The sequence below is a fragment of the Streptomyces sp. DSM 116793 genome, from assembly GCF_057320905.1.
Genome location: NZ_CM170494.1, coordinates 7,705,768 through 7,763,438, shown reverse-complemented (window position 1 = coordinate 7,763,438; position 57,671 = coordinate 7,705,768). Strand labels below are relative to the sequence as shown.

Genomic DNA, 57,671 nt, shown 5'->3' with positions numbered 1-57,671 from the left:
CGCCGGGCTGCCGCGCCACATCGGCGCGACGTTCGCGACGAGCGGCCCACCGAGCCGGTCGGGGCCCGCGGCGTACACGTCCATGTGGGCGTTCACCATGGCGCCCTGCGCGAGGTAGCTGTAGACGTCCCTGCTGAACAGCGGCGGCGCCAGCACCAGCGGCGCCGCCCAGACGACCAGCATGACCCGCAGCTCACGCGGCGTCGGCCCGGCACCGGCACCGGCACCCCGTGCCACCAGCCGGCCCAGACACCACCATGCCCCGATGAGCAGCACCAGGCCGAAGTACGAGAGGAACAGACCCAGCGCGGGGTGCCAGGCGGAGGGCCCCGGCGCGGTCCGCACCGGCATCGCCCCCGCACCACCGATGCTTCCGAGCGCCAGTGCAGACGTTCCCGCGAGGCCGAGCAGACGGCACGCCCTGACGTTCAACACGGCGGTGAGCATGATCGGCTTCTGTGACGCGCTCCCCAATTCGAGGGGGCGGCGACGTTACGGCTCTGCGGCGACCCCGCCCACCTGGCAGGTGGGCCCGCGCCCCCGGGTGGCCCGACGCGCTCCGTGCGTTCTCGGCAACCCGAGTTCGTCTAACGCATTGACGCCGGACCGGGTCCGACGTCACCTTCCGTGCGCAGGGTTGGATCGGTTCAACAGAACACAGTCACCATTCTGTCGGACCGGTCCAGCACACGCCGCCCGGACCACCGACCCGGCTTCCGGCCCCCGACCGGTTGCCTTGACGAGGGAGACACCCATGACCGCCGACCGTCCGACGTCCCGTGTGGCCATCGTGGGCACGGGCCACCGCGCGCAGACCTTCACCGAGGGGTTCGCGCGGCGCCCGCACCTGACGGTGGCCGCCCTGTGCGACCGCAACCCCGTACGCATAGCCCACCACCAGCGCCTGCTCACCGCCGCGGGGGAACCCGAGCCCACCGCCTGGGCGGCCGAGGACTTCACGCGGATGCTGGCCGCCGAGGACATCGAGCAGGTGGTGGTCACCACCATGGACTCCACCCACGACCAGTACATCGTCGCCGCGCTGGAGGCCGGCTGCCGGGTGGTGACGGAGAAGCCGATGACGGTGGACGCCAAGCGGTGCCGACGCATCCTGGAGACGGTCGAGCGCACCGGCGGCGACCTGTCGGTGGCGTTCAACTACCGTTTCAACCCGGTGCACGAGCTGGTGTGGCGGCAGTTGGCGGACGGCGTGATCGGCGATGTCCTCTCGGTGCACTTCGAGTGGGACCTCGACGTGCGGCACGGGGCCGACTACTTCCGGCGCTGGCACCGCGACAAGGCCAACAGCGGCGGCCTGCTGGTGCACAAGTCGGGGCACCACTTCGACCTGGTCAACTGGTGGCTCGGGGCCCGCCCGCAGCAGGTGTTCGGCTACGGGATGCTGGGGTTCTACGGGCGCGAGGCCGGCACCCGCAACGGCTACCGGCGCGAGTACGAGCGCGCCCACGGGTCGCACGCGGCGGCCGACGACCCGTTCGCCCTGCACCTCGCGGAGAACCCCGGGCTGCGGTCGCTGTACCTGGACGCGGAGCAGGAGGACGGCTACCTGCGGGACCGCAACGTGTTCGGCGACGGCATCACCATCGAGGACGACATGGCGCTGGTCGTCCGCTACGCCACGGGGGCGACGATGAGCTACCACCTGCACGCGTACTCCCCCGGCGAGGGCTACCGGGTGGTGTTCAACGGCACCGCGGGCAGGCTGGAGCTGGACGTGGTGGAGAGCAGGTGGCAGCCGCCGCGGACCTCGGTGGAGTCGGCCAGGGGCTCGGTGCACGGGGACACGGCGTCGGCGCACGCCGGAGGCGCCACCATCACCGTGCGCCCGCTGTGGCGGCCCCCGTACGAGGTGCCCCTCCCGGCCTTCGACCACGCCGGGCACGGCGGGGGCGACGCGCGCATGCTGGACACCCTGTTCGGGCCCGTGGAGCCGGGCGCGCCGGTACCCGGGATCGACCACGCGACGCCCGTGGACGGCGCACTGGCCCTGGCCACCGGCCTCGCCGCCAACGAGTCCTTCGTCCACGGACGGCCGGTGGACATCACGGACGTGGTGCAGATCCCGGCGGACTGAGGCGCGGTGCAGGACGGCGCCCCGGGCTCCGGCGAGCGGAGCCCGGGGGGCGCGCGGGCCGCCGGTGCGGGACGGCACCGGCGGTCCCGGCCGGCTCCCGACGGTTATCCGAACTGCCCGGGCTGGTAGTCGCCGGCGGGCTGCCGGACGATGACGTTCAGGCGGTTGGCGGCGTTGATGAAGGCGATGAGCGACACCAGGGCGGCGAGTTGGTCCTCGTCGTAGTGCTTGGCGGCGTTCGCCCAGGCCTCGTCCGTGACGCCGCCGGCCGCGTCGGCGAGGCGGGTGCCCTGCTCCGCCAGCTCCAGGGCGGCGCGCTCGGCGTCGGTGAACACCGTGGCCTCCCGCCAGGCAGCGACCAGGCTCAGGCGCACCGGGGTCTCCCCGGCCTGCGCGGCGTCCTTGGTGTGCATGTCGGTGCAGAAACCGCAGCCGTTGATCTGGCTGGCGCGGAGCACCACCAGGTGCTGGGTCGCGGCCGGCAGCGTCGAGTCCTCGGTGATCACCCTGCTCGCCGAGAAGAAGTGCTTCAGGGACTCGGCTGCGAGCGGGCTGCCCAAGAGGTTCACACGTGCTTCCATCGTCTGGTCCTCACTCGTGGTGGCGTACGGGACGACCACGAGATGCCGGTGGCCCCCTCCCCGTGACAGCGCGGGGGGTGTGACGTGTCCCACGCGCGAGGGGCGGCGGATCACACGGCTCGGCCCTCGGCCGCCTCTCGATGTCACAGAACGGCGCGGGCCGGCGTCTGGTGGGTGACACAGTCGAGAGGGAACAGGAGCCGCCCATGGCCGGCACGTCGCAGACCGCGCCCCGGGATCCCGGCGGGGACGTCAGCCGGGACGACCGCCGTGACCCCGCCACCGAGGCGTTCGTCGCCCACCGCAACCTGCTGTTCACCGTCGCCTACGAGATGCTCGGCTCGGCCGCCGACGCGGAGGACGTCGTGCAGGAGACCTGGTTGCGGTGGGTGGGCGTCGATCTCGGTGCGGTGCGGGACCGGCGTGCCTACCTGGTCCGGATCACCACACGTCAGGCACTGGGGCGGCTGCGTACGCTCGCCCGCCGCAAGGAGTCCTACGTCGGTCCGTGGTTGCCCGAACCGCTGCTGACCGCGCCCGATGTGGCCGCGGACATCGAGTTGGCCGAGAGCCTCTCGATGGCGATGCTGCTGGTGCTGGAGACGCTCGCGCCGACCGAGCGGGCGGTGTTCGTGCTGCGCGAGGTGTTCGACCTGGGGTATGACGACATCGCGGAAGCCGTCGGCAAGACCCCGGTCGCGGTCCGCCAGATCGCCCACCGGGCACGGGCCCATGTCGCGGCGCGCCGGCCGCGCCGAGCCGTGTCCGCGGCCGAGGCCCACGACGCGCTCGAAGCCTTCCGGCGAGCGGTGGAGACGGGTGAACTACAGCGCCTGTTCGACCTGCTCGCGCCGGACGTCGTCCTCCTCGCCGACGGCGGCGGAGTCAAGCAGGCCGCGCCGAGGCCCCTGGTGGGGGCCGACCGGGTGGCGCGCCTGCTGTCGGTGGGCCTGCCCGTCATAGGCCGGGATGGGGCACTCGAACCGGCCCGGATCAACGGCTGCCCGGCGCTGCTCGTCCAGCTCAACGGGGAGATCGACGCCGTCATGACGCTCCGCACCGACGAGGGCAGGATCACCGGGCTCTACATCGTCCGCAACCCGGAGAAGCTGTCGCGCGTCGAGCGGGAGACCATGATGAGCCGCTGAGCTCAGGACCGTCCGGTGAAGGTCCTCGTACCCCTCGGCGGGTGTGGGGAGTGAGGGGGACGGTTTCCCGAGGGCTCCCCACCGCATCCCACCGGTCCCCGGTCTCGGCACGTGCCACATCCCACCGGTCCCAGCACGGTCACGTATTTTGGCCTAACCATTGACACACATTTCGGGACCGGCCTACCGTACCGCGCGCTGTCCCCCTTCCTCGTCAGACTCGTCAGATCGGTTGACGCGCATGGCCTCCCCTCCTCCCCGCAACGGTCGTGCGGCCGTCGTCGCGCTGACCTACCTGGGCTTCGCCCTTCAGATGGTGCAGGTCGGGCTGTTGCCGCTGCTGCCGAAGATCGGCGGTGAGCTGCATGCCTCGCCCGCCGGCACCTCGTGGATCCTCACCTCGGGACTGCTGTCCGGCGCCGTCTTCCTGGCCGTGCTGACACGGCTCGGCGACCTCGTCGGCAAGCGTCCCGTCATCCTCCTCGCCATGAGCCTCGTGGTGGTCGGCTGTGTCGTCGACACGTTCGCGAACACCCTGCCGCTGGTGCTGCTCGGCAGGGTCCTGATCGGTGCCCAACTCCCCATGCTGGCCCTGCCGGTGGCCATCGCCAACGACACGATGGAACCCAAGCGGGCGCACAGCGCCATCAGCGCCATCCATGTGACCACCGGGCTGGGCATCGCGGCCGGACTGCTGCTCGGCGCGTTCGTGGGCTCGTCGTGGCACCTCTACTTCGCGATCAGCGCCGTCGCCGCCCTCCTCGCCCTGGTGGCCACCGCCCTCCTCGTGCACGACTCGCCGCAGCGCGCCACCGGCGGCCTCGACCTCCCGGGCGCCGCGCTGCTGACGCTGGCGCTCGTCGCCGTGCTGCTCGGGCTGAGCGAGGGCTCGCCCTGGGGCTGGGGCTCGACGCGGGTCGTGTCGCTGCTGGTGGGCGGCGCGGTGCTGTTCGGCCTGTGGTGGCTGCGCGAACGCACCGCACGGGTGCCGCTGATCAACGTCGGCTATCTGACGCAGGCGCGCATCGGGCTCCCGTATGCGATGACCTTCCTGGTCGCCTTCGGCATCTACGGCTCGCTCTCCGCCGTGACCCGGCTCGCCCAGACCCCGGTCGCCGCGGGCTTCGGGTTCGGCTGGAGCGGCCACACCACCGCCTGGTTCGCGGTGCCGCAGACCGTGGGGCCCGCGCTCGGCACCCTCGTCCTGCGCTGGGGGCGGCGGCGTGGCCTGGTGATGACCGCGGCGATCTCCTTCTGCCTCATCATCGTGGGCTTCGCGGGCTACGCCCTCGGTCACTCCACCCCCATCGCCGAACTCGTCTCCCTCGCACCGGACTCGATGGGCCTGGCCATCGCGCTCGCGGCCACGCAGTTGCTGGTGCTCAGCGTGGTCCCGGCCGAGGAGTCGGGCATCGCACTGGGGATCTCTGTCGTGATGTACGCGGTGGGCCAGTCGCTGGGCAGCGCGGTCGTCGGCGTGTACTTCGCCTCCCTCACCACCCCCGCCGGCCTCCCGGCGCTCAGCTCCTACCTCGCGGCGTTCGCCACCTGCGGGGGCGCCGCGGTCCTCGCGCTGCTGCTGTGCGTGCCCCTGGTGCGCAGCCGCACGCCGGCCCCGGCGGCCTCGCCGCTCCCGGGCGCCCCGGACGCGGTGCCGGCCGCTGAGACGTCCTGACGCCCACGGGGACACGGCGCAAGCGGAGGGACACGGCAAGGGGCACACCTCCCGCACCCGGCCCGTGTGACGTCCGGCCTCGTCCGGCTCCCCGCCGAGCCGGACGAGGTGGGACGAGGTGGGACGAGGCCGGACGTCACACGGGCCCGCCCCGGCGGCTCCCCGCGGAGCGGGCCGCGCGGAGCAGGGCCGCACCGGCCAGGAAGGTCGCCAGCTCCGCGGGCGGCAGCCCCAGCGGCCCGCGGTCCACCGGGCTGGTGACCGCCACCCCCAGCAGACCGACCACACAGGCCGCGTAGCCGACGAGGGTCACGGTGGTGCGCAGCCGCCGGCGGTCGAGCGCCCGCGGCGCCCACCGGCTCCGCGGAGCGCGCGCGCCGTGTCGGGCGCTGCACGTCTCGACCCGGCCGAACACCGCCACGAGTGCGCCCAGCACGGCGAAGAGCAGGACCAGCCAGGGCAGCTTCCACAGCAGCCAGGCCTCGGTGTCCCCGGGCGGGCGGGGCAGCGGGAAGAACCCGGTGGCGCCCACGGCCGCGGCGAGAAGCACCACCGCGCTCATGTGCCACAGCAGCACGGTCAGGATCACCGAGTTCACCGCGATCACGGCCGTCCACGGGCCGGTCCGCCGCAGGTACCGCTCGCCCGCGTCGCGCAGCAGCAGCACCAGCCCCAGCTGAGCCGTGGCCAGGGACATCAGCGCGAGCGTCGGCGGCGAGAGGTTGCGCAGCGGCGATCCGGGCACGTCGACCATGGCGACCGGGTAGGGTCCGACGGCGGTGAGCAGCACCGCCGCCGCCGCGCCGCCCACCAGCAGCGGTACCGCCACCTTCGGACGGACCGGCAGCGTGCCGTCCCGCCAGGCGAAGCCGATCTGGTGCACCGCCAGCCAGGCCCACAGGTAGTTCCCCAGCTGCAGCACCGACGCGCCGAACGCCAGCCGGGCCACGTCCCCCGCGGCGAGCAGCACCACCAGCACCACCGGCACGACCAGCCCCGCCCGCCGGTGCAGGCGGTGCATCAGCGGGGTGAGGACGACCACCACGAGGTAGACGAGCAGGAACCACAGCGGGATCGAGGCGAGCCACACCGCCCGCCCCACCAGAGTGGTCTCCACCCCCGCCAGCCCGGCGACGAGCGCGGCGGCGGCCAGCGTCACCAGCAGCACGGTCGTCGGTCCGACGAGCCGCGCGCTCCGGTCCAGCAGCCAGTCCCCGACGGCGCCGCCCCTGCGGGTGTGCGAGGTCAGCGAGGCGGCGTTGGCGAACCCGCCCACCATGAAGAACACCGGCATCACCTGGACCAGCCAGGTGATCGGACGCCCCCACTCCAGCACCTGAAGGGCGCTGAACCCGTCCACGCCACCCCCGCTCCGGGTGATCACGATCACCATCCAGTGACCGAGTACCACGATGAGGATGGCGACCGCGCGCAGCAGGTCGACATAGCGTTCCCGCGAGGGCGGCGTGCGCTCCGCGATCTCGCGCAGGCGGTGCATGCGGCCATCGTACGAGCGCGGCCGGCTTCAGCCGGGGAACCGCCCGGGCCGGGCGGCGCGTATGCCGCCGCAACCGGCGGCGCACCCACCGCGCCCGCCGCCCGGGCGCCGAGGCGGTCGTACCGGGCCGGCGCCCGGCCGGCGCAAGGGCCGCGACCGGTGTGCGGACGAGGACCAAGACGGCGGCGGCCGGTCGGCGGCGCCCGAGGCCACGTGGCCGGCGGTGCGGCGGCTCACGGCAGGTGGGGACGGAGCCTCGGCGGGCGGAGCAGGCCGCTGGGGTCCGGCGGGCCCTTGCGCTGGCCGCTGTGCGCGTAGGCGGAGTTGGCGGCGGTCGAGGCCACCCGGATCCGCAGGAGGTTGGGGCCTTCGCGCAGCACCCCCGGGCCGAAGGCGGCACGGAAGGGACCCCAGCCCCAGTGGCCGACGCGGTGCCCGTTGACCTCCGCCTCCGCGCTGGCGCCGACGTCCGGGAGGAGGAGTTCCCACCGGGGCCACGCCGCTTCGGCCGCCGTCAACGTGACCTCGGTGCGGTACTCGCCGATGCCCGAGAAGGTCTCCTCGCCCTGCCGCTCCCAGCCGCGGTACACGTCGACGGGCCGCGGCCGGTCGCCGACGGCGAGGGTCCACCCCCGGTCGAGCACCCGGGTGGCCGGCACGGGCCGGGGGCCGGGTGCCACGTGCAGGCAGAGCAGCTCTCCCGGGTCGAGGGTGAGGACCAGCTCCCCGGCGACCTCGTACGGCTCGCCGGTCGTGCCGTCGGCGGTGTGCCAGCGCCTGACCCGCGCGGGCAGCCCCGTGGGGCGGACGGAGACGGTGCGCCGCCCCGGGTCGTCGTTGAACAGCGCCACCCTGGTGCCCGTCGCGTCCTGCCCGCGGCGGGACCACACCATGCCGTCGGTCTCGACCCGGGTGTGGCCGGTCAGGGCGGCGGAGAGCCGCGCGTCGACGTCCTCGCCGGTGGGGACGCCCTCCCAGTACGCACCCTGCTCTCCCACGAGCAGGGCGCGCGCCCGCGCGCTCAGCCGCTCGTCGAGCCCGGAGCGCTGGGTGGCCGACGGCAGCGGCCCGGAGGCGAGGACGCTTCCGCCCCGGGCGGCGAACTCCCGGGCCGCGTCGAGCGTCGCGTCGTCGGCGACGACGGACACCCCGGGCAGGATCAGCGTCGTGAACCGCTCAGGCAGCCGCCCGGCGCGCAGCTCGCGCTCGTCCACCAGGCTGAAGTCGTAGCCGCCGCGCGCCAGGTGCTCCGCCCAGAACGCCAGGTGCTTGCCGTAGGGGTGGCCCGGGCCGCCCGCCCAGCTCGTCCGCAGCGGGTAGAGCAGGGCGATCTCGTCCATCGGCCGGGTGCCGTCGAGGAACTCGGAGAGCCTGCCGGACTCGTCGGCGAAGCTCCGGTGGTGGACGAACCAGGGCTCGAAGTTGACGCCTGGCGGGAAGTCGAAGCGCGGGTTGGTCAAGACCTCGTCCCGGTCGTCGCCGTCCGTCAGCCAGAAGGCGTGCGTGAGCAGTTGCCGCATGCCGAGCAGATGGTGCCGGACGGTCTGGTCCCGCAGCCGGCCCAGGGTGAGGTCCCAGCGTCCCGCGGCGAAGTGGGAGCCCTGCTCGGTACGGGCGAAGTACTGCTCCACCAGGCAGCCCGAGCGTCCGTGGGAGCGGGCCATGGAGTCGCCGAACTTGGCGCTGATCTGCGGGTGCTCGTTGCGCGCGTCGACCGCCGTCAGGTCTCGCAGCCGGTCCACGCCGAAGTAGTCGGTGCCGAAGTTCACGCGCGGGTCGTCGGTGATGATCGTGCTGGTCGGATCCCAGGACGAGACGTAGCCGAGGACTTCGTGGCCCGAGAGCGCCACGCCGTGCGCCCGGCACCACGCCGAGAGCGTCCCGAAGAAGGCGTCGATGCCGACCGCGGAGTACCGCTCGAAGAAGTCGCAGCGCCAGGCCGCGGTGCGCGGTCCCACGTCGCGGGCGAGCGCCAGCAGGACCCGCCGGTCCGCGGGGACGACCGACGGCGCGTACATCAGCGACGAGCCGACGTGCCCCGTGCGGCCCCGCCAGTCGAAGAAGCAGCCGTGCGGCTGGTCGAAGAACACGTAGCGGACCGTGCTGCCCAGATGCTCGCCGAGCGCCGCCGCGTACGGCTCGTAGCCGACCTGGAGGAACCGCTCCGCGGCCGCCGGCAGCAGGTAGTTGATCATCCGGCTGGAGGCGCAGCGGGCGGCGACGAAGACGGTCAGCGCCGGGCGTCCGCGCAGCGCCTCCGAGGCCACGCGCACCCGGCAGCCGGACGCGCCGGCCTCCGCGAGGACGGCGTCCGCGGTGACGTCCACGATCGGCTCCGTGTCGGTGACGTCCTCGGGGTGGGCCAGCGCGGCGACGACCTCCCACTCGTCCCAGCGCACCGCACCGTCCTCGAACACCCAGTTCCTGCCGGGCTCCAGGAGGTAGTCGACGTCCGTCGGCCGTATCCCGTCGACGACGCAGTCCGCGAACCGGCCCCCGGGGCGGGCGGTGACGAAGAACATGTGCCGCTCGCGCAGGTCGTCACGGCCCGCCACGGTCCGGCCGCCCGCGTGCCCGGAGAGCCAGTTGTACTCGTCGTAGAGCCCCATCATCAGGCCTCGGGCGGCGGCCTCGTCCGCCGCGGCCCGGCAGGCGGCGAGGTACTCCTCGCCCAGGTACTGAGTCCGTGGGAAGGAGAGCCGGGTCTGGATCTGGAACGAGCCGAAGCCGGCCGCGGCGAGGGAGTCGAGCTGGTCGCGGATCTCCGCACGGGTCGGGATCCGCTGCCAGAACCAGTAGGTGGCCGGGGCGTGCCAGGCGTCGGGCCGCGCGAAGCTCATGACGCCGCGCCCTCCAGGTCGCGCCTCGGCTCCCCGCTCGGCGCCGTGCCCCTCGGGTCGATCTTCAGCACGAACGTCAGGAGGGCGTAGAGGGCGGCGCCGACCGCCATGGCGACGAGGACGCCGACGTTGGTGGTGCCGATGATGCCCTTCTTCTGGTCCTCCGTGAGGAGGAAGCCGACGACCCTGGCGATGTTCGGGTCGGAGGAGGTGACGAGGCCGAGCCCGATCACCGTCGCGCCGACCAGCGACACCAGGGCGGTCCAGCGTCCGGCCATGCCGCCCTGTCCGGCCGGCATGGCCAGCTCCGCCGGCCAGCCGAGGCGGCGCTGCCGTACGAAGTCCAGCAGCTGGATGCCGCCCATCGTGCCCATCACCACGGCGATCAGCGCGAGGAACGCCTGGAAGGTGGCGAGGAAGGAGTCGGAGACGAACAGCAGGTAGAAGGCGCCCGCCGAGATCACCACCATGTTGATGACCGTCGTACCCGCCCGGGAGACGGGCACTCCCAGGGCCAGCAGCGCGAGACCCGACGAGTACAGGCCGGTGATCGCGGCGGCGACCAGCGAGATCACCACGACGATGCTGAACGGCACGAAGAACCAGAACGGCAGCAGGTCGGTGAGCGCGCCGACCGGGTCGTCGGCCGCCGCGGAGCCGAGCTGCGGGTCCCCGGCGGCCAGCAGGATGCCCAGGACCAGCAGGACGGCCACCGGGAGCGTGATGCCGCCCGCGGTCCAGCCGATGACACCGCGCGCACCGGTGCGGCGCGGGAGGTAACGGGCGAAGTCGCCGCCGTAGTTGAGGAATCCCAGGCCGACGAGGGTCATGGCGAGGACGGCCCCGCCGACGAACTCGCCGAACGACCCGTTCGGGGTGTGCCCGATCCGGCTCCAGTGGATGTGCGGCACGATCATGCCGATGAAGACCACCGTCATCACGGCGGTGAGCCAGGCGACCCACTTCTCCACCTTCAGGATCAGCCGGTGCCCGAAGACCGCCACGGTGACCGTGAGCACGAGCACGATGACGAACCACATCACCACCGCGGGCACGCTCTCGTGCCCCTGGCGGTCGGCGAAGGCACCGGGCCACAGGCGGGCGAAGAGCTTGGCGCCGGTCGTGGAGGCCAGCGTGATGATGGTGACCTTCCAGCCGACGTTCGACAGGTAGGCGAAGAACGTCGGGAACTTGTTGCCGTGGAAGCCGAACGCGAACCGGGTCTGGGTGAGCGTCGGCAGTCCGGTGCGCGGCCCGCCGACGGCGAGGATGCCGACGAGCACCGACGACAGCGCGTACCCGAGGAGGCCGGCGACGACGGCCTGCCAGGCGCTGAGTCCGACACCGTAGACGTAGATGCCGTAACTGACGCCGAGGATGGAGATGTTCCAGGAGAACCACACCGCGAAGAGGCCTCGCGGGGTGCCATGGCGTTCGGCGTCCGGGACCGGGTTCACTCCGTTCTGTTCGACCGCTGCCGCGGCCGGTTTCTGGTCCTGCGTCATGAGCGGCCTCCCAAGGCTGCGGCTTGTCGGTGGCGGGGGCCCGTCGGTGGGCCGCCGGGGCTGTGGGCACGCGCCGGTCCGGCGGACGGCGTGCCGGGCGCGGCGGGCGCGGTCGTGGGGTGCACGGGTGCCTCACCCGGCCCCCGGGGTGGCGGCGCACCCGCACGACCCCCGGATGGCGAGCGTGAAGTCGAGCAGCACGTGTTCGGGGACCGGCGAGGCGAGCAGCGCGAGGGCGCACTGGGCGGCGGCCTTGACGGGCTGTTCGACGACGGACATGGCGGGGTCGGAGTACGCGCTGCGGCGCGTGCCGTCGAAGCCGAAGACGGCGAGGTCGCCGGGGACGGCGAGGCCGAGGCGGTGGGCGACGGCGAGCAGTCCCTCCGTCTGCGAGTCGCTGCTGACGAAGACGGCGTCCGGTGCCGGTGCGGTGAGCAGGGCCCGTCCCGCCCTGACCCCGCCCTCCACCGAGAACGTGTCGACGTGCACGAGCGCCGGGTCCGGCGCGATGCCGGACTCCTCCAGCGCGGCCCTCCAGCCCGCCAGCCGGTCCACGGCGTTGCGCTGGTCGGCGGGGCCCGCGACGCACGCGATGCGGCGGTGTCCGTGCTCGATCAGGTGCCGGGTGGCGGCGTGTGCGGCGGCGGCGTTGTCGATGCCGACGAAGGAGTGCCCCCGGCCGTCCAGCGGCCGGTCGAGGACCACCGCGGGCACACCCGCGTCGGTCACGGTCCGCAGCGAGGAACCGCGCCGCGCTCCGATGAAGACGATGCCCCCGACCTGCTGGTCCAGGAAACGGCGCAGGTAGGCCCTCTCACGCTCGTCGTCGCCGCCCGAGTCGCCGATCAGGAGGACTTTGCCCTGCTCGAAGGCGCAGTCTTGGACGGCCTGGGCGAACTCGGCGAAGAACGGGTTGGAGATGTCCGGCACGAGCATCCCCACCGTCTGCGACTCCTGGGTCCGCAGGGCCCGCGCCACGGCGTTGGGACGGTAGTCGAGCTCTTCGATGGCCGCGAGCACCCGCTCCCGGGTGGCCGCGGCGACGGGGCGCGGCCCGTTGTTGATGACATAGCTCACCACCGCCGTCGAGGTACCTGCCAGGCGTGCCACGTCCGCGCGCGTGGGCGGCTTCGCGGCGCGCATCAGGCACTCCCGGCCGGTGACGGCGGCGCCGCGGCGGCCCCTGCCGCCCCGGCTGCCGCCGCGGGTGCCGCCCCGGGTGTCTGCACCGTGCGTGAGGCGGCGGCCACACCGTGCGCGGCGGCGTGCGCCAGGTCCTCGCCGGCGGCGAGGTGCGCGGCGAGCACCCCGACGAAGGCGTCGCCTGCGCCGGTCGCGTCGACGACCTCGACGACCTCCCGGACCGGGAGATGTGCCGGTGCCGTCCCGCGACCGGCGACGACGGCGCCCTCGGCACCCAGCGTGATCACCGCGCTCCGTGCGATGCCCGCGAGCCGCCGCACCGCGTCGAGGGCGGCCGGTACACCCGACGGGGGTGCGGTGCCGAGCGACTGCCCCGCCTCGGTCGCGTTGACCACGAGCACGTCGACCCGCTCAAGCACCGGGCGGGGCACGGCGACGTACGGGGCCAGGTTCAGCACGGTCAGCCGGGGCCCCAGGCGGACGACCTCCGTCACGGCCTCCACGGGTATCTCGCCCTGGACGACGACCACGTCCGCCGCACGGACCACCGCGGCGGCCTCCCGGACGCGGTCCGCGCCGGTCGCCGCGTTGGCCCCCGGGACCACCACGATCTGGTTCTCGCCCCGGCGGTCCACCATGATCAGCGCGGTGCCGGTGGCGAGGCCGGGCACCCTGAGCAGCGGGGCGGTGCCGACGCCGGCGGCCGTGAGGGCGCGTGCCAGTTCGGCGCCGTGCGGATCGTCACCGACGGTGGCGAGGAGCTGGGTCCGTGCGCCGGCGCCCGCGGCGGCGACGGCCTGGTTGGCGCCCTTGCCGCCGAGGCCGGTGAGCAGGTGGCCGCCGAGGACCGTCTCACCGGGCGCGGGGAACCGCTCGGTGCGCACCGTCACATCGCGGTTGACCGAGCCGACGACCAGGACGTCGCCGCGGCGTGCCGTCATCCGCATGATCCGGTTCCGTTCTACTCGTTGGTCTACTCGGTGATCTACTCGTGTGGTCTATTCGTGTGGTCTATTCGTGTAGAACCACATCGCCTACGACAGGAATCAGCCTGTTGGCCGAAACTCTCTCCCCTGTGCGGGCGATGCGTCAAGACTTTCCGGAATCTCCAATTCCGGCAGCCGGCCACGCGTGCCCCACCCGCGCCCCTGCATGACCGGGGCGCGGGTGCGTCGTCAGATGACCCGGGCGCCCGGGCTAGCCGTGCCGTTTCCGTGCCGCCGTCGGCCACATCAGTGCCGCGTACACCGCGAACGCCGACGCCAGGCCGATCGCCCAGCCGTAGTCGGCCAGTGGCTTCAACGCCGGGACCAGGCCGTCCGCGGGGAAGGGGCCCTTCCCGGAGGCGGAGTGTGAGCCGCCCACGGAGAGCACGCCGCCGACCAGGAAGGCGAGGACGGCACGCCAGTTCCAGCCGCCGCGGTACCAGTACCGTCCCTGCCGCTGGTAGAGCTCGGCCAGCTCCAGGGACGTCCGGCGCACGCACCAGTAGTCCGCGATCAGGATCCCCGCGACCGTGCCGAGCAGCCCGCCGACCACGCCCAGCCACACATAGATGTAGAACTCGGGGGTCTCGATCAGCTTCCACGGGAAGATCAGCACACCCACCACCCCCGTGATCAGCGCACCGGTACGGAAAGTGATCAGCTTCGGCGCCAGGTTGGCCAGGTCGTAGGCCGGGGAGACCACATTCGCGGCCAGGTTGGTGGAGATGGTCGCGATCAGCACGGTGATCAGGGCGAACAGCAGCCCCAGCACGCTGTCGGCCTTGCCCGCCACGTCCACCGGCTCCCAGATCGGCTCCCCGTACACCGCCTGCGTGCCCGAGGTCACCAGCACCGACAGCAGCGCGAACGCGGTCATCGTGGTGGGCAGCCCCATCGACTGGCCCCACACCTGCGCCCGCTGGCCCTTGCCGAACCGGGTGAAGTCGGGGATGTTCAGCGAGAGCGTGGACCAGAAGCCGATCATGCCCATCAGGGCCGGGAAGAACACCGGCCAGAAGTCGGCGCCCCAGCCGAGCCTGGAGGGCTCGTCGAGGAGCGGTCCGAAGCCGCCCGCCTTGTCGGCTATCCACACGAGCAGCACCACGGCGCCGACCAGCACGAAGGGGCCCGCCCAGTTCTCGAAGCGGCGCAGTGTCTCCATGCCGCGCAGGATGATGGCGAGTTGCAGCGCCCAGAAGATGGCGAAGCACAGCCAGAGCGTCCAGGGGCGGCCACCGATCTCGGCGGCGCTCTCCCACGTCCCGCCGTAGGCCTTGCCGAGCAGGACGTAGATGCCCTGGCCGCCGATCCAGGTCTGGATGCCGAACCAGCCGCACGCCACGGCCGCGCGGATCAGCGCCGGAACGTTGGCGCCGCGCAGCCCGAAGGAGGCACGCGCCAGCACCGGGAACGGGATGCCGTACTTGGGCCCGGCGTGCCCGGTGAGCAGCATCGGCAGCAGGACGATCACATTGGCGAGCGCGATGGTGAGGACGGCCTGCTTCCAGTCCATGCCGAGCGCCACCAGGCCGGAGGCGAGCGTCCATGACGGAATGTTGTGCGCCATGCCGATCCAGAGCGCCGTGAAGTTGTAGGTGCCCCAGTGGCGTTCGGCGAGCGGGATGGGGCGCAGATCGTCGTTGGCGAACCGGCTCTGCGCGGGGAAGGCGCCGTGCAGCAGTTCCACACGCCCGTCGCCGGTGATGAACTGCGCGCCCGATATCTCCGGGGACGGGCCCAGGGGGCCCGGGCTTCCTGACGGGGGGCCAGGGGGAACGATGTGGGTCATGGCGTGCCCATTCGCTGGTAGGGATGCGCTGGCGGGAGCCGGAGCGGACGCCTCCCGCGCCTTCGGCGCGCCGAAGACGGCGGGTGAGGGGAGGCGCGGAGGGGAGATACCCAGGTGACGGGCGCGGGTACGCGGGTGTGATGGGTGGGACCTGCGGGACGGTTGCGGGGGAAACGCGAACGGTCGTCAGGGGCGGGGGCCGGCGGCCGTCGGCCGGGTGCGGGTCCGACGGCCGCCGGGCCGGTGGCGCCGGCCGGGCGGCCGAGGGACGGGACCGGGTGGCTCGGGGACGGGAGCGGATCGCTCAGGGACGGGAGCGGATCGCTCAGGGACGGGACCGGATCGCTCAGGGACGGGAGCGGATCGCTCAGGGACGGGACCGGATCGCTCAGGGACGGGACCGGATCGCTCGGCGACGGGACCGGATCGCTCGGCGACGGGCACGGATCGCTCGGGGAACGGGGTGACTCGGCGGACCCGGTGGCTCCGGCTGACGGGAGGTCAGCCGAGGGCCGGGATGATCTCGGCGCCGTAGGTGTCGATGACCCTCTCGCGGGCGTCGTGCATGGCGTACACGGCGAACTGGTCCACGCCCAGCTCCCGCAGCGTCCGCAGCTTCTCGAGGTGCGCCTCGACGGGGCCGAGCAGGCAGAAGCGGTCCACGATCTCGTCGGGGACGAAGGCGGTGTCCGGGTTGCCGCTGCGGCCGTGGTGCGCGTAGTCGTAGCCCTGGCGGGCCTCGATGTACGAGGTGAGCGCGTCCGGTACGAGAGCGGAGTGCGCACCGTAGCGGGCCACCAGGTCGGCCACGTGGTTGCCGACCATGCCGCCGAACCACCGGCACTGCTCACGGGCGTGCGCGAGGTCGTCGCCGACGTAGGCGGGGGCCGCGACGCAGATGGTGAGCGCGGCCGGGTCGCGGCCGGCCGCCGCCGCGGCGTCCCGGACCGACTTGACCATCCACTCGGTCAGGTACGGGTCGGCGAGTTGCAGGATGAACCCGTCGGCGCGCTGCCCGGCCAGCGCCAGCGCCTTGGGGCCGTAGGCCGCCATCCACACCGGCAGCCTGCCGTCCCGGACCCACGCGAGCTTGATGCGCTGCCCGTCGACCTCGGCCGCACGGCCCTCGGCGAGGTCGCGGATCACGCCGATGGCCTCACCCAGCCGGGCCAGGGTGTGGGGGGAACGGCCCGCGACACGGAGCGCGGAGTCGCCGCGTCCGATCCCGCACACGGTGCGGTTGCCGTACATCTCGTTGAGGGTGGCGAAGGTGGAGGCGGTCACCTCCCAGGCACGGGTGCCCGGGTTGGTGACCATCGGGCCGACGATCAGCCGCTCGGTGTGGTCCAGGATGCGGCTGTGGATGACGAACGGCTCCTGCCAGAGCACGGCGGAGTCGAAGGTCCAGCCGTAGCGGAAGCCCGCGCGCTCGGCGCGGCGCATCAGGTCGACGACGGCGGAACCGGGCGGATCCGTCTGGAGGACGAGTCCGAAGTCCATGGGAACACCTCCTGGTTCGGATGGCCGGCGGGTCCGGCCGGGAGCCTTGCCCGGGCCCCGGCCGGGGAGCCTCGCCGTCACCTGGCGAGCTGGGGCACGGCCCCGCTCGTGGCCCGGGGCGCCTTGCCGGGCGCCCGGCTCGGGGGTGGTGCTCGGAACCCTGCCGGGGAGTGGGTGCCGGGTCAGTTCAGGTACTGGCAGGTGCCGCGCGGGACGTACCGGCCGTGGCCGGCCCGGCCGGTGAACTCCCCGCGGTCCACGACGACCTCGCCGCGGGACAGGACGGTCTCCACCCGACCGCTGATCCGGCGGCCCTCGTACGCCGAGTAGTCGACGTTCATGTGGTGGCTCGCGGCGGACAGGGTGTGCTCGGCGGCCGGGTCGTAGATGACGACGTCGGCGTCGGCGCCCGGCGCGATCGTGCCCTTCTTCGGGTAGAGGCCGAACATCCGGGCGGGGGTGGCGCAGGCGATCTCGATCCAGCGGCGCCGGGTGAGGTGCCCGTCCACCACCGCCTGGTGGAGCAGGTCCATGCGGTTCTCCACGCCGGGCAGGCCGTTGGGGATCTTGGAGAAGTCGCCGCGGCCGAGGTCCTTCTGCCCGGTGAAGCAGAACGGGCAGTGGTCGGTGGAGACCACCTGGAGGTCGTCGGTGCGCAGCCCCCGCCAGAGCGCCGCCTGGTGCTCCCTGGGCCGCAGCGGCGTCGAGCAGACGTACTTGGCGCCCTCGAAGCCCGGCTCCGCGAGGTTGTCGGTGGACAGGAAGAGGTACTGCGGACAGGTCTCGCCGAACACCGGGAGTCCCATGTCCCGGGCGGCGGCCAGCTCGGCGACGGCCTCCTCTGCGGAGACGTGCACCACGTACAGGGGTGCCTGGGCGACCCGGGCGAGCTGGATCGCGCGGTGCGTGGCCTCCGCCTCCAGCAGCACTTTGCGGACCTCGCCGTGGTAGCGGGGGTCTCTCTCGCCGCGGGCCAGCGCCTGCTCGACGAGGACGTCGATGGCGATGCCGTTCTCGGCGTGCATCATGATCAGGCCGCCGTTCGCAGCGGCCCGCTGCATGGCCCGCAGGATCCTCCCGTCGTCGCTGTAGAAGACCCCCGGGTACGCCATGAACAGCTTGAAGGAGGTGATGCCCTCCGCCACCAGCAGGTCCATCTCCTTCAGGGTGCCCTCGTGCACATCGGAGAGGATCATGTGGAAGCCGTAGTCGACGGCGCACCTGCCGTCCGCCTTGGCGTGCCAGGCGTCGAGCCCCTCGCGCAGGGAACTGCCGACGCCCTGCACGACGAAGTCGACGATGGTGGTGGTGCCGCCCCAGGCGGCGGCGCGAGTGCCCGTCTCGAAGGTGTCGGAGGCGTAGGTGCCGCCGAACGGCATCTCCATGTGGGTGTGGGCGTCCACGCCGCCCGGGATGACGTACTTGCCGGTCGCGTCCAGGATACGCTCGGCGCGCCAGCCCTCGGCGACGTCCGTGCCGCTCGCGGCGAGCGCGACGACGCGGCCGTCCGCTATGAGCACGTCCGCATGGGTCTCTTCTGCGGCGGTGACGACCAGCCCGCCGCGGATCAGGGTACGGGTCATGAGGCTCCCTTGGTGAGGGGTGCTGCGTGCGCCTGTGCTGGTCCGCGCGCACGGCGGGGGCGCCCGCCGTGCGCTGTGGGTTCCGTCGTGCCCGCCGGTCGGGTGCGCGGGCCCCGCGCCCGGAGCGGACGCAGGGCCTGACGGGGACGCCGGGCTCGGTGGGGACGTATGGCCCGGCGGGGGCGCAGAGCCTGGGCGACGGCGCCGGCCTGACGGGGACGCAGGGCCCGGCGGGGGCGCGGGACCCGGCGGGGGCGCACGGTGGGTCAGCTGCCGCGGAGGGCGCGCACCAGGATCTCCGCGCCCTCCTCCGCCTCCGCCTGCGTCAGCGACAGCGGCGGGGCGATGCGCAGCACGCTGGTGTTGTGCCCGCCGCCCTTGCCGATCAGCAGGCCGCCCTCGCGGGCCGCTTCGAGGGCCGCTGTGGCGGCGTCCGGATCGGCGGTGTCCGTGCCGGGCCGTACCAGTTCGATGCCCACCATCAGACCTCGCCCGCGCACCTCGCGCACCCCGGGCACGTCGGCGAGGCCGGTGCGCAGCCGCTTGATGAGCTGCTCGCCGACCCGTTTGGCGTTGCCCTGAAGGTCGTGGTCGAGCAGGTAGCCGAGGTTGGCGAGGCCGGCTGCCATGGTGACCGGCGAGCCGCCGAAGGTGGAGATGGAGTTGGCGTCGAGGCAGTTCATGATCTCGGCGCGGGCCACCACACCGCCGATGGACATGCCGTTGCCGATGCCCTTGGCGAAGGTGAGCAGGTCCGGCGGGCCCGACGCGGCATGCGCCTGCCAGCCCCAGAAGTGGTCGCCGGTGCGGCCCCAGCCGGTCTGCACCTCGTCGGTGATCCACAGGATGCCGTGCCGGTCGAGCACCTCGCGGAAGGCGGCGTAGAGGCCGTCGGGCGGTGCGGTGAAGCCGCCGATGCCCTGGATGGGCTCGGCGATCAGGGCGGCCACTCCCCCGCGGGTCTGCCCGAGCACGTCCTCCAGGTCGGCGACGCAGGCCGCGATGAAGGCGGCGTCGGACAGGTGTGCGTAGGGGCCCCGGCTGCGCACGCCGCCGTGCACGTAGAGGGTCTGGAACGGCGAGAGGCTGGTCGGGGACCAGCTGCGGTTGCCGGTGATGCCGACCGCGCCGAAGGAGCGGCCGTGGTAGCTGTTGCGCATCGCCAGGATCTGGTTGGAGCGCCGGTAGGCGGTGGCGAGCATCAGGGCGGTGTCGTTGGCCTCGGTGCCCGAGGTGGAGAAGAACACCCGGGCGTCCGGGATGCCGGACAGCTCGGCGACCTTCTCGGCCAGCTCGATCATCGGCCGGTTGAGGTAGAGCGTGGAGGAGTGGATGATGCGGCCGGCCTGCTCGCTGACCGCCTTGGTGACCTCGGGCAGGGCGTGCGCGGTCATGGTGGTGAGGATGCCGGCGAAGAAGTCCAGGTACCGCCTGCCGTCGGCGTCCCACACATAACGGCCCTCGCCGTGGGTGATCTCCAGCGGGTCCGCGTAGTAGAGCGCGATCCAGTCCGGGATGACGGACCTGTGCCGGTCGAGGAGGCGTCGCGGGCCGGCCCCGTCGGGGGTGCCGGCGGACGTCGGGTGAGTGTGCAGCTCGGTCATGGCCGTACCAGCCCTTCGTAGGCGTCGGGGCGCCGGTCGCGGTAGAACGCCCACTGCTTGCGCACGTCGTCGATCATGCCGAAGTCGAGGTCGCGGACGAGGAGTTCCTCGCTCTTGTCGTCGGCGACGTCGCCCACGAACTGGCCTCGGGGGTCGACGAAGTAGCTCGTACCGTAGAAGTCGTTGTCGCCGTACTCCTCCTGGCCGACGCGGTTGATCGCGGCGATGAAGTACTCGTTGGCCACGGCCGCGGCGGGCTGTTCCAGCTGCCACAGGTAGGCGGACAGGCCCCGGGAGGTGGCCGAGGGGTTGTAGACGAGCTGGGCGCCCGCGAGGCCGAGGGCGCGCCAGCCCTCCGGGAAGTGCCGGTCGTAGCAGATGTAGACGCCGACCTTGCCGACGGCCGTGTCGAAGACGGGCCAGCCGGTGTTGCCCGGCTTGAAGTAGTACTTCTCCCAGAAGCCCTCGACCTGCGGGATGTGGTGCTTGCGGTAGATGCCGAGGACGGTGCCGTCGGCGTCGATCACGGCGGCGGTGTTGTAGTAGAAGCCCGACTGCTCGACCTCGAACACGGGGGCGACGATCACCATGCCGGTCTCGCGGGCCAGTGCCCGCATACGGCGGACGGTCGGCCCGTCCGGCACCGGCTCGGCCCAGCGGTAGTGCTCCGGCTCCTGCACCTGGCAGAAGTACGGGGCGTTGAAGACCTCCTGGAAGCCGATGATCCGGGCCCCTTGGCGCGCCGCCTCGCGGGCGTGTTCCTCGTGTTTGGCGATCATGGATTCGGTGTCGCCCGTCCAGGTCGCCTGGACGAGGGCGGCACGTACGACAGTGGCCATGAACTGCTCCTTCGACGAGCCGTCAGGGCATGGGAGCATCTACGCCTGTAGAGCCAGGCTAGAGGCACGAACGTAAGCCTCACGCCCGGGCGGGGCAAGACCATCGCCGTGAACCGGCTCAGTCGATCATGTTTCGCACCCGTGCGGGTGACGGCCGCGGGTCGCTCGGCTCTGGGCGCGCGAGGCGAGGTGGCCGCCCTCCCGCATGGGATGCCCCGGTCCCCCAGAGGGGCGCGAAGCGGCCCTGAAGGGGCGCGGGCAGTGTTCGATGTGCGGCTCCGCCACGTGGCGCGGTCAGCCGGGACGAGATCGTCGGATCGCCACCGGCCCACGGAGGGGGGAGTCGCTGTCGTCGGCGGACCACCGGCCGGTGGGGGTTGCTCGCACGGTTCCCCGCGCCCCTGGTGGGCCGGGGCTCAGCCGCACCGGAAGGTGGGCCTCAGCGGGCGAGGCCGGAGACGCGGAGGGCGTGCAGCAGGTCGCGGTGGCAGGCGTCCGAGACCACCTCTGCGGCCCGGATGAGCAGGGGGACCAGCCGTTCCGGTGCACCCTGGGCGCAGTGCGCCGCGTCCGCCGGCGTACGCACCCGCACACACGCGTCGAGCAGCGCACGCGCCTCGCGGTCGCGGCCCTCGTCCACGAGGGCGAGCACGGCGTCGCCGATGTCGGCGGGCGGGCGCGCCACGCCCTGCCGCAGCAGGCTGGCCCCGTCGGCGGCGCGGCCGTGGACGATGAGCGTGTCGGCGAGGGCGACCAGACGGCCGGTGGGCAGCGCGGCGGCCTCCCAGAGCAGCGTGGACCAGTCGGCGCCCAGCCCGGCCCGGGTCAGCTCCGCGGCGAGCAGCGGAAAGCGCCGTACGGGCCAGGACGCCAGCTCGACGAGCACCATGTGGGCCTCGCCGCCGCGGCCCTCGGCGCGCAGCCGGTGCAGTGCGGCGACGGTCTCGGCGACCTCCCGCCGCTCCTCTTCGCCGCCCGGGAGGTCCCCCGGCACGGCAGGGGCCTGGCGCGCCGCCCGCGGACTGCCCGCGAACCGCGCACCACGCGGCGCGCCGCCCGCGAGCGGCACCGCCACGGGCACCTCGGCCGGGGCACCGGTGTCCATCTCGCCCTCGGGGCTGCCCGCGAACCGGGCACCACGCGGTCGCCGACGGGGCGCGGGAGCGGGCGTGTGGGCGGATGCGGGCGTGTGGGCCGGTGCGGACGCGGACGTGTGGGCCGGTGCGGACGCGGACGTGTGGGCCGGTGCGGACGCGGACGTGTGGGCCGGCGCGGACGCGGGCATGGGCGCGGCGGCGTCCGGGGAGGCACCGGTCGCAAGGGTCGGACCGGAAGCACCGCCGGCACCGGACACAGCCGTCGCACCGGAAGCACCGCCCGCACCGGGCACATCGGAAACACCACCCGCACGGGGTGCGCCGCCCGGGCGGGGTGCACCGCCCGCACCCCTCGCACCACCCGCAGCCCACGCAGCGGTGGGGCCGGAGGCACCGGAGACCCCCTCCCCCGCCGCCCCGTCCCTCGCCGCGCGGGCGCGGTCCAGGACGGCGATGCGGGCGCGGAGTTCCGCGCAGCGGGCGGTGGCGCGGGTGTGGTCGTCCTGGGCCCAGGCCAGTTCGTGACGGAGGGCGGCGGCGAGGTCGGGCGGGGCGCCGCGGAGCCTGCCGGTGAGGTCGGCGCTGCGCGCGGCGGCGTTGCGCTGCTCCCCGAGCATCAGGTCGAGCCGGCCGCGGAGTCGGTCGCGACCGCCGGGCAGGGCGTCATGGGCGGCGAGCGACGCGGCGTGCAGCGCCCGCGCACGCGCCGTCTCCCGCGCCGTCTCCCGCTCTGCGTCCCGCGCGGCGAACCCCTCGCCGTGGCCACGGCCCGCGGCGAGGTCCTGGAGCAGGGCCTCCACCACGTCCCAGGGCGGCACCTCTTGCCCGTCGAGGCAGGCACGCATGCCCTCCGGGTCGCGCTGCCAGAAGACCCCGCACCATCCGGTGCGCTGGTCGAGGCGCGCCAGCAGACCGGCCAGGTATCCGGCGAACTCTCGGACCTGGCCAGGGAGTCGATCCACAGCCGTCACAACCGCCCCCGTCGACTGATCCCAACCACGGGGTAGTCAACACCCCTTGTGTTACGCCCACGCTACGCACGTTGTGCGGCCGGGACCCGGTACTCCCACAAACCGCTATCCGGCCATGGGCACCGGTACGGGCACGGGCGCCGGGGCGCAGCGGGCCGCGAGGTCGTCCATGGACAGGCCGAGCACGGCGGCGAGGGACGCGACGGTGAAGAAGGCGGGCGTCGGGGCGCGGCCCGTCTCGATCTTGCGGAGGGTCTCCGCGGAGATGCCCGCGCGGGCGGCGACCTCCACCATGCTGCGCTCGCCGCGCGCCGCGCGCAGCAGCCGGCCGAGACGCTCGCCGCGCTCACGCTCCTCGGGGGTCAACGGGGTTCGCACCATGTTCGCAGTGTAGCCGCAGGGCCCCATTTGAATACCGGTATAGTAATTGGCATGGTGGAACTGAAGACAACCGCGTCCATCGACGCCATGCGCGAGGCCGGCCGGGTCGTCGCCCGGGCCCTGACCGCGGTACGTGAGGCGGCGGCGGTGGGCGTCTCCCTGCTTGAGCTGGACGCTCTGGCGCACGACGTGCTGCGTGCCGCGGGCGCGACGTCCCCCTTCCTCGGCTACCGCCCGGCCTTCGCGCCCACCCCGTACCCGGCGGTGCTCTGCACATCCGTCAACGACGCGATCGTGCACGGCATCCCGACGGACTACCGGCTGCGCGACGGCGATCTGCTCTCGCTGGACTTCGGCGCGGAGCTGGACGGCTGGGTGGGCGACTCGGCGGTGAGCGTGGTCGTGGGCCGCCCGCGGCCGGCGGACGAGCGGCTGGTCGAGAAGGCTGAGCGGGCGCTGGAAGCGGGCATCGCGGCGGCGGTGGCGGGAAACCGGATCGGCGACATCGCACACGCCGTCGGCACGGTCTGCCGCGCCGGCGGCTACGGCGTGCCGCGCGGCTTCGGCGGCCATGGTGTGGGCCGCCGGATGCACGAGGACCCCGAGGTCCCGAACGAGGGCCGGCCGGGCCGGGGCTTCCCGCTGCGGGAGGGGATGGTGCTGGCGATCGAGCCCATGCTGATCGCGGGCGGCAGGGACGGCTACTACGCCGACCCGGACGGCTGGACCCTGCGCACGGCCGACGGCTCCCGCGCGGCCCACGTGGAACACACCGTGGCGATCATGGATTCGGGCCCCCGAATCCTGACGGCCCTCTGACGAGTCCGGCCACCCCGCGCCCCTTCGGGCCGGGCTGCGCCCCGGCCTACCCCAGGGGCGCGGGGAACGGCGCGAGCAACCACCCACCGTCAGGTGATCCGACCACGACCGAGACCACCCCACCAGGACGGCAGCCGGGCGCAGCCCCGGCCCGAAAAGGGACGCGGGGAACTGCGCGACCAGCCACCCACAGGCAGACGATCCGACCACGACCGAGACCAGCCCACCGGGACGGCCGCCGGCCGCAGCCCCGGCCCGAAAAGGGACGCGGGGAACGGCGCGAGCAGCCACCCACCGTCAGGTGGTCCGGAGGCACCCGGGATCAGCCCACCGGGACGGAGAAGGAGCGCGGGACCAGCCCGCCGGGGTGGGCGGCGCCGTCAGCCCGCCGGATGGACGACCGCCGCGGCACCGCCGCCGCGGCGAGTGGGCTCGGCCGCGGCGAGCCACCGCCCGTCCCCCATCCGCTGCACCCCGGTGGCGGCCCCGATCTCCGGGTTCTGGGTGAACTTGTGCCCCAGCGCCTCCAGAGCCGCCCGCTCGGGGCTGTCCCACAGCCCGGGCTCCAGCTCGGTGGTGGCCGCGTTGCGCTGACTGGCCCTGGGCGCCGCGATCGCGTCGACCAGCGGCAGCCCTCGGTCGAGGAAGCCGATGAGGGTCTGCAGGACGGTGGTGACGATGGTGGCGCCGCCCGGCGAGCCGAGGGCGACCACGGGCCGGTGGTGCCGGTCGAGCACGATGGTCGGCGAGATCGAGGAGCGCGGGCGCTTGCCGGGCCCGGGCAGGTTGGGGTCGTGCACCGCCGGGTTCACCGGCACGAAGTCGAAGTCGGTCAGCTCGTTGTTGAGCAGGAACCCCCGGCCGGGCACCGCTATGGCGCTGCCGCCGGTCTGCTCTATCGTCAGCGTGTAGGCGACGACGTTGCCCCACTTGTCGGCCACCGTCAGGTGCGTGGTGTTCTGTCCCTCGTAGCCGGTCGGGACGGCCTTGCCGCCGGTGGCGCAGTCGGCCGGGTGGCGCGGGTCGCCGGGCGCGAGCGGGCTGGTGAGGACCGCGTCGTCCTTGATGAGGCAGGCCCGCGAGTCGGCGAACCGCTGGGAGAGCAGCCCCTTGGTGGGCACGTCCTCGAAGGCCGGGTCGCCCACCCAGCGCCCCCGGTCCGCGAAGGCGATCCGGCTCGCCTCGATGTAGTGGTGCAGGTACTGCGTCTCGGACAGCTTGGACAGGTCGGTGTCCTCAAGGATGTTGAGCGCCTCGCCGACGGTGGTGCCGCCGGAGGACGACGGCGCGATCGAGTAGACGTCGAGTCCGCGGTAGCCCGTCTCGGTGGGGGCCTGCACCTTGGCCCGGTAGTCCGCGAGGTCGCGCGCCGACAGGTCACCGGAGCGCACCACCCGGTCGGCGGCCGGGTCGACCGGCGGCTTGTTGACCGTGTTGACGATGTCCCGGCCCAGGTCGCCGTGGTAGAGCAGGCCGATGCCCTTGCGGCCCAGTTCCTCGTAGGTGCGGGCGAGGTCGGGGTTCTTGAGGGTGCTGCCGACCGCGGGCAGTTCGCCGCCGGGCAGGAAGAGCTTGGCGGTGGCCGGGAAGTCCTTGAACCGGTCCTCGTTGCCCTCGGTCTGGGTGCGGAAGGTCTGGTCGACGGTGAAGCCGTCCCTGGCCAGGCGCTCACCGGGCTCCAGCACGTCGGCCAGGCGCCTGGTGCCCCAGCGGTCGAGCGCCGTCTGCCAGGTCGCCGCGGTGCCGGGGGTGCCGATGCTCAGGCCGCTGGTGACGGCGTCGGCGAACGGCAGTGGCTTGCCGTTCTCCAGGAAGAGCCCCTCGTCGGCGGTGCGGGGCGCGGTCTCGCGGCCGTCGATGGTCTGCACGCGGTGGGTGCGCGCGTCGTAGTAGACGAAGTAGCCGCCTCCGCCAATGCCCGAGGAGTAGGGCTCGGTGACGCCGAGGGCGGCGGCGGTGGCGACGGCGGCGTCCACGGCGTTGCCGCCTTTGCGCAGGATCTCGATGCCGGCCGCGGTGGCGTCCGCGTCCACGCTGGAGACCGCGCCGCCGTAGCCGACGGCGACCGGCTGTTTGGCGGGGGTGGCGGACGCCGTGGGGGCCGACGGGGGCGCGGAGGACGGTGGCGGCGCGGCGGCTCCGACGGCGAAAGCGGCGGCAAGAGCGGTCAGGATCGAAAGATTCCGTGCGACCGGGCGACGCATACACACCTCCACTGGGCAGCAGTGCGCGCAGCGTAACCCTCTGCCCGTGGTCCTGCCAGGAGTCCTCGAACACCGGTGCCCAGGACCGCTAGCATGCGCGGCCATGAACGACGACGTGCGCAACATCGTCCTCGGTGTGGTGGCCGCCGGCATCGGCGCCGCCCTCGGCTGGCTGGCCCGCACCCACCTGTGGAAGCGGAAACTCCGCCGCAGGCAGGCCTTCTTCGGGCTGCCCGCGAACGCCGAGTCGCTGCTGGTGGTGGGTCGCGAGGCCGGCGGGCCCGAACTGACGGTGGTGCGGCACGACGTCTTCGCGCTGCTGGAGCTCTCCGCGCTCATCAGGGACTGCGGCGCACACCCCCAGGTCGTCGCCCATGACGCGGTGCGGCAGGGCTTCGGCGAGCGGACCGAGTTCTGCGTCGGAGGACCCGCCTCCAACCGCCGGACGGCCGCCCACATGCTGTCCCTGCTGCCCGGCATACGGGTCAACACCGACCCGGAACCGGGCCCCGACCGCGGGTCCTTCCAGATCGGCGGCGAGCGGTACCGGATGGACTCGGGCAAGGCCGAGTACGCGTTGCTGGCCCGGCTCACCGCGGACCAGGGGCGGGCGGCCCGGCCGGTCTTCCTGTTCTGCGGGCAGCGGGCCGTCACCAACCAGGCGGCCACCCGCTACCTCGCCCGCAACCACGAGCGCCTGGCACGCAAGTACGGCACCGGCTCGTTCGTCCTGCTGCTGAAGGTCGTCAACTCCTCGGCGTACGGTCCCGACGTGGTCGAGCTGGTCGCGGACGTCACCCGGACGGCGCAGACGGAGCTGCCGGCGCCGCGCACGTCGCACCGGGCACCCTGACGCGCCGTCATGTCGCGGCCCCGGCGCGCCGGGGGGACGGCGCCCTCGTCCGGTGTGCCCGGCAGGGAGGGTGCCGCCCGGCCCCGGCGGGCCGGCGGGAGCCGTGCCGTACGCGGTGTGCGGGCAGACGCCGGGCACGCCGTCCGGAGTGGACCTGGAGCTGTTCTCCACGGCCTACGACGTACCGGCCGGGCACCGTCTCGTCCCTGTAGTCGACACGGTCGCCCCGCCCTGCGAGCGAGCACTACCCGTCCGGTGCGCAGCTGACCTTCTCCTCGCCCCGGCCGCCCGTCACAAGGGTCGGTCCGGCTGCGCGAAGAGTGATCTCCGGCTGCCCCGCCGGCCATGCCCGGCCCCACCCGCCTTTCCGCTGTATCGGCCCTCGCAAACTATCCGGCACGCCAGGGCACTTACCGGCGGACACGCGCTGACGATCATTAACCGTATTTGTTCTCTTTTGTCTGCTTTGCCGGTACTACCGGTGTCGCACCCGCTTCCCTCCCCGGCCCGGCGGGGCTCAGGCCTCCGACGCCTCCGCGTACACCCGGTACAGCTCCGGGCTGCCGTTCACCGCCCAGTCGAGTCCCGCCTCCACCACATGGATCTCCCGGCCCGAGGCCAGCCGGACGACGGGGTGGCCCGCGGGCCAGACGTGCCAGGCGGCACCGGGGACCTTGCGGACGATGACGGTGCCGAGGTAGAGCCCGGCGTCGTTGCCGAGCCAGGGCAGCAGCTCGGGATCGTCGCGCCAGCGCGGCAGGAGCTGGTCGAGGGCGGCCAGGGAGGCGGCGGAGTCGTCGAGCTCCAGCCCCGCCCTGGCCGCCTGCGAGCGCAGCAGCTCGCACTCGGAGAACAGGTCGGCCACACCCTCCGGATCGTCCTCGAATGCGACCGCGAGCCCTTCGCTTGCGTTCGTGGGCCGGCCTCTGCGCCACTTGTCCAAGAAAGGGATGTTCATACCACCCAGCGTGGCATCCGTACGGGTGCCCGCACCACAGGCGCGCGCGAGGGGATGTGACGGCGCGTGGGAAGCGGGCCGGTGTGTGGACGCCGTGTGCGGGCACCGGGTGGGCCGTGTGCCGGCCGCGGGTGGACGGTGGGGAGTTCGCCGGCTCCTTCCGGGTTCCCGGCGCGGGCCCGGCGCCGTACGCTCGGGACGGGCCGTATCGGGCGCCGGTGCCACGGACATCCGCCGGTACCGCGCGGCGCACCTGTCATCTCGGTGTGAGCGGGAGGAGTCGGTGGTGCGCCGACGCATCGCAGGTCCGGCCGTGCTGTCCGCCTTGTTCTTCGTGTGCGCCCTGCTGCTGCCGCAGCTCGCTGCGTTCCCCGCCGCGGCCCGGGGCGGTGCGGACGGGGACGGCGGCGCGCGCGACGCCGACGAGGGGCGGCCGGTACCGCTCGCCCGGCTCTTCGACAACCGCGCCGTCAGCGACGCCGCCCACCCGGACGCGGCCGACTTCGACGGGGCGGGACGCTCGCTGCCCGCCGAGGACCTGGCGGCCGCGGGCTGGACGCCCGGCCGGCCCCTCACCCTCGACCGCGCCCGGCTCACCTGGCCGCACCGCGCGCCCGGCCGGCCGGACAACGTCGTCGCCGACGGCCAGCGGGTCCTGCTGGCCGGCCGGGGCGACGCCCTGGCGTTCCTGGTGGCGGGCACGGACGGCTCGGACGCGGGTGCGGGTGCAGACGGTACGCAGGCTGGTGCGGACGGCACGGACGCGGATGGGAACGCGAGCGCGGGCGGCATGACGGCGGGCGCGGACGGCACGGACGCGGGCGCGGACGGCACGGCACGGGGCGCGGGCCCGGGTTCGGGCGGCATGGAGGCGGGCGGCACGGAGGCGGGCGGCGCGGTTGCGGGCGGCGCGGACGCGGGGGGCGCGGGCGAGGTCCGCTACCGTGACGGATCCCGCGGCTCCTTCGTGCTCACCGCGCCCGACTGGCGCACGGGGCCGCTCGCCACCAAGGCGGTGGCGCTCCCCCGGGTGCACACCCCCGCGGGCCCGGTGGCCGGTCCGGCGAAGCTGTACGCGGTGCTGGTGCCGATCGACCGCCGCCGCACCGTGGCCTCCGTCGTGCTGCCCCGGGACCACGGGCCCGACCTGCATGTCTTCGCGCTCTCCGTGCGGGAGCCCGGGGCCGGCTGGACGGGTAGCTGGTCGGCCGCCACCTCCGGGCTGCCGGCCGTCGGGCCCTGGGCTGACCGGACCCTGCGGCTGGTGGTGCACACCTCGGTGGGCGGTCCCCGGGTGCGGCTGCGGTTCGACAACACCTTCGCGGCCTCGCCGGTGCGCATCGGCGCCGTCACCGTCGGCGCGCAGGCCGCGGGCGCCGCGCCCCGGGAGGCGCCGGTGCCGGTGACGTTCGGCGGAGCGCCGGGCACGGTGGTGCCCGCGGGCGCGCAGGCGTTCACCGATCCGCTCCGCTTCGCGGTACCCGCGGGCGGCAACCTCCTGGTGAGCTTCCACCTCCCGGACGCCGTGACCGCGCTGCCGCTGCACAGCCTCGCCGTCCAGCGCTCGTACGTCAGCGAGCCGGGCGACCACACCGCGGACGCCGGACCCGGCGCGTACGCCCAGACCCTGACCACCTGGCCGCTGCTCGCCGGGGTGGAGGTGAGCGGCGGCCCGGGGTCGCTGGTGATACTCGGCGACTCGATCACCGACGGCGAGAAGTCGCTCCTGGACGCCAACCGCCGCTGGCCCGACCTGCTCGCCGCCCGGCTCCGGGCCCAGCGGACGGTGCCGCGGTTCGGCGTGCTGAACGCCGGTATCTCCGCGAACCGCGTGGTCACCGACCGCTATCCCGGCGACGGTGTCTCCACGGACGTGGGCGGGGTGAGCGCACTGCACCGGCTGGACCGCGATGTGCTGGCGCAGCCGTCGGTCCGCACCGTCGTGGTCTTCCAGGGCGTGAACGACGTCCGGTGGGGCGGCACCGCGGAGCAGGTGCTCGCCGGGCTACGGGAGATCGCGGCCCGCGCGCACGCCCAGGGGCTGCGGGCGCTGGCCGCCACCATCGCGCCGTGCGAGGGGGAGGCGCTGTGCACGGCCGCGGCCGACGCCCAGCGCGCCGCGGTCAACACCGCCCTCCGCGCGGGCGACGGGGGCTTCGACGCCGTCCTCGACTTCGACCGGGTGCTGCGGGACCCGGCGCACCCGGCGCGGCTGCTGCCGGCGTACGACAGCGGCGACCACCTGCACCCGGGTGACGCGGGCTACGCGGCCCTGGCCGACGCGGTCGCCCTCCGGCTGCTCGTACCCTGACGCGGCCGCGCCGCGCCGGGGGCGGGGGCGGGGGCCGGACGGGCAGGCGGACGCGGCCCGGATCGGCCTAGACGTCCAGGTCGACCACGACGGGGGCGTGGTCCGAGGCTCCCTTGCCCTTGCGCTCCTCGCGGTCCACGTAGGCGTCGGAGACGGCCTTCGCGAACGGGACGTTCCCGTACACCAGGTCGATGCGCATGCCGCGGTTCTTGGGGAAGCAGAGCTGGCGGTAGTCCCAGTACGTGTACGGGTGGTCGTACTTCAGGGGGCGGGGGACGACGTCGGTGAGGCCGGCCTCACGGAGGGTGGTGAGCGCGGCGCGCTCCGCCGGGGTGACATGGGTGGAGCCCTCGAAGAAGGCGGGGTCCCAGACGTCCTCGTCGGTCGGGGCCACGTTGAAGTCGCCCATCACCGCGAAGGGGCGGCCGCCGGTGGCATCGCCGGCGACCGCGGCCCGCAGGGCCTCGAACCACTGGAGCTTGTACACGTAGTGCGGGTGCTCCACCTCGCGGCCGTTCGGCACGTAGACCGACCAGACGCGGACCGGGCCGCAGGTCGCGGAGATCGCGCGGGGCTCCTCCACGCCGTCGTACCCCGGGTCGCCGGGCAGGCCGCGGACCACGTCGGCGAGGCCGGCGCGGGAGAGCACCGCCACACCGTTCCACCTGCCGGTGGCGTGGATCGCGGCCTCGTAGCCCAGCGCGGCCAGCTCGGCCACGGGGAACTGCTCGGCGGTGGTCTTGACCTCCTGGAGGCAGAGCACGTCGGTGCCGCTGCTCTCCAGCCAGGCGAGGAGCCTCGGGAGGCGGGCGGTGATCGAATTCACGTTCCAGGTGGCGATGCGCATGGTGCCCAACCTACCCGGCCCCTCTGACACCCCGGTCCGGGTCAGACGTCGGTACTGCCGCCCGGCTCCAGCCGCCGGTGGTCGGCGCCGCCCAGGGACCCGATCATGCGGTCGTAGGCGGGCCTGGCGATGTCGGTGAGCAGCCCGTCGTGCACGTCGTAGGCGACCCTCGGGCGGACCTCGCGGACGTACTCGATGACCTCGGCGATCTTGCTCCACGGGGCCTGTACGGGCAGCAGCAGGGTGTCGACGCCGGTGCCCGGGACGGTGAGCGCGTCGCCGGGGTGGAACAGGGAGCCGTCGACGAGGTAGCCGACGTTGGTGATGCGCGGGATGTCCGGGTGGATCACCGCGTGCAGCTCGCCGTGCACCTGGACGTCGAAACCCGCGGCCGTGAACGTGTCCCCGTGCCCGACGGTGTGCACCCGGCCGGGGAACGCGGCGGAGACCTGGTCGGCGACCGAACGCAGCGTCCAGAGCTCGGCTGCCGGGTTGGCCTCCAGCCCGGCGCGCAGCCGTCCCTCGTCGAAGTGGTCCGGGTGCTCGTGGGTGATCAGCACGGCGTCCGCGCCGACGGCGGCGTCCTCCTCGCTGAAGCCGCCCGGGTCGATGACGAGGGTCCTGCCGTCCTTCTCCAGCCGGACGCAGGCGTGGGACTTCTTCGTGAGCTTCATGGTCACCATCCTGCTACGCCCCGGCCGGTCGCGGCACGCGCGGGGGTGGGCGGCCTACGTGGTGGGACCACCCCCGGGGAGAGGCCTCTGAGATCGCTCCCGGGAGAGGCCGGCGGGCCACTCCGGGGAGAGACCGGCGGGTCACTCCTCGGGGGTGGTCTCCTCGCGGATCACCTGCTGGGCCACCCGGAACGCACTGTTCGCGGCCGGAATCCCGCAGTACACCGCGGTCTGGAGCAGGACCTCCTTGATCTCCTGGGGCGTGAGGCCGTTCCGCAGGGCCGCGCGGACGTGCACGGCGAGGTCGTCGGTGTGGCCGCCCGCCACCAGCGCGGTGAGCGTGACACAGCTGCGGGTGCGGCGGTCGAGCCCCGGTCTGCTCCATATCTCGCCCCACGCGTACCGGGTGAGGAAGTCCTGGAAGTCGTCGGAGAACTCGTCGGCGGCGGCCAGTGTCCGGTCGACGTGCGCGTCGCCGAGCACCTCGCGGCGCGCCTTGAGGCCCGCGTGGTGGGCGCCGGGCGCGGCCGCCGCCTCCGGCTGGGGCGCGCTCGGCCCTATCTCGGCCACGGGCGCGGCCGGCGGCGGCGCGAGGACCGGCCTCGCCGGGACCGCCGGGATCGCGAACTGCCCCGTGGCGGAGACATCCGGAGGGAGTTGCCAGGCGGTGGAGAAGTGCCGCGCCAGCAGGTCGGTGACGGCCGCGGGCGCCTCCACGGGCGCCAGGTGGGACGCTCCGGGCACCACGGCGAGACGCGCGTCGGGTATCCCGGCGACCAGGGTGCGGGCCTGTGCGGGCCCGGTGACCTGGTCCTCGGAGCCGACCAGGACCAGGGTGGGCACCCCGATCCGGTCCAGTTCGGCACGGACGTCGAAGGTGGCCAGCGCCTCGCACGCGGCGATGTAGCAGCCGGGGTCGGTGGTGCGCACCATCTGCACGGCCCACTCGGTGATGGCCGGCTGGGCGGCGGCGAAGCCGGGCGTGAACCACCTCTCGGGTGCGGTCCTGGCGATCGGGTCGAGGCCGTTGGTGCGGACGATCACACCGCGCTGCCGGAACTCGTCGGCGGTGCCGAACCGCGGCGAGGCCGCGATCAGCGCCAGCGACGCGACCCGCTCGGGGTGCCGCAGCGCCAGCTCGGCGCCGAGCGCACCGCCGAGCGCACACCCGGCGTAGCCGAAGCGCTGTACCCCGAGCCCGTCGAGCGTGGCGAGCAGCCGGGCCGCCAGCTCGGCGACCGAGTCGGCGGCGTGCGCGGGCGCCCCGCCGTGGCCGGGCAGGTCGAACCTGAGCACCCGCCACTGCTCGGTCAGGACCGGGACCTGCCGGTCCCACATGTGCCAGGTCGTGCCGAGTGAGGGACCCAAGACCAGGACAGGCGCCTCTTCCGGCCCGTCAAAGCGGTATTGCAGGGTGTTCGGTGGTGTCTCGCTCACCCGTCTGACCCTCTCATGTGTCGCGAAATCTCACAGAGCCGGGGCGAACCCAGCGGTTCCTGTCCCTATCACGACGACAGGGTCCGGCGCTGCCGGAACCCTGGAGGGCCAGGTACGCGTTCTCCGGCGCGTACTGGTGACGATCTTGATAGTCAGCTGTCCGGGGCACCGCGCGATGTGGTCCGGCACGCTCGCGTGAGCGACGGTCCCCGCCAAGGCCGGTGCCATGGTCGGTGATGCGGCCAGGAGATGCCGGCCCTTCCCGCGCGAGGGCGCCGGCATCTCCTGGTCCGCCGGGGGCCGGCGGCCTTCCCGGAACGTCGGCCCGCCGCACGGGCCGTTCGTCAGGCCGTCGGGACAGCCGTCAGGACATGTCCATCGCAGCGTGGTCCATCGGCGGGGTTGCGCCGCCGGCGGCGGCGGCCGGGGGCTTGCCCTGGGCGTTCATCATCTTCAGCATCATGTTCTGCAGGGCGAGGATCTGCGGCGGCATGATGACGAAGGGGCGCATCATGCCCTCGTCTTCGTGGTCGAGGATGTGGCAGTGGTACATGAACCGTCCGGTCTCGCGACCGAACCGGCCGGCGACCGTCACCATCGAGTTCGGCATGAGGTTGACGGTGTCCTTCCAACCCGACTCGCCGGCGGGGACCGGCATCGGGTCCTTGATGGCGATGGGCTTGGTGGTGCCGCCCAGCGTCGCGTCGAACGCCGTGCCGTCGACCGTGTGGCGCTCCAGGATCTGGAAGCTCATCAGGTGGATGTGCATGGGGTGCTGGATCTGCTTCGTCTGCGGGCCCACGCTGATGAACGTCCACTTCTCCCAGCTCTGCGCCGCTGCGAAGAAGGTGGTGGCGTCCTCGAAGTGCTTGGCGACGACGCGGAAGGTGCGGGTGCCACCGGGCAGGGCGAACTGCACGATCCCCTTGCCGGGCGCCGTGTCCGCAGGCGCCTCCTGGAGCTCCATGATCGTCGGCATGCCCATCGGGTCGAAGGAGAGCATGACGAAGCGTTCGACCGCGTTCTCGGGTATGTCAGCCACGGCCAGGCGCGTGAAGCCCGAATCCAGCCGCTTCGGCGCGCTGTAGGCGCGATTCTTCTGCTCGCCCACCCGGAACTGCATGACCTGGGGGTAAGGGACGCCGGCCGGGGGCACGGGAGTGCCGGCGGGCGCGGGGGCCGCGCCCGGAGCACCGGGAGCGACGTTGACGAGCCTGAGCCGCTTGCCCCGGAACGCCGCGAAGTCGATTACCAGGTCGGCCCGCTCACCGGCGGTGAGGGTGAGGGTCTGGTCGACGGCCTCGGGCTTGGCGAGCAGACCCATGTCGGTGCCGATGACCTTCAGCGCCCCCTTGACGGTCTGGCCGGTCTTCTCGTCCAGCAGGGCGAGGGTGTAGGGCCTGGCGTTGGAGGCGTTCACGACGCGGAAGCGGTAGGCGGTGGCCTCCACCTCGAGGTGAGGCCACACTCGGCCGTTGACCATGGTGTAGGGGCCCTGGAACTGGAGCGCGGACGTCATCACGCCCGGAATGGTCGGTCCGACCTGGATCCGCTTCGCGAGGAGCCGGCCGTCGATCCGCCCCTTGTCGTCCGTGTCGAAGTTGACGTCGGCGATGGTCAGCGGGATCTCGTAGCGGCCGCTCGGCAGGTCGAGGCGGTCCTCGGTCTCGTCCCGCGTGATGTAGTTGCCGAACAGCCCCGCCATCACGTTGAGCGCGGTCACCGGCATGGCGTGGTCGTGGTAGAAGAGATGCGCAGCGGCGGTGTCGTTGGTGTACTCGGCGAGCTGTGTGCCTCCCGGAGTCACGCCCGAGTCCGGGGCGCCGTCGGAGATCGCGTGCTGCCGGCCGCCGTGCAGGTGGACCGAGGTCCAGGGAGTCAGCGCGGCCACCTCGGGCCGCTCTCTCCCGCCCTGCGAACCAGGGGTGTTCAGCGCCTGGAATCCCGGGGGCGGTCCCTGGGCCGCCACGAAGACGCCCTTGACGGGGCTGGTGCCGGTGAGCTCGTTGCGCCAGGCGAGGCGGAACTTCTGGCCACGCCGGGCCTCGATGGTCGGGCCGGGGAAGAACCCCTCGTACGTCCACATGCGGGTGGCGGGGAGCTGCGAGTGCAGACGTATTCGCTTCTCGACCAGGCGAACCTCGGTTATGCCCTGGGATGAGGGCTTCAGGGTGGGCGGTATCGGCAGTTCGTCCTTGAAGGGAGTCAGTTCCGTGACCTGCGGCGTCGAGGCACCCTTGAGGTCCTGCCCCTGGCCATCGGTGAGCAGTGCCGAGGCGTTCTCCGAGGCCTGGGCCTGAGACGTTCCGCTCAGGAGTAGGTCCGCTCCGCCGTAGACCGCTGCCCCCGCTACCGCACCTCCGGTGAGGCCGAGGAACGTGCGTCTCTTGTGTGCTGCTGCCACGGTTATCTGTTCCTTGCGTGTGAAAAATTAGATCTCTTGCGAGGGGGCGCCCAGCGCGGCGAATTCTCGATTTCGCCGGGTTCATGGAGGGGAGGGCGCATCGCCGCACAGGGCACCGGGCAGGGGGCCACACGGCACCGAGGGCCGCTGGGTACATGGGTTGGTAATTGGCCGAAACCCGCCGGTCGCACATTGTGCCATAGGCGCGGAGTGCCGCCGGCCATGGCAGCGAACAGCGATGTCGGATTTAACGTGCCCGAGGTGTGGCAGAAATGTGATGGGCGGAGTGCGGGAACAGCGACAGAGCGAATGGATGATTTCTCAGACCATTCGTCGCGGGACTGCGGTTGGGCCGTTCCACGGGACTGGGACCGGGCCTTCTGGGCCGGGTCCAGGTGCCGGGTCCAGGTCGACCACGCCCAGCTGTTTCGCCTCAGGAACCAGGTGAGTTCCACCGTATGGGCACCGGTGCCCTCCACGCCGGCGGCCAGGAGCTCACATAGGAATGCGGCCACCGCAATCCGCGAGCCGTCTGGTGGCCGCGGCCGGGAGCGTGCTACAAATTCGGCGCCATGGCCGCGTCGACGTGTGCCCCGCATCGCCCCAGGAGAACCAGGTTCCCACCTCAAGCCCCTTCCCGTGGGGGAGAGTTGTGACTGCTTTCCTGCGGCGCCGCAGCCACTTCACGCCGGCTCAGATTCTTCCGACCACGTTCGGAAATGTTCACAAGAAATTCAAGCACTCATGAGCAATGCAGACATAGCCCAGACGCTCGCCGCGTCCGACGCCGCACAGGCCGGGGCGTTCGCCGGCCATCCCACGGCCGACGTGACAGCACGCACCAAACGCGCAGTACTGCTGATGCACCTCGCCTGGGGCTTCGCGTGGTTCATCGGATTCGGACTGCTCTTCTTGCATGAGGGGCCGGACGGCCGGACCTTCGTCCCCATGCCGGACTGGCTGCCGCTCACCACCCTGATGGTGTTGCTGGCCGCCGCGGGCGTGATCACGTTCGTCATCGGGGCGCGGGCCTTCGGCCGTGATGCCGTGGGCGAGTTCCGAGCGCGTCAGGCCAAATGGTACGGCGCCGCGTGGTTCCTGGGCTTCGTGGGACTCATCCTGACCATCGGCAAGATCTCCAGCGATCTGCCGGACGAGACCAAGGGGCTGCTGTGGGGGGCCACCACCACAGGTCTCGTCGGTGTGCTGCACATAGCCGGCAGCGCCGTCTGGGGTGACCGCACACGGCTGCGCTGGGGCATCTGGGTGACGCTCATCAACGTGGTGGGCGTCATGGCCGGGCCGGGCTGGCAGGAACTGATCATCTGCGTCGCGGGTGGCGCTCTCTCCCTGGTCCTCGGTGGCCGCGAATGGCTGCAGAGCAGGAGTGCCGCATGATCGCCACTGCCACCACCGCGATCGCGACGACCGGGCGGTCCGGGCGGCCGATGCCGCCGGCACGAGGCAGCCGGGACACGGCCGTCGCGCGGGCCACGCGAGGAAGCACGGGTCCCCTGACATGCGGCTGATCTTCGCTTCGGTCGGCGCGTACGGCCACGTCCTTCCCCTTGTCCCGCTCGCGCTCGCCGCCCGCGACGCGGGCCACGACGTCGCCTTCGCCACGGACCGGGCCTTCCACCCGAAGCTGCGCGAGGCGGGCCTGGAACCGGTGCCCGCGGGCACCACGGTCCGGGCGGCAATCGGCGAGGTGCTGCGGCAGGCGCCCCCGGGCGCCCGGCCCAACGCCTCACCGCAGGCGTTCGGCAGCGTCCTCGCGCGGCGTGCGATGGCCGACCTCACACCGGTCCTGCAGACCGGGAAGACCGACCTCGTGGTGTACGAGGTACTCAACCCGGGTGCCGGAATCGCCGCAGGCCTGTCCGGCGTTCCCGCGGTCTGCCACGGCACGGGACGGATCTCCGAGGCAGCGAACTGGCAGGCCATGAGCGACACGTGGATCGCCACCGCGCGGGAGTCCGGCCTCTCCGTCCCCGCCGCCGACCCCCAGTTCCTCGGCAATCCCTATCTGGACATCTGCCCTCCCTCGCTGCAACGAGCGGAGATCGTCGCCCTGCCGGGTCGGATCCCGATGCGTCCGGCCGCCTGGCGTCAGGGCGCCGAGCTGCCGCGTTTCGTCAAGGACCGCGACACGAGCCGCCCCCTGGTGTTCCTGACGCTGGGCACCGCGTTCGGCGAGGCCGGGGTGCTGCGGAGTGCAATCGACGGCCTGTCACGGCTACGGGCCGACGTCATCGTGTCCGCGGGCGGCAGGACCGCGGCGGCCGATGTCGGAGACGTGCCCGCGAACGTCCTCGTCGAGCAGTGGGTGCCGCAGAGTGATCTGCTGCCGCATGTCGATCTGGTCGTGAGCCACGGCGGGAGCGGCACCACGCTGGAAACGCTCGCGCACGGCCTGCCGCACCTCGTCATCCCGCAGGGCGCCGACCAGTTCGGCAACGCACAGATGGTCCTCGACGCCGGAGCGGGCCGCCGTGTCCTGCCCGCAGACCTCACCCCGGACGTCGTCTTCGAGCGCGCCAGGGCACTCCTGGAGGATCCAGGGGCCGGCGCCGCCGCCGGGCGGCTGCAAGCCGAGATCGCCGGGATGCCGTCCCCCCACGAGACGGTCGAGCGGCTGACCGAGCTCGTCGGCTGAACCGCGCGCAGGACGGTCGGAACCCGGCAGCCTCGACCCACACGGCAGGCCCTCATGACGACGAGTGCTTCGGACCGCGGCTTCGCGGTCCGAAGCACTCGTCGTCATGCTGACACGACCGGCACGGTCGGCGCGTCCGAGGCGGCATCGCCGTGCCGGAAACAAGCCGGGGCCACCCGCCCGTCTGGCCAACGCCCCTCTCGGCGATGCGTTTTGAGAGGGTTTCGGGCCGGGACGTCGAGCGAGCAAGCTGAACACTGGGCCTACAGAACGTCAATTACCGAACGAACCGCGTGTCACATGCCGTGCGGCGGGGGCGACTTGCCTACGCTCCCCGAGCACAAGATCGCCCACGGATACGTCTGAAAAGGGTAATTGACATGTTCAGTAACAAGGCGCGTCTCAGACGCGGCCGACTTCGCGGCCTCGTGGCCGGGCTGGCGATAGCCGGGCTCGCGACCGCCGCGCCCGCCGCCGCGGAGGCCGACACGGCGACCGGCTCCGCGACCACGGTCGCGCCCACTCCTGCCCAGTCCGACTGGCCGTCCGGCGGCGGCGACCTCGGCGACACCCACAACTCGGCCACCGAGACGGCCATCGGCACAGACAACGTCGCCGGCCTGAAGGCCAAGTGGACTTTCACCACGGGTGGCAGCGTCTCGGCCACTCCCACCGTGGTGGGCGGCTTCGCCTACTTCCCGGACTGGGCCGGCAACCTCTACAAGGTGCAGACGACCACTGGCCAGCGCATATGGAGCCACCAGATCAGCGACTACACCGGGTTCTCCGGTGATGTGTCGAGGCTCAGCCCGGCGTACTGGAACGGGGAGATCGTCACCGGCGACGGGGCGCAGACGACCTCCGACACGAACGGGGCGTTCCTGTTCGGCATCGACGCCCAGACCGGTGCCAGGCTCTGGAAGACCCAGGTCGACAGCGATCCGGCGGCGATCCTTACGGGGTCACCGGTCATCGACAACGGTGTCGTCTACGTGGGCGTGTCGTCCAAGGCCGAGAAACTGTCCTCCCCGACCACCTTCCGAGGCAGTGTCGTCGCCCTCGACGCCACAACGGGCGCCGAACTGTGGAAGACGTACGTGGTCCCCCAGGGCTACACCGGGGGCGCCGTCTGGGGCAGCACCCCTGTCGTCGACGAGAAGACCGGGCAGGTCTACGTCGGGACCGGCAACAACTACAGCGTGCCGGACGGGGTCTGCACCTCGCCCGCCGACACGAACTGCTCCCCGGGCGCACCGGACAACTACCAGGACTCCATCGTCGCCCTCGACATGAAAACCGGCGCGATCACCTGGGGCACGAAGACCCTGACCGCCGACACCTGGACGATCGCCCAGCGGTTCGGCGACGACTTCGACTTCGGCACCGGACCGAACCTCTTCACCACGACCATCGACGGCAAGACCACCGACCTGCTCGGCATCGGCCAGAAGAGCGGTGTCTACTGGGCCCTCGACCCGGTCACCGGAAAGATCGTCTGGGACACGGCCGTCGGCCCGGGCGGGAACCTCGGCGGCATCGAGTGGGGTACGGCGACCGACGACAAGCGCATCTACATCGCGAACACCAACACCAGCCACCTGTCCGTCACCATCACCTCGGCGACCGGCCAGACGTCGAGCACCACCGGCGGTTTCTGGGCCGCGCTCGACCCGGCGACCGGGCGGATCCTGTGGGAGACCGCCACCCCTGACTCGGCGTCTCCGCTCTCCTTCGTCTCCAGCGCCAACGGCGTGGTGTACAGCGGCGCCACCAACCCCACCGGCAACAACATGTACGCCCTCGATGCGGCGACCGGCGCCGTCAAATGGGGCTTCCCCAGCGGCGGAGCCGTCCTGGGCGGCGCCGCCATCGTCGACGGATCGGTCTACTGGGGCTCCGGCTACCACACCCAGAGGCTCGGTCCCTTCTTTCCGTCCGACGGTGACAACAACAAGTTCTACGCCTTCTCCCTGCCGCAGACCCGCCCGCAGACGGTCTATGTCTCGCCCACCGCGAGCAGCACGGCAGCGGACACCAGTTGCAGCACGCCCGCCTTCTCCTCGATCAACGCGGCGATCAAGGCCGTGGCCGGCGACGGGCACGTCGTGGTCTGCGACGGCACCTTCAACGAGAACGTAGCGGTCACCAAGCCGCTGAACCTGGAGGCGCGTTCTAACGTCACCATCGATGCCGCGAACCTGGTCAACGGCATCGTCATCAGTGCCCCCGACGTCACGGTCACCGGTTTCACCGTCGTGAACGCCGTCGGCGAGGGCATCCTCATCAACGGCGTCGACAACGCCACGATCAAGAACAACATCGTGTCGAACAACGACAAGGGCACGGGTCCGAACGCGGTGGCCAACTCCTACTTGTCCTGCCAGAGCACCATGGGCGAGCCGGGCGACTGCGGTGGGGGCATCCACTTCCTCGGCAGCTCCGGCAACACGGTGCTGAACAACACCGTCAGCGGCAACAGCACCGGAATCCTCCTCAGCGACGAGACCGGCCCCGCGACAGGCAACACCTTCAGTGGCAACTCGGTGCACGACAACGCCTCCGGAGACGGCTTCGCCCTCGTCTCCCGCAACACCGCCGCGGCGCCCGGAGGGGTGCCCGCTCCCACGGCAGGCGGCGTCTTCGGCAACACCATCAGCAGCAACAACGTGTTCAACAACGGACTCACCGCAGGAGGGGGCGGTGTGACGCTCACCTCCAACGTGGCGGGCGGCGCCGTCTACGACAACACGGTGCAAAGCAACATCGTGACCGGCAACGCCTTCGCGGCCGTCAAGGTGTTCGCCCAGGTGGCCGGGGAGGACCTCAACGGCAACATCGTCAGCGACAACCAGATCGGCACCAACAACACAGCCGGCGACACGGACACGGGCGCGGACGGCGATCCGCAGACCACCGGGATCCTGATAGGGACCGTGGACCCGCTGTCGATCCAGCTCACCGGCAACACCATTGCCAGTGACGTCTTCGGCATCTGGACCCACGGCCCGGTGACGGCCGCGAACGCCGTGACAGCCAACACCTTCAGCAACGTCACCACCCCGCTGTCGACCAACTGAGCCGCCCCTTCCGTACGTCCTGTGCCCTGGTCGGCTCACCAGCCGTCCGGGGCGTGGGAGGGGGGTAGCGGGGAACCGTGCGACCGATCCTCACCGGCCGGGGCAGCCGAGCACAAGACCGCGAGGAGGTGGGCCCGGTGGCGCCGCGGGCGCGTCGGCGCCGAGCGCAACCACGCGGCGGAGCCGCAGATCAGCACAGCCCCGCGCCCCCAGGTGGGCCGGGGCTCGGCTTCAGGTGGGGGCGGAGAGGGCGTCCACCGGGTCGAGGGCGGGTGTGCCGCGCGGCCACCAGTCCGCGCGGCCCGGCTCTGACTCGTACCCGTACCACAGGCCGTCCCGGCCGAGGCGGAGTTGGCGGTGGCCGTGGGGGTGGGTGAGGTGGTTGCGCCAGGGCCGGAACGCGGGGAGGCCGGCCGCCAGGAGTGCGGGGCGGGCGCGGTCGAACCGGCCCGCCGGCGGGTCCCAGGGCTCCTCCAGCACCGCGAGTCCCTCCACACCGCCCTGCCGCCAGGCCGCCACCGCGCGGGCCAGCTCGGCCGTGCTCCGCCCGGTGGCCGCGGCGAGGTCCGCGTACAGGCCCCGGGTGGCGGCCGTCAGGCCCGAGCCGGGGCGTGCCGCCGCGAGCCGTACCGCGTCCTGCCACAGCGTCAGGTCCGCCACGGGGTCGCGGCCCGTGGTGAGCAGCGCGTGCGCACGGGCGGCCGCGTCGGTCGCCAGCTGGTCGAGCGCCAGCGGATCGGGCCCGCCCGGTGCGGCCGGATACGCCGGTGGGTGCTCGGGGGTCTTCGGCGCGGGCAGCGGCGGCGGGAGGGGGCCGGGCCGGGAGGCGTACAACTCCTCGGCGGGCACGCCCGACAACGGCTGCGGGCCGCGGGCGGCCTGGGCGGCGCGGGCGGTACGGGTGGCGTGCCGGCGGGCGAGGGTGTCCAGCAGCTCGCGCTCCCCGCGACCGCGCAGGAGCAGCAGCAGGAACGGGTCCTCGTCGAGCAGCCGCGCGGTGCGGTAGCAGAGGGCGGCGGCGTGCTTGCAGGGGCGGCCCGAGTCGGGGCAGCTGCACTGCGGATCGAGGTCACCGGGGCCCGGGAGCAGACCCGGGCCGTGCTCGGCGAGGGAGTGCGGCAGGTCCTTGTCGAGGAGTGCCGCGATATGGCCGGGGTGCTCGGCCGCGGCGTCCAGGAACTCCTCCCACGCCTCGTCCGACAGCACCCGCACCCGGACCTGGGCGCGGTACGGGCGCGGCCGGCTGCCCTGCACATACGCCAGGAGCCGCCCCGGCGCCACGCTGACCTCCCCCACCTGTCCGCGCCCCGCGTACACCCGCCCCCGGGCCAGCCGTGCGGGATCGAGCGCGCTGCTCTCCAACGCGGCGATCCATGCGTCCCCCCACCAGGTGCGTCCCCCGCCACCTCCGCCACGGCCCACGGCTCCCTCCGGACCGCCACCCGCCGCACCGCCACCGCTCCCGCCCCCGTGCCCGTCCCCGTCCCCGAGCCCGGCCGCGCCGGAGCCGCCGGACGTACCGGTCAGCGGGACGGCACCCGGCGCGCCCGGCTCCCGGGTAGCGCCCGAGTCTCCCGCCCCGCCCGGCCCAGCGGCGCCACTCGGCCCGCCGGCAGCACCCGCCTCACCCGTGGCACCCGGCCCACCGACCGAGTCCGGCCCACCGGCAGCGCCCGCGTCCGGCCTGCCCGTGGCACCCGACCCTTGGGCCGCGCCCGGCTCACCCGTACCGCCCCGCCCACCGACCGAGTCCGGCCCACCAACAGCGCCCGGCTCACCCATACCGCCCCGCCCACCGGCCACACCCGGGCCACCGCCCGAAACCGGCCCCGCAGCCGCCCCCAGGCCACCGCCCGAGACCCGCTCACCGGCCACACGCGGGCCACCGGCCGCATACGGCTCACCAACCGCCCCCGGGCCACCGGCCCCGCCCCGGCCACCGGTGCCGGGGCCGCCCGCGTCACCGGCCCCGGCGGTGCCCGCCGACAGGACGCGCCTGGTGCGTGGCCCGCCGGGAGCCCGGCGGCCGGGGCCGGAGCGGCCGCCGCCGTCGGGTGGCCCGGGAGCCTCGGCGGCGCCGGGTCCGCGGGAGGCCCCGGCTCGTCCGGAGAGCAGCCCGCCCGACTCCGCCAGCGCCCGCCGTGCCTCGCGCAGGGCGCGGCGTGCCTCGTCGGCGGGGCGCCGGGTGCCGGCGGTACCAGGCGAGCTGGGAGTGCCCTTGGTACCGGGCGGGACGCGCGCGCCGGCGGTGCCGGGTGAGCCCGGTGAGCCGGCGATATCGGTGGTACGGGAGGTGCCGGAAGCGCCCTTGGGACCGGATGGGCCATCCGTACCACGCGGGCCGGCGGTGGCGGGCGCGTCGGGGGTGCCGGCGGTGCCGGAGGCGTCGGAGGCGCCTGGGATGCCGGGCGAGCCGGGGGTACCGGCGGTGCGGGAGGTGCCGGGGCCCTCCGGTGGGTGCGGGGGGTGGGAGGTCATGTTGGTCTCCGGAGGGAGACGAGATCCGTCAGTTCACGGTCCGTCAGCTCGGTGAGTGAGGTCTCGCCGGAGCCGAGGACGGCGTCGGCCAGCGCCCGCTTGGCCTCCAGCAGGTCGGCGATGCGGTCCTCCACGGTGCCCTCGGTGATGAGGCGGTGCACCTGGACGGGCTGGGTCTGCCCGATGCGGTAGGCGCGGTCGGTGGCCTGCTCCTCCACCGCGGGATTCCACCAGCGGTCGTAGTGGACGACATGGCCGGCGCGGGTGAGGTTGAGGCCGGTGCCGGCCGCCTTGAGGGAGAGGATCAGCACGGGCGCGGCGCCGCTCTGGAAGCGGTCGACGAGCCGCTCACGCTCCGGGACGGGTGTGCCGCCGTGCAGCAGCGCGGCGGGGACGGCGCGGGCCGCGAGGTGGTCGGCGAGCAGCCGGCCCATGGAGACGTACTGGGTGAAGACCAGGGCGGAGCCCTCCTCGGCGAGGAGGGTGTCGAGCAGTTCGTCGAGCAGCGCGAGCTTGCCGGAGCGGCCCTCCAGCCGCGCCGGAAGGGACTCCTTGAGGTACTGCGCCGGGTGGTTGCAGATCTGCTTCAGGGAGGTGAGCAGCTTCAGCACCAGGCCGCGGCGCGTCATCCCCTCGGCGTCCTCGATCAGCGCCATCGACTCGCGCACCACCGCCTCGTAGAGCGCGGCCTGCTCGCGGGTGAGCGGCACCGGGTGGTCGGTCTCGGTCTTCGGGGGGAGCTCGGGCACGATGCCGGGGTCGGACTTCCTGCGGCGCAGCAGGAAGGGCCGCACGAGCCGGGCGAGCCGCTCCGCGGCGCCGGTGTCCTCACCGGTGACGATGCCGCCCTCGACCGCGCGGGCGTGCCGGGCGCGGAACGACTTCAGGGGGCCGAGCAGGCCGGGTGTGGTCCAGTCGAGCAGGGCCCACAGCTCGGAGAGGTTGTTCTCCACGGGGGTGCCGGTGAGGGCGACCCGGGCGGGGGCGGGGATGGTGCGCAGGGCGCGGGCGGTCGCGGAGTGCGGGTTCTTGATGTGCTGGGCCTCGTCCGCGACGACCATGCCCCAGGGCTGCTCGGCGAGCCGCGCCGCGGCGGAGCGCATGGTGCCGTAGGTGGTGAGCACGAAGCCGGTGTCCAGGCCGGCCAGGCTGCGGCCCTGACCGTGGTAGCGGCGCACCGGGGTGCCGGGCGCGAAGCGGGCGATCTCCCGCTGCCAGTTCCCCAGCAGGGAGGCGGGGCAGACGACGAGGGTGGGCTCCCTCCTGGCCCGGCGCAGATGGAGCGCGATGAGGGTGACGGTCTTGCCGAGGCCCATGTCGTCGGCGAGGCAGCCGCCGAGGCCGAGGGACGTCATCAGGTCGAGCCAGGCGAGGCCGCGGCGCTGGTAGTCGCGCAGGCGGGCGTGGAGTCCTGCGGGCGGGTCCGCGGGCTCGATGCCGGCGGTGAGCCGGTCGCGGAGCGCCAAGAGCGCGCCCACCGGCACCGCGTCGATCCGTTCGCCGTCCATCTCCACGCTGCCGGTGAGGGCGGCGGAGAGCGCGTCCACCGGGTCGAGCAGGCCGAGTTCGCGACGGCGCGCCTTGCGCACCAGGGCGGGGTCGACGAGGACCCAGCGGTCCCGCAGCCGCACGATGGGCCGGTGCGCCTCGGCCAGTGCGTCCATCTCGGCCTCGCTGAGCGGCTCGCCGCCGAGCGCGAGCTGCCAGCTGAACCGGAGCAGGTCCTCGCTCTCGAAGAACGCGGGACCGTCGGCGGCGGAGCCCGGCGCGGGGCGCACCACGGCGGTGGCGGTGAGGTCCTGGGCGAGGTCGCGCGGCCAGTGCACGGCGACACCGGCCGCGCCGAGCCGGGTGGCCGCCGCCCCCAGGAGCTCCGTCAGCTCCTGCTCCGACAGGGCCAGCACGTCGGGGACGGGCTGCTCGGCCAGGCGGGCGAGCGGTGGCCAGACGCGGGCGGCGCGGCGGACCGCCAGTGCCGTGTCGACGCGGGTGCGGGGGCCGAAGGCTGGGTCGGCGGCGCCCTCCCACAGGGCTGCCGCGTCGGCCACGAGCGTGGGGTCGGCGAGGCTGTGCACCTGCACGATCGCCGCTCCCGCGCTGCGCGTCCCGGGCCCGGCTTCGCCTGTGTCCGCTGTGCCTGTCGGGGAGTCGTCGAAGAGGCGGTACGCGGAGAGGTCGAGGCGGAGCGAGATGCGGACGCCGACGTCCATGCCGGCGGCGACCTCGGCCGCCCAGTCCTCGGCCCGGGGCAGCGGCTGGGGCGCCCGCGCGGCGAACGGGGCGCCCGAGACGTGCGGCGCGGCCGGGGTGCGGGGCAGGGTGTCGGCGACGGCGTCCAGGAAGGCGCGGACCAGTGCGCCGGGCTCCGGGACGGCGAGCGGGTCGCTGCCCGGCAGCGGGGTGGGGTGGCCCTCGGGGGGCAGGGCCGCCGCCACGGCCCTGAGGTGGGCGATGTCGTCGGCGTCCAGCGGTCCGGCGCGCCAGGCGTCGTGGCCCTCCGCGGTGAGGCCGGGCAGCAGCCGGCCGCGCGCGATCAGGCGCAGGGCGTGCAGCGCGGCGGCGGACCAGCAGGCGGTGGCCGGGTGGGTGGCGGGGTCTCCGCCGGCGGCGGTCAGCAGCGGGAGGGCGGTGTCCAGGGGGAGGGTGAGGGCGGGGACGGACGCCGTCCGCACGGGGGTGCCGGGGCGGATCACCGTGAGACGGGTGGGGGTGGCGTGGGGGTGCGCCGCCTGTGCGGCCCGCACGGGGTCGAGGTCTCCGGTGGGGTCCCAGAAGGTGAGGCGGCCTTCCCTCGGGAGCGGGGCCGGGGTGAAGACGGCGGGGAGGCGGGTGAGGGCCGGCTGCGCCGGCCCGGGTCCCGGGGGTGTGGGGGCGCGACCCGCGGGGCCCCGGGCCCCCGGGTCCTGGCCCGCGGGGCCTTCCGTCCGCGGTGCGGTGGGCCGCACGGCCATGTGTCTCGCCTCCCTCCCGGATCGTCGGATCAGGTGTCTTCGACTGTACGAGGAGGGTCTGACAATCGGGTCCGTCGCGGGCGGCGGTCGACGCGGAAGCCGGGGCCGCCCCGGCCGGCTGCGTCCGGCTGCGTCCAGACCGTCTGTCCGTTCCGGTCGCTCGCGCAGTTCCCCGCGCCCCCTTGCGGGGGGCGCGCCCGTGCAGGCGGTGCATCCCGGGTTCCCAGGGGCGCGGGGAGCTGCGCGAGCAACCACGACGAGACCCGGGGGTCCTCACCACGCCACGGGGGCAGGAGCCGGCCCGCCCGGCCACCGGCCGATGGCTGGTTCCTCCCGTGCACGCGGCGGAGCCCGCACCGCATGCGCCCGTAAGGCGACTCGCAAGGGCGCGGGGAGCTGCGCGAGCAGCACGACGAGACCCGCGGATCGTCACCACCCGCAGAGGCAGGGGCGAGGTGTCCGGGCGGGCAACCCGCCGCACCACGCCCGCGCGGGGCCTACGGGACGGTGGAGGAGACCACGAAGACCTCCGGGTAGCGCGGGTTGGAGCGGTTGACGACGATCCTCTGGGTGGGGAGAGGGTTCTTCTTGCGGTGGACGAGCCCCTGCCAGTCCGCCGAGCCGCTGAAGTCCCAGCCGGCGACCCTGCGGTCGCGGGCGCTTATGGGCAGGTCCCCCTTCCGCAGTCGCGCGGGGCTCGCGCCCATGGCGGTGAGGAAGGTGTCCAGCCCCTGGTTGGTGGTGAGGAACTGGACGTAGAGGCGGCTGGTCTTCCAGTTGTTCGTCTCGTAGTACGAGATGGCCGCGTGCTGGTGCGGCACCGGGATGTTGTACAGCCGCTGGAGGACCTTGGACGGCGTCCCGGCGGTGAGGCCGGTGGCCGCGTACCGGGCCTGCTTGTCCTTGCCGCTGTCCCGGCTCTGGTTGGCCGAGATGATCAGATAGCCCGCGGGGATGCCGATGAGCAGCACGATGATGCTCAGGGTGAGGGCACGCCTGCGGATCACATGGCGGCGGTTCTCGGGGGGAGGCGGGGGCGCCCCGGGGGGCTGGACGGTCACGGCGGTCCGTTCTGCGGTGTCGGGCTCGGTGGTGCTCATCGCTGGGTCCCCTGGGCCGTGCGGGCGGTGCGGCGGGCCTGAACGTACCGCTCGTACCGCTCGTAACGCTCCACGCGGCGCCGCTTGGCGCGGCGGAACCGGCGGGCCACCAGTCTGGCCAGGTCCGCGGCGCCGACCATGCCGGCCTCGGGCCCGAGCTGGGCGCGTGCGACCCGCGCCTCGGGGCGGTAGCCGCGGCCGGTGAGGTGGCGGCGGAAGGCCTCGCGGGCGGGCCCGATCAGCAGGTCGTCCGCGGCGCTGACGCCGCCGCCGATCACGAAGCAGGACGGGTCGAGCGCGGCGGCCAGGTTGGCGAGGCCGACGCCGAGCCACTGGCCGATGTCCTGGAACAGCTCCACGCACGCCGCGTCGCCCTCGCGCGCCAGCTCGGTGATCAGCGGCCCGGTGATGTCGGGGATGCTGCCCTTGACCCGCTCGATGATGTTGTACGCGACCGGCGAGTCCGCGACGGCCAGCTCCCGGGCCTCGCGGACCAGCGCGTTCCCCGAGCTGTACTGCTCCCAGCAGCCGCGGTTGCCGCACGGGCAGCGGTGCCCGCCCGGCACGACCTGCATATGGCCGAACTCCCCCGCGACACCGTACTTGCCCCGTTTGACCTGGCCGTCCTCCAGGATCGCGCCGCCGATGCCGGTACCGAGCGTGATCATGACGAGGTGGCTCTCGCCGCGCCCGGCGCCGAAGCGCCATTCGCCCCAGGCGGCGGTGTTGGCGTCGTTGTCGACCATCACGGGGACGGCGAGGCGGCCGGAGAGCCGGTCGCGCAGGGGCTCGTTCCGCCAGGACAGGTGGGGCGCGAAGAGCACGCGGTTGCGATCGGCGTCCACCCAGCCGGCCGCTCCGATGCCGACGGCGTGCACGTCGTGCCGGTCGGACAGGTCGAGCACCAGCTCGACGATGGTGTCCTCGACGACCCGGGGGCTCTTGGACTTGTCCGGCGTCTCGGCGCGCAGGGTCTCCAGGATGACACCGTCGGCGTCCACGACGCCCGCCATCACCTTCGTCCCGCCGATGTCGATGCCCACGGTGGGCACGCGGGGCGCCGTCAGGTGGGAACGGCGCTCGCGGGCGCCGACGGTGCGCAGGACGGTGGCCCGCGCTGAGCCGGCGGGGGCACCCCCTGCTCGACCGGCGTGCAGGGCTCGGGTGAGGGCGAGGTCGCGGTAGGTGCTCATCGCGCCGATTGTGCCTCACCCGCCCCGGGGGCCGCATGGCGCACCCGGCTGCGGGCCGCCCGCGCGGCGGACCCGCGCCCCTCGCCCGCATCCCGGCCGCCCGTGCCGCACCGTGCGCGTGCGGTCACCGCGGGTCGGGTCGGCCGGGACCGCACCGCGGGCCGCTACGCGCCGGGGGCGGCGTCCGGGGCGGGGCCGCCGAGGTGGGCCGGGGCGGGGGCGCGCTCCAGCTCGTGGCGGAGGTCGTCCAGCTCGCTGCCGCCCGCCATCTGGCGGGTCAGCTCGTCCAGGGTGATCTCGTCGCGGGTGTGGCTGCCCGCCATGACACCCCGCTTCAGCAGGACGAAGCGGTCCCCGACGAGGTAGGCGTGGTGCGGGTTGTGTGTGATCAGCACCACTCCGAGCCCGGCGTCCCTGGCGGCGGCCACGTATTTCAGGACCACCCCGGACTGCTTGACGCCGAGCGCGGCGGTGGGCTCGTCGAGGACGAGGACCTTGGCGCCGAAGTAGACCGCGCGGGCGATCGCGACGCACTGCCGCTCGCCGCCCGAGAGGGTCCCGATGGGCTGGTCGACGTCGCGCAGGTCGATGCCCATACGGCGCAGCTGGGCGTGGGTGGTGGCGCGCATGAACGGCACGTCCATACGGCGCAGCGGGCCCCACCCCTTGGTGGGCTCGGAGCCGAGGAAGAAGTTCCGCCAGACGGGCATCAGGGGGACGACCGCCAGGTCCTGGTAGACGGTGGCGATGCCGCGGTCCAGCGCCTCGCGCGGCGAGCCGAGCGTGGTCTCCTCGCCCTCGATCCGGAAGCTGCCCGCGTCGTGCCGGTGCAGGCCCGCGATGATCTTGATGAGGGTGGACTTGCCCGCGCCGTTGTCGCCGAGGACGCAGCTGATCTCGCCGGCGTGCACCTCCAGGGAGACGCCTTCGAGTGCGCGGATGTTGCCGTAGTACTTGCTGACGGCGTCCAGCCGGACGAGGGGGGTGCGCTCACCGTCCGCCGGCGCACCGGCGCCCGCCGCGCCGGCCTCCCCTGCGGCCGCGCCCATGCCCGACGCCTCCGCGCCGGCGCCCGAAGCACCCGGACCCGCCGTCTCCGCGCTCCCCGAGCCCACGGCCGCCGCCTCCGCGCTCCCCGCGCCTGCCGCCCCGGAGTCCGTCACACCGTCGTCCTTGGTCGTCATGCCGTCGCCTCCGCGCGCTTGCGGACCCAGGCGTTGAGCAGGGTCGCGAGGAGCAGCATCGCTCCGAGAAAGAACTTGAACCAGTCCGGGTCCCACTCGGCGAAGACGATGCCCTTGCTGGTCATACCGAAGATCAGGGCGCCGACGGCCGAGCCCACCGCGGAGCCGTAGCCACCGGTGATCAGGCAGCCGCCGATCACCGCGGCGATGATGTAGATGAGCTCGTTGCCGACGCCCTCGCCGGACTGCACGGTGTCGTAGGAGAAGAGCAGGTGCTGCCCGGCGATCCAGGCGCCGAGGGCGACGCCCATGTAGAGCCCGATCTTGGTCTTGGCCACCGGGACGCCGACGGCGCGCGCCGCCTCCTTGCTGCCGCCCGCCGCGAAGATCCAGTTGCCGACGCGGGTGCGCAGCAGGATCCAGGTGGCGACGGCCACCAGGACCAGCCACCAGATGATGGTGATCCGGAAGCTGACCCCGCCGACGGTGAACCGGGAGGCGAACAGGGCGCGCGCGGAGTCGAAACCGTCCATGTCGCCGATGGACTTGGTGGAGACCGTGCCGTCGATGAGCTGGGTGAAGCCCAGGTTCATACCGGTCAGCATCAGGTAGGTGCCGAGGGTGATGATGAAGCTCGGCAGCTTGGTGCGGGTCAGCATGAAGCCGTTGAACGCGCCGATCGCCAGGGTCACCAGCAACGAGACGCCGACGCCCACCCAGACGTTCGCGGTCATCTGGTAGCTGAACATCGACGAGACCAGCGCGGACGACGTCACCAGCACGCCGGCGGACAGGTCGAACTCCCCGCCGATCATCAGCAGCGCCACCGGCACCGCCATGATCCCGATGGTGGAGGAGGCGTAGAGGACGGTGCTGAGGCTGGCGGCGCGCAGGAACGAGTCGGCCGCGATCGCGAAGAACACGAAGACGGCGATCGCGCCGACGACCGAGCCGAGCTCGGGGCGGCCCAGCAGCTTGCGCAGCGGCGACCGGCCGATCAGGCGCTCGTCGGTGCCGTCGGTGCCCGCACCGGGGGCGGGCGCCGGGGCTGGGGCGGTCGCGGTCATCGGGTGCCCCGCTTCGCGTACTCGGCGAGCGCGCCGGCGCTGTCCTTGGTGACGATCTGCGGCCCGGTGAGCACGGGGCGGCCGCCGCCCAGCTCGTCGGCGTTGTACTTGTACAGCCAGAGCAGGTCCACGGCCTCGTAGCCCTGCAGGTACGGCTGCTGGTCGACGGCGAAGCCGAGGCTGCCGTCCTGAAGTCCCGAGGCGACCTTGGCGTTCAGGTCGAAGGTGTCGACCTCGGCCTTGCTGCCGGCCTCCTCCTTGGCCTTCACGGCGGTGTCGGCGAACGGGGCGCCGAGCGTGACGACGCTGTCGATGGACTTGTCGGCCTGGAGCTTGGCCTCCACGGACGCCTGCACGTCGGGCATGTTGGTGCCGTCCACGTAGAGGTTGGTCATGGTGCCCTTGAAGTGGTCCTTGGCGCCGGCGCAGCGCTGTTCGAGGCCGACGTTGCCCTGCTCGTGCACCACGCACAGGGCCTTCTTGCGGCCGCGTTTGTTCAGCTCGTCGCCGACTGCCTGACCCGCGATGGTCTCGTCCTGGCCGATGTGGGTGAGGGCGCCGAACTTCCTGGACTGCTCGGCTCCGGAGTTCACGGTGATCACCGGGATGCCGGCCTTCTCCGCGCGGGCCACGGCGGCCTTCATGGCGTCCGGCTTGGCCAGGGTGACGATCAGGCCGTCGACCTTCTTGTCGACGGCGGCGTCCACGAGCTCCGCCTGCTGCTGGGCCTGGTCGTCGTGGGAGTAGAGGAACTTGATGTTGTCCTTGACGGCGGCCTGCTTGGCGCCGCTCTGGACGATGTCCCAGAAGGTGTCGCCGTCCCCGGAGTGCGTGACCATGGCGAACGTCCAGCGGGGCGTGTTGACCGCGGCCTTTCCGCCGGCCGCGGCGTTGCGGGCGTCCTCCGCGCGCTTGCCGCCGTGGCTGCTGCATCCCGCGAGGGAGAGGCCGAGCGCTGTCGCCAGCGCGATGCTTACCCAGCTTCGAAATCGTGCCACGAGGCCGCGCCCCTTCTTCCGTTGCCGTGCCGATACGGGTCGGCCGCCCAGTATCCGGTACGGCTGTCCGTTACCCGTGCACCGGGTACCGCTGCCTGGTTGTAGCCGTGTGCCGGCGGACCCGTCAATGGTTTTGTCAGAACATTCTGACGACGGTCGGACAACGGTGGGGGCGCGCTCCTCAAGGGGCTCGGGGCGGTGTCCCGGGGGCGCCTCCCACGCCCCTGCCGGGCACCGTCGTCCTACGGGCGCACCAGGAGCTGGAACTCGAAGGAGTAGCGCGACGCGCGGTACGTGTGGGTGCCGAACTCGACCGGGCGGCCGGTGTCGTCGAAGGTGGTGCGCTGCATGGTGAGCAGCGGGGCGCCGGGTGGCTCGGCGAGCCGTCCGGCCTCCTCGGCGCCGGCGGCGCGGGCACCCACGGACTGCCGGGCGCTGTGCAGGGTGATGCCCGCGGCGCGCATCAGGCGGTAGAGGCCGGTCGCCTCCAGCTGGTCGTCGGCGAGGTCGAGCAGGCCGGTGGGCAGGTGGTTGCAGAGGTACGCCATGGGCTCGCCGTGCGCCATGCGCAGCCGTTCGACGCGGAGCACCTCGGCGCCCTCCGCGATGCCCAGGGCGGCCGCGGCCTCGGCGGGTGCGGGCACCGGGGCGTTGGAGAGCACCCGGGTGGTGGGGCGCTGACCGGCGGCCTCCAGGTCGTCGTAGAGGCTGCTGAGCTCCAGGGGCCGCTTGATCTGGCTGTGCACGACCTGGGTGCCGACGCCGCGGCGGCGCACCAGCAGGCCCTTGTCGACCAGCGTCTGGATGGCCTGGCGGACCGTCGGGCGGGAGAGGCCGAGGCGGCCCGCGAGCTCGATCTCGTTGCCGAGCAGGGTGCCGGGGGTCAGGGCGCCGTGCTCGATCGCGGCCTCCAGCTGCTGGGACAGCTGGAAGTAGAGCGGCACCGGGCTGCTCCGGTCGACGCTGAGGTGAAGCGGGACGGTCGGGTCCACTCCTGGTTTGGGCACGGGGCGAGCGTAGTCCCAGGAAATGATGACGGGAAGTTGTGAAGTCACATTGTCCGGACAAACCATTGACAGGGCTTGGACCCGGGGCCACTTTGGAGCCATGCGCATCGGACTCATCGGAACGGGCCGTATCGGCTCATTTCACGCCGCCGCCCTGCACCGTCACCCGGAGGTCGGCTCCCTCGTCGTCACCGACGCCGACCCGGCGCGGGCCGCGGACCTGGCGGAGCGGCTCGGGGCGACCCCGGCGCCCGGGGTGGACGAACTCTTCGGCCAGGGCGTCGACGCGGTGGTGATCACCACGGCGACCTCGGCGCACGCGGAGCTGATCGGCCGGGCCGCGCGCGCGGGGCTGCCGGTCTTCTGCGAGAAGCCCATCGCGCTCGACCTGCCGGGCACCCTGGCGGCGCTGCGCGAGGTGGAGGAGTCGGGCACCGTGCTCCAGCTCGGCTTCCAGCGGCGGTTCGACGCGGGGTACACGGCGGCGCGGGAGGCGGTGCGCGAGGGCCGGCTCGGGCGGCTGCACACGGTGCGGGCGATGACGTCCGACCCGGCGCCGCCGCCCGCCGCGTACCTGCCGCTGTCGGGCGGCCTGTACCGGGACTGCCTGGTGCACGACTTCGACGCGCTGCGCTGGGTGACGGGACGTGAGGTGACGGAGGTGTACGCCACCGGGTCCGACGCGGGCCCCGCGATGTTCGCCGAGGCGGGCGACGTCGACACGGCCGCGGCGGTGCTCACCCTGGACGACGGCACGCTCGCCACCGCGACGGCGACCCGTTGCAACGGCGCCGGGTACGACGTGCGCATGGAGCTGGCAGGGGAGCTCGACCAGATCGCCGTGGGCCTGGACGACCGCACGCCCATCGCCTCCACCGAGCCGGCCGGGCCGCCCCCCGCCGACAAGCCCTGGAGCGGCTTCCTGGAGCGCTTCGCGCCCGCCTACGAGGCCGAACTCGCCGCGTTCGTGGATGTGGTGCGCGGCGGACGGGTCAACCCGTGCGACGGCCGCGAGGCGCTGCACGCCCTCAGGATCGCGGAGGCCTGCGAGCTGTCCCGGCACGAGCGCCGGCCGGTCGCGCTGACGGAGATTCGCGGGGACTGAGACCCGCGGGGACTGAGACCCGCGGGGACTGAGACGGCGGCCGACCCCGCGCACCCCTCCGCACGCCCCGGGGAGCCCGCACGCTTCTCGGGTCTCCGCGCGCTCCCGGGGACCTTCGCACGCCCCGGGCCTCCGCACGCTCCCCGGGTTTCCGCGCGCCCCGCGGGCTGCGGCGCGCTCCCCGAGTCTCCACGCGCCCCGCGGGCTTGGGCGCGCTCCCCGCGCCGGGGCCCGGCGCCGGCCCGTGCACCGCTCCGGCGCGTATGCCGCGCCCGCCCGGGGCCGTGCGGGGCCTCACTCCTCCGGGTCGAGCACCCCGGCGTCGTACGTCAGCAGCGCGATCTGCACCCGGTTGTCGAGGCCGAGGCGGGACAGGATGCGGGAGACATGGGTTTTGACGGTGGCGAGGCTCATATAGAGCTCGCCGGCGATGTCCGCGTTGGAGGCGCCCCGGCCGACGGCGAGGGCGACCTCCCTTTCGCGGTCGCCCAGCAGGTCGAGGCGGGCACGCGCGCGTGCCCGACGCTCCCGTGCCCGGTCGGCGCCGGCGACCCGGGCGATGAGCTGCCGGGTGACGGCGGGCGAGAGGACCGGGGCGCCCGCCGCCACGCGTCGTACCGCGTCGACGATCTCGGCGGGCGGGGTGTCCTTGAGGACGAATCCGGCCGCGCCCGCGCGGAGCGCCCTGAGCACCTGCTCGTCCGCGTGGAACGTGGTGAGCACCACCACTTCCGGTGGCCGCGGCCGGGCGCGCAGGATCTCGGTGGCGGCGAGACCGTCCACCGTCGGCATGCGGATGTCCATCAGGACGACGTCGGGACGGTGCCGGTCGGTGAGGGCGGCCGCGTCGGCGCCGTCGCCCGCCTCGCCGACGATCTCGATGTCGTCGGCGCCGCCGAGCATCAAGGACAGACCGGCGCGCACCAGCGGGTCGTCGTCGACGAGGAGCACCCTGATCGGCTTCATGGGGGTCACGGTAGCCGGGGGGCCACGGGCGGAGGCTCTGCCGGTGACGTCCGTCAGCCGGGCCAGGGCAGCCAGGCCTCCACCTGGAAGCCGCCGTCGCCCAGTGGACCGTGCTCCAGGTGCCCGCCGGCCAGGGTGGCCCGCTCCTTGAGGCCGATGAGCCCCTGGCCCGAGCCGGGCACATGCGGCACGGGCACGTGCGGCACCCTGCCCGGCGCCGCGGGGTTCCGCACGGTGAGGGTGAGGCCGTCTCCCGGCGCGCCGGCCAGGCGGACGGTGACGTCGGCGCCGGGCGCGTGCTTGCGGGCGTTGGTGAGGCACTCCTGCGCGACGCGGTAGGCGGTGCGGCCGGTGGCGGCGGGCACGGCGGCGGGGTCCTCAACGGCGTCGTCCAGGATCACCCGCATCCCTGCTGCCCGCACCTCCTCGACGAGGGGGGAGAGGCCGGTGAGCGTGGGTTGCGGGCGGCCGGTCTCGGCGCCGTCCCCGCCGCCGTCGCCCGCGCGCAGCACGCCGATGATCTGCCGCAGGTCCTGCAGCGCCTCGTGCGCGCTCTCCCGGATCACACCGGCCGCGCGCGCCACCTCCTCGTCCGGGGCGTCGGGCCGGAATTCGAGCGCGCCCGCGTGGACACTGAGGAGGGTGAGTCGGTGGGCGAGGACGTCGTGCATCTCCCGGGCGATGGCCTCCCTGGCGAGCCGCTGGGCCTGCTCGGCGCGCAGCGCGGCCTCGGTCTCGGCGCGCCTGGCCTGGTCGCGCAGGCTCAGCAGCAGTTGCCGGCGGGAGCGGACGAACATCCCCCAGCCGACGGCGGTGACGCTGAGCAGCGTCGAGAACGAGACCGCGACCAGGTAGGGCATGTCCGGCTCGGGGCGCAGCCAGTAGAAGACCGGCAGGAAAGCGAGCGAGCCGCCGCCGAGCCAGGCGACGTGGCGGAAGGGCCGGTGCACGGCGAGCGTGAACAGCGCGACCATGGCCGCGCCGCCCGCGGTGTTGGAGACGAGGCCGACCAGCAGCATCGCCGCCGCGAACGCGACCGGCCGGCGGCGGCGCACCCAGACGGCCGCGCAGGACAGCGCGCCCAGCACCTGGTCGACGGTGGCGAGCGCAGGCGGGGTGCCCGGGTCGTGGGCCACCCCGGAAGCGGCGAGCAGACCGAGCAGTGCGGCCACGAAGAAGCAGCAGAAGTCCACGGCCCAGTCGCGCACCGTGCGCCGCGGGCGCCGCGCGGCGGCCGGATCCAGCTCGCGGATCAGGGCGGAGGGCAACAGCCACCGATACGGCACCGGCGCCGACGGGGGCGTCGGCGCGGTTCGGTGGACATCGCGCGTAGCCCCCCACCGGCCCGCGGCCCGGAGACGACCGGAACAACCCCCTCCGGACAGTGACGACCCGCGCGTCCCCCCGCGGCCGGTCGCGCGGTCCCCCGGACCCCCGGGTGAGCCGGGGCGCCACCTTGGTGCGAGAGGTCGACCGTTCATGGTGGGCAATGTACGCACCCCGGCGGCCCGCGCGGCCCGCCCGCGGGCCGTCCGCGGGCCGTCCGCGGGCCGTCCGCGGGCCGTCCGCGGGCCGTCCGCGCGAAGGGGAGCCGAAAGTCGGTGCGGTCGCCGACTTTCGTCGCCGCGGGATCGGCGGACACCGTCCTTCGGCGGACGCGATCTCGCCCCGCGGCCGATGCGTGTGGGGGGTCCGCGGGGCGAGGCTCCATTGCGTGAAGCAGTTCCTGGAGTTTCTCGGAGTGATCGCGTTGGTGCAGGGCGCCGGAGGCCTGGTCCACGCGGCCATGGGCCGATCCGGCGGTTGGGGTCTGGTGGGGCTCGTGGACTTCCTCGACGGCTATGAGGTCCACGTCGGCGTCGCGCTGCTGGTGCTGGCTCTGGCGCTGTTCGCCGCCGCGGAGAGCCGTAAGGGGAGCGGGGGCTGACCGCCGTTCGGCAGCCGGGCGGTCATGCTCGGCGCCCGACGATCACCTCGGCCGCCCGACGATCACCTCGGCCGCCCGACGGTCACCTCGGCCGCCCGACGGTCAGCTCGCCCGTCTCACAGGTGACTCCCCGTCCCACGGGGACGCCTCCTCCCAAGGCGGCGTCCCCGTACGGGCGCGGTGCCTCAGCAGTCGAAGTCGATCAGGTCGAACGACTCGT

The 57,671-nt window shown here is 73.4% G+C and carries 41 protein-coding genes and 2 pseudogenes (2 of these 43 only partly in view); 12 read left to right on the top strand and 31 right to left on the bottom strand.

The features are described from left to right. Nucleotides 1-447, bottom strand: the beginning of a protein-coding gene (gene mptB / locus ACSMXW_RS30495; RefSeq protein WP_485801055.1) for a polyprenol phosphomannose-dependent alpha 1,6 mannosyltransferase MptB. The gene continues 1,011 nt to the left of window position 1, outside the view; the window shows 447 of its 1,458 coding nt (coding positions 1-447); it begins with the start codon at nt 445-447; its stop codon lies beyond the left edge, outside the window. 307 nt (nt 448-754) lie between these two features. Here mptB and ACSMXW_RS30490 point away from each other — a divergent pair, with 307 nt between their 5' ends. Then, entirely contained in the window at nt 755-2,095 is a 1,341-nt protein-coding gene (locus tag ACSMXW_RS30490; RefSeq protein WP_485801054.1) for a Gfo/Idh/MocA family protein, read from the top strand. A gap of 104 nt (nt 2,096-2,199) precedes the next feature. Here the strand turns inward: ACSMXW_RS30490 and ACSMXW_RS30485 are convergent, their stop codons facing one another. Continuing rightward, nucleotides 2,200-2,676, bottom strand: a complete 477-nt coding sequence (locus tag ACSMXW_RS30485) for a carboxymuconolactone decarboxylase family protein (RefSeq protein WP_485801052.1) — start codon at nt 2,674-2,676, stop codon at nt 2,200-2,202. 206 nt (nt 2,677-2,882) lie between these two features. Between ACSMXW_RS30485 and ACSMXW_RS30480 the strand changes: the two genes are divergently transcribed. Together ACSMXW_RS30480 and ACSMXW_RS30475 are read left to right on the top strand one after the other, a co-directional pair. Further along, complete coding sequence (locus ACSMXW_RS30480; protein ID WP_485801050.1) at nt 2,883-3,824, top strand: RNA polymerase sigma-70 factor; 942 nt, start codon at nt 2,883-2,885, stop codon at nt 3,822-3,824. A gap of 241 nt (nt 3,825-4,065) precedes the next feature. Then, complete coding sequence (locus ACSMXW_RS30475) at nt 4,066-5,499, top strand: MFS transporter (protein ID WP_485801048.1); 1,434 nt, start codon at nt 4,066-4,068, stop codon at nt 5,497-5,499. A 136-nt stretch (nt 5,500-5,635) separates the two neighbouring features. Here ACSMXW_RS30475 and ACSMXW_RS30470 read toward each other — a convergent pair whose 3' ends face one another. From ACSMXW_RS30470 to ACSMXW_RS30415, 12 genes are all read right to left on the bottom strand, one after another. Beyond that, nucleotides 5,636-6,997, bottom strand: a complete 1,362-nt coding sequence (locus tag ACSMXW_RS30470) for an acyltransferase family protein (RefSeq protein WP_485801046.1) — start codon at nt 6,995-6,997, stop codon at nt 5,636-5,638. 233 nt (nt 6,998-7,230) lie between these two features. Beyond that, a complete protein-coding gene (locus tag ACSMXW_RS30465) occupies nt 7,231-9,837 on the bottom strand; it encodes a hypothetical protein (protein ID WP_485801045.1) in 2,607 nt (868 codons plus the stop codon). Further along, a complete protein-coding gene (locus ACSMXW_RS30460) occupies nt 9,834-11,342 on the bottom strand; it encodes a purine-cytosine permease family protein (RefSeq protein WP_485801043.1) in 1,509 nt (502 codons plus the stop codon). Before ACSMXW_RS30460 ends, ACSMXW_RS30465 begins: the two co-directional genes overlap by 4 nt. A 132-nt stretch (nt 11,343-11,474) precedes the next feature. Beyond that, nucleotides 11,475-12,485: a LacI family DNA-binding transcriptional regulator gene (locus ACSMXW_RS30455; RefSeq protein ID WP_485801041.1), complete on the bottom strand. Its 1,011-nt coding sequence runs from the start codon at nt 12,483-12,485 to the stop codon at nt 11,475-11,477. Continuing rightward, nucleotides 12,485-13,432: a PfkB family carbohydrate kinase gene (locus ACSMXW_RS30450; RefSeq protein WP_485801040.1), complete on the bottom strand. Its 948-nt coding sequence runs from the start codon at nt 13,430-13,432 to the stop codon at nt 12,485-12,487. Before ACSMXW_RS30450 ends, ACSMXW_RS30455 begins: the two co-directional genes overlap by 1 nt. Before the next feature lie 250 nt (nt 13,433-13,682). Then, entirely contained in the window at nt 13,683-15,260 is a 1,578-nt protein-coding gene (locus tag ACSMXW_RS30445; RefSeq protein WP_485801039.1) for an NCS1 family nucleobase:cation symporter-1, read from the bottom strand. A 501-nt stretch (nt 15,261-15,761) separates the two neighbouring features. After that, on the bottom strand, nt 15,762-16,760 hold the full coding sequence (locus ACSMXW_RS30440; RefSeq protein WP_485801037.1) for a TIGR03842 family LLM class F420-dependent oxidoreductase: 999 nt from the start codon (nt 16,758-16,760) through the stop codon (nt 15,762-15,764). A gap of 182 nt (nt 16,761-16,942) precedes the next feature. Continuing rightward, on the bottom strand, nt 16,943-18,343 hold the full coding sequence (hydA, locus tag ACSMXW_RS30435; protein WP_485801036.1) for a dihydropyrimidinase: 1,401 nt from the start codon (nt 18,341-18,343) through the stop codon (nt 16,943-16,945). 266 nt (nt 18,344-18,609) lie between these two features. Further along, entirely contained in the window at nt 18,610-19,947 is a 1,338-nt protein-coding gene (locus tag ACSMXW_RS30430) for an aspartate aminotransferase family protein (RefSeq protein WP_485801034.1), read from the bottom strand. Then, a complete protein-coding gene (locus tag ACSMXW_RS30425; RefSeq protein WP_485801033.1) occupies nt 19,944-20,786 on the bottom strand; it encodes a nitrilase-related carbon-nitrogen hydrolase in 843 nt (280 codons plus the stop codon). The genes ACSMXW_RS30430 and ACSMXW_RS30425 overlap by 4 nt, the downstream gene beginning before the upstream one ends. Before the next feature lie 439 nt (nt 20,787-21,225). Next, nucleotides 21,226-22,845 carry a hypothetical protein gene (locus ACSMXW_RS30420; protein ID WP_485801031.1) on the bottom strand — a complete coding sequence of 540 codons (1,620 nt, stop codon included), beginning with the start codon at nt 22,843-22,845 and terminating at the stop codon, nt 21,226-21,228. 114 nt (nt 22,846-22,959) lie between these two features. Beyond that, nucleotides 22,960-23,235, bottom strand: a complete 276-nt coding sequence (locus tag ACSMXW_RS30415; protein ID WP_485801029.1) for a helix-turn-helix domain-containing protein — start codon at nt 23,233-23,235, stop codon at nt 22,960-22,962. A 51-nt stretch (nt 23,236-23,286) separates the two neighbouring features. Between ACSMXW_RS30415 and map the strand changes: the two genes are divergently transcribed. Next, a complete protein-coding gene (map, locus tag ACSMXW_RS30410) occupies nt 23,287-24,054 on the top strand; it encodes a type I methionyl aminopeptidase (protein WP_485801027.1) in 768 nt (255 codons plus the stop codon). Nucleotides 24,055-24,434: 380 nt separating this feature from the next. On the opposite strand, the gene ggt is transcribed toward map, so the two are convergent. Continuing rightward, entirely contained in the window at nt 24,435-26,258 is a 1,824-nt protein-coding gene (gene ggt, locus ACSMXW_RS30405; protein ID WP_485801026.1) for a gamma-glutamyltransferase, read from the bottom strand. Between the two features lie 103 nt (nt 26,259-26,361). Between ggt and ACSMXW_RS30400 the strand changes: the two genes are divergently transcribed. Next, on the top strand, nt 26,362-27,111 hold the full coding sequence (locus ACSMXW_RS30400; RefSeq protein WP_485801024.1) for a hypothetical protein: 750 nt from the start codon (nt 26,362-26,364) through the stop codon (nt 27,109-27,111). Nucleotides 27,112-27,232: 121 nt separating this feature from the next. Next, nucleotides 27,233-27,435 (top strand): annotated as a pseudogene (locus ACSMXW_RS30395) (CocE/NonD family hydrolase C-terminal non-catalytic domain-containing protein); the annotation flags it as partial. Nucleotides 27,436-27,628: 193 nt separating this feature from the next. Here the strand turns inward: ACSMXW_RS30395 and ACSMXW_RS30390 are convergent. Beyond that, entirely contained in the window at nt 27,629-28,069 is a 441-nt protein-coding gene (locus ACSMXW_RS30390) for a DUF6278 family protein (RefSeq protein WP_485801022.1), read from the bottom strand. 523 nt (nt 28,070-28,592) lie between these two features. On the opposite strand from ACSMXW_RS30390, the gene ACSMXW_RS30385 reads away from it, so the two are divergent. Beyond that, nucleotides 28,593-30,380 (top strand): SGNH/GDSL hydrolase family protein, encoded by a 1,788-nt coding sequence (locus ACSMXW_RS30385; protein WP_485808423.1) that lies wholly within the window; start codon nt 28,593-28,595, stop codon nt 30,378-30,380. A 67-nt stretch (nt 30,381-30,447) separates the two neighbouring features. Here the strand turns inward: ACSMXW_RS30385 and ACSMXW_RS30380 are convergent, their stop codons facing one another. From ACSMXW_RS30380 to ACSMXW_RS30365, 4 genes are all read right to left on the bottom strand, one after another. Beyond that, entirely contained in the window at nt 30,448-31,227 is a 780-nt protein-coding gene (locus tag ACSMXW_RS30380) for an exodeoxyribonuclease III (RefSeq protein WP_485801020.1), read from the bottom strand. Nucleotides 31,228-31,268: 41 nt separating this feature from the next. After that, nucleotides 31,269-31,901 (bottom strand): MBL fold metallo-hydrolase, encoded by a 633-nt coding sequence (locus tag ACSMXW_RS30375; protein ID WP_485801018.1) that lies wholly within the window; start codon nt 31,899-31,901, stop codon nt 31,269-31,271. 141 nt (nt 31,902-32,042) lie between these two features. Next, complete coding sequence (pcaDC, locus tag ACSMXW_RS30370; protein WP_485801017.1) at nt 32,043-33,338, bottom strand: bifunctional 3-oxoadipate enol-lactonase/4-carboxymuconolactone decarboxylase PcaDC; 1,296 nt, start codon at nt 33,336-33,338, stop codon at nt 32,043-32,045. A 364-nt stretch (nt 33,339-33,702) separates the two neighbouring features. Next, nucleotides 33,703-35,742 (bottom strand): multicopper oxidase family protein, encoded by a 2,040-nt coding sequence (locus tag ACSMXW_RS30365; RefSeq protein ID WP_485801015.1) that lies wholly within the window; start codon nt 35,740-35,742, stop codon nt 33,703-33,705. A gap of 744 nt (nt 35,743-36,486) precedes the next feature. Here ACSMXW_RS30365 and ACSMXW_RS30360 point away from each other — a divergent pair. From ACSMXW_RS30360 to ACSMXW_RS30350, 3 genes are all read left to right on the top strand, one after another. Further along, nucleotides 36,487-37,140, top strand: a complete 654-nt coding sequence (locus tag ACSMXW_RS30360; protein WP_485801013.1) for a hypothetical protein — start codon at nt 36,487-36,489, stop codon at nt 37,138-37,140. Between the two features lie 121 nt (nt 37,141-37,261). Further along, nucleotides 37,262-38,398, top strand: a complete 1,137-nt coding sequence (locus ACSMXW_RS30355) for a glycosyltransferase (protein WP_485801012.1) — start codon at nt 37,262-37,264, stop codon at nt 38,396-38,398. A 380-nt stretch (nt 38,399-38,778) separates the two neighbouring features. After that, nucleotides 38,779-41,475, top strand: a complete 2,697-nt coding sequence (locus ACSMXW_RS30350) for an outer membrane protein assembly factor BamB family protein (RefSeq protein WP_485801010.1) — start codon at nt 38,779-38,781, stop codon at nt 41,473-41,475. Nucleotides 41,476-41,706: 231 nt separating this feature from the next. On the opposite strand, the pseudogene ACSMXW_RS30345 reads toward ACSMXW_RS30350, so the two are convergent. The 8 genes and pseudogenes from ACSMXW_RS30345 to ACSMXW_RS30310 form a co-directional block, all read right to left on the bottom strand. Further along, a pseudogene (locus ACSMXW_RS30345) lies at nt 41,707-42,879 on the bottom strand (SWIM zinc finger family protein); the annotation flags it as partial. A gap of 1,070 nt (nt 42,880-43,949) precedes the next feature. Next, entirely contained in the window at nt 43,950-46,904 is a 2,955-nt protein-coding gene (locus ACSMXW_RS30340) for an SNF2-related protein (protein ID WP_485801008.1), read from the bottom strand. A gap of 497 nt (nt 46,905-47,401) precedes the next feature. After that, nucleotides 47,402-48,004 carry a sugar kinase gene (locus tag ACSMXW_RS30335; protein ID WP_485801006.1) on the bottom strand — a complete coding sequence of 201 codons (603 nt, stop codon included), beginning with the start codon at nt 48,002-48,004 and terminating at the stop codon, nt 47,402-47,404. Further along, entirely contained in the window at nt 48,001-49,197 is a 1,197-nt protein-coding gene (locus tag ACSMXW_RS30330) for an ROK family glucokinase (RefSeq protein WP_485801004.1), read from the bottom strand. The genes ACSMXW_RS30335 and ACSMXW_RS30330 overlap by 4 nt, the downstream gene beginning before the upstream one ends. A 164-nt stretch (nt 49,198-49,361) precedes the next feature. Continuing rightward, on the bottom strand, nt 49,362-50,246 hold the full coding sequence (locus tag ACSMXW_RS30325) for an ATP-binding cassette domain-containing protein (RefSeq protein WP_485808422.1): 885 nt from the start codon (nt 50,244-50,246) through the stop codon (nt 49,362-49,364). Nucleotides 50,247-50,377: 131 nt separating this feature from the next. Beyond that, complete coding sequence (locus ACSMXW_RS30320; protein ID WP_485801003.1) at nt 50,378-51,448, bottom strand: ABC transporter permease; 1,071 nt, start codon at nt 51,446-51,448, stop codon at nt 50,378-50,380. After that, nucleotides 51,445-52,446 carry a sugar ABC transporter substrate-binding protein gene (locus tag ACSMXW_RS30315; RefSeq protein ID WP_485801001.1) on the bottom strand — a complete coding sequence of 334 codons (1,002 nt, stop codon included), beginning with the start codon at nt 52,444-52,446 and terminating at the stop codon, nt 51,445-51,447. The genes ACSMXW_RS30320 and ACSMXW_RS30315 overlap by 4 nt, the downstream gene beginning before the upstream one ends. 242 nt (nt 52,447-52,688) lie before the next feature. Continuing rightward, entirely contained in the window at nt 52,689-53,438 is a 750-nt protein-coding gene (locus tag ACSMXW_RS30310) for a GntR family transcriptional regulator (protein WP_485808420.1), read from the bottom strand. A 115-nt stretch (nt 53,439-53,553) separates the two neighbouring features. On the opposite strand from ACSMXW_RS30310, the gene ACSMXW_RS30305 reads away from it, so the two are divergent. Then, nucleotides 53,554-54,558, top strand: coding sequence for a Gfo/Idh/MocA family protein (locus ACSMXW_RS30305; protein ID WP_485801000.1), 1,005 nt, complete (start codon nt 53,554-53,556; stop codon nt 54,556-54,558). Nucleotides 54,559-54,852: 294 nt separating this feature from the next. On the opposite strand, the gene ACSMXW_RS30300 is transcribed toward ACSMXW_RS30305, so the two are convergent. Further along, nucleotides 54,853-55,524 (bottom strand): response regulator transcription factor, encoded by a 672-nt coding sequence (locus ACSMXW_RS30300; protein ID WP_485800998.1) that lies wholly within the window; start codon nt 55,522-55,524, stop codon nt 54,853-54,855. A 53-nt stretch (nt 55,525-55,577) separates the two neighbouring features. Beyond that, nucleotides 55,578-56,792: a sensor histidine kinase gene (locus ACSMXW_RS30295; RefSeq protein ID WP_485800996.1), complete on the bottom strand. Its 1,215-nt coding sequence runs from the start codon at nt 56,790-56,792 to the stop codon at nt 55,578-55,580. A 446-nt stretch (nt 56,793-57,238) separates the two neighbouring features. On the opposite strand from ACSMXW_RS30295, the gene ACSMXW_RS30290 reads away from it, so the two are divergent. Next, a complete protein-coding gene (locus ACSMXW_RS30290) occupies nt 57,239-57,451 on the top strand; it encodes a hypothetical protein (protein WP_485800995.1) in 213 nt (70 codons plus the stop codon). Between the two features lie 185 nt (nt 57,452-57,636). Here the strand turns inward: ACSMXW_RS30290 and ACSMXW_RS30285 are convergent, their stop codons facing one another. Continuing rightward, nucleotides 57,637-57,671: the 3' end of a guanyl-specific ribonuclease gene (locus ACSMXW_RS30285; RefSeq protein ID WP_485800993.1), read on the bottom strand. The gene runs 385 nt beyond the window's last position; 35 of the gene's 420 nt are visible here — the last part of the coding sequence; the start codon falls outside the window, past its right edge — the gene reads right to left on this strand; the stop codon is at nt 57,637-57,639.

What these genes read in the sequence shown, in the direction of transcription:
- ACSMXW_RS30465 (WP_485801045.1), bottom strand. Translation starts at nt 9,837, where the DNA reads ATGAGCTTCGCGCGGCCCGACGCCTGGCACGCCCCGGCCACCTACTGG.
- ACSMXW_RS30400 (WP_485801024.1), top strand. Translation starts at nt 26,362, where the DNA reads ATGAACGACGACGTGCGCAACATCGTCCTCGGTGTGGTGGCCGCCGGC.
- ACSMXW_RS30430 (WP_485801034.1), bottom strand. Translation starts at nt 19,947, where the DNA reads ATGACCGAGCTGCACACTCACCCGACGTCCGCCGGCACCCCCGACGGG.
- ACSMXW_RS30330 (WP_485801004.1), bottom strand. Translation starts at nt 49,197, where the DNA reads ATGAGCACCTACCGCGACCTCGCCCTCACCCGAGCCCTGCACGCCGGT.
- ACSMXW_RS30305 (WP_485801000.1), top strand. Translation starts at nt 53,554, where the DNA reads ATGCGCATCGGACTCATCGGAACGGGCCGTATCGGCTCATTTCACGCC.
- ACSMXW_RS30460 (WP_485801043.1), bottom strand. Translation starts at nt 11,342, where the DNA reads ATGACGCAGGACCAGAAACCGGCCGCGGCAGCGGTCGAACAGAACGGA.
- ACSMXW_RS30415 (WP_485801029.1), bottom strand. Translation starts at nt 23,235, where the DNA reads ATGGTGCGAACCCCGTTGACCCCCGAGGAGCGTGAGCGCGGCGAGCGT.
- ACSMXW_RS30475 (WP_485801048.1), top strand. Translation starts at nt 4,066, where the DNA reads ATGGCCTCCCCTCCTCCCCGCAACGGTCGTGCGGCCGTCGTCGCGCTG.
- ACSMXW_RS30335 (WP_485801006.1), bottom strand. Translation starts at nt 48,004, where the DNA reads ATGAGCACCACCGAGCCCGACACCGCAGAACGGACCGCCGTGACCGTC.
- ACSMXW_RS30350 (WP_485801010.1), top strand. Translation starts at nt 38,779, where the DNA reads ATGTTCAGTAACAAGGCGCGTCTCAGACGCGGCCGACTTCGCGGCCTC.
- ACSMXW_RS30355 (WP_485801012.1), top strand. Translation starts at nt 37,262, where the DNA reads ATGCGGCTGATCTTCGCTTCGGTCGGCGCGTACGGCCACGTCCTTCCC.
- ACSMXW_RS30380 (WP_485801020.1), bottom strand. Translation starts at nt 31,227, where the DNA reads ATGCGCATCGCCACCTGGAACGTGAATTCGATCACCGCCCGCCTCCCG.
- ggt (WP_485801026.1), bottom strand. Translation starts at nt 26,258, where the DNA reads ATGCGTCGCCCGGTCGCACGGAATCTTTCGATCCTGACCGCTCTTGCC.
- ACSMXW_RS30360 (WP_485801013.1), top strand. Translation starts at nt 36,487, where the DNA reads ATGAGCAATGCAGACATAGCCCAGACGCTCGCCGCGTCCGACGCCGCA.
- ACSMXW_RS30450 (WP_485801040.1), bottom strand. Translation starts at nt 13,432, where the DNA reads ATGCGGATGACGGCACGCCGCGGCGACGTCCTGGTCGTCGGCTCGGTC.
- ACSMXW_RS30320 (WP_485801003.1), bottom strand. Translation starts at nt 51,448, where the DNA reads ATGACCGCGACCGCCCCAGCCCCGGCGCCCGCCCCCGGTGCGGGCACC.
- ACSMXW_RS30455 (WP_485801041.1), bottom strand. Translation starts at nt 12,485, where the DNA reads ATGCGCGCCGCGAAGCCGCCCACGCGCGCGGACGTGGCACGCCTGGCA.
- ACSMXW_RS30390 (WP_485801022.1), bottom strand. Translation starts at nt 28,069, where the DNA reads ATGAACATCCCTTTCTTGGACAAGTGGCGCAGAGGCCGGCCCACGAAC.
- ACSMXW_RS30325 (WP_485808422.1), bottom strand. Translation starts at nt 50,246, where the DNA reads ATGGGCGCGGCCGCAGGGGAGGCCGGCGCGGCGGGCGCCGGTGCGCCG.
- hydA (WP_485801036.1), bottom strand. Translation starts at nt 18,343, where the DNA reads ATGACCCGTACCCTGATCCGCGGCGGGCTGGTCGTCACCGCCGCAGAA.
- ACSMXW_RS30470 (WP_485801046.1), bottom strand. Translation starts at nt 6,997, where the DNA reads ATGCACCGCCTGCGCGAGATCGCGGAGCGCACGCCGCCCTCGCGGGAA.
- ACSMXW_RS30375 (WP_485801018.1), bottom strand. Translation starts at nt 31,901, where the DNA reads ATGAAGCTCACGAAGAAGTCCCACGCCTGCGTCCGGCTGGAGAAGGAC.
- ACSMXW_RS30445 (WP_485801039.1), bottom strand. Translation starts at nt 15,260, where the DNA reads ATGACCCACATCGTTCCCCCTGGCCCCCCGTCAGGAAGCCCGGGCCCC.
- ACSMXW_RS30480 (WP_485801050.1), top strand. Translation starts at nt 2,883, where the DNA reads ATGGCCGGCACGTCGCAGACCGCGCCCCGGGATCCCGGCGGGGACGTC.
- ACSMXW_RS30440 (WP_485801037.1), bottom strand. Translation starts at nt 16,760, where the DNA reads ATGGACTTCGGACTCGTCCTCCAGACGGATCCGCCCGGTTCCGCCGTC.
- map (WP_485801027.1), top strand. Translation starts at nt 23,287, where the DNA reads ATGGTGGAACTGAAGACAACCGCGTCCATCGACGCCATGCGCGAGGCC.
- ACSMXW_RS30490 (WP_485801054.1), top strand. Translation starts at nt 755, where the DNA reads ATGACCGCCGACCGTCCGACGTCCCGTGTGGCCATCGTGGGCACGGGC.
- ACSMXW_RS30485 (WP_485801052.1), bottom strand. Translation starts at nt 2,676, where the DNA reads ATGGAAGCACGTGTGAACCTCTTGGGCAGCCCGCTCGCAGCCGAGTCC.
- ACSMXW_RS30425 (WP_485801033.1), bottom strand. Translation starts at nt 20,786, where the DNA reads ATGGCCACTGTCGTACGTGCCGCCCTCGTCCAGGCGACCTGGACGGGC.
- ACSMXW_RS30340 (WP_485801008.1), bottom strand. Translation starts at nt 46,904, where the DNA reads ATGGCCGTGCGGCCCACCGCACCGCGGACGGAAGGCCCCGCGGGCCAG.
- ACSMXW_RS30300 (WP_485800998.1), bottom strand. Translation starts at nt 55,524, where the DNA reads ATGAAGCCGATCAGGGTGCTCCTCGTCGACGACGACCCGCTGGTGCGC.